Genomic DNA, 57,671 nt, shown 5'->3' on the forward strand with positions numbered 1-57,671 from the left:
GAGCGCCTGTTAATTGGATTGCTTGGTCAAGGCCACATTCTTTTAGAAGGGGTTCCTGGTTTAGCCAAGACGCTAGCTATAAATACACTAGCAAAGGCAGTGAAGGGCAGCTTTAGTAGAATTCAGTTTACACCCGATTTATTGCCAGCAGATGTTGTGGGAACCATGATTTTTAATATGAAAGAAAATGACTTTTCTATTAAAAAAGGACCCATATTCGCCAACTTCGTATTAGCCGATGAAATTAATAGAGCTCCAGCTAAAGTGCAATCTGCATTGTTAGAGGCCATGCAAGAGAAACAAGTAACTATTGGAGACGAAACCTTTATTTTAGATAAACCTTTTTTGGTAATGGCCACTCAAAACCCTGTAGAACAAGAAGGTACATACCCATTGCCAGAAGCACAGATAGATCGTTTTATGCTGAAAACGGTAATTGATTATCCTAAAATGAACGAGGAACAATTGATTATGCGCCAAAACCTTACTGGGAGCTACGATCAAGTAAGACCTGTCGTTTCTACAGCACAAATCTTGAGTGCTCAAAAAGCAGTGAGAGAAGTGTACATGGATGAAAAAATTGAAAAGTATATTCTTGACATTGTTTTTGCAACGCGTTATCCTGAAAAATATAAATTGGCAGATTTAAAACCCTTGATAAGCTTTGGAGCTTCGCCAAGAGGTAGTATTAACTTAGCAAGTGCTGCTAAATGCTATGCGTTTATCAAAAGAAGAGGCTATGTGGTTCCTGAGGATGTGCGTGCCGTTGTTCATGATGTTTTAAGACATAGAGTAGGTTTAACCTATGAGGCAGAAGCAGAAAACATAACCTCTGTTGAAATCATCAATAAAATTGTAAACGAGATTGAAGTACCCTAACCAGTTAGCAGTTACAGTTGGCAGTGCTCTTGAAACTAAGAAGCGCTTTCACTGAAAACTAATTACTGTTTACTGAAAACTGTTTACTAAGTTAAGATGGATACTAAAGAGTTACTTAAAAAAGTTCGTAAAATTGAAATAAAGACACGTCGACTGTCTGACCATATTTTTGGTGGAGAATACCACTCAACCTTTAAGGGTCGTGGTATGACCTTTAGCGAAGTCCGACAATATCAGTTTGGTGATGATGTAAGGGCTATTGACTGGAACGTTACCGCACGCTACAACGAGCCCTATATAAAAGTTTTTGAAGAAGAGCGCGAACTAACTATGATGCTTATGGTTGATGTGAGTGGCTCTGAATTTTTTGGTACTTCAAATCAATTTAAAAACGAAATTATTACGGAAATATCGGCAACCTTGGCATTTTCTGCCATGCAGAATAACGATAAAATAGGCTTAATTCTTTTTTCCGATCAAATAGAGTTATTTATTCCTCCTAAAAAAGGAAAAAGTCATGTGTTACGGATTATAAGAGAATTGATCGAGTTTAAACCGGAAAGTAAAAAAACAGATTTAGCCGTCGCCTTAAAGTATTTGACTAATGTGATAAAAAAGAGAGCTATTGTTTTTGTGCTCTCCGATTTTATTAGCGATGATTACCTACAAACCTTGAGAATTACGGGCAAAAAACACGATGTAACAGGTATTCGTGTGTATGACGAGCGTGAAGAAACCATTCCTAATCTCGGTATGGTACAAATGCAAGATGCGGAAACAGGACAAATACAATTAGTGAACACGCAATCTAAAAAGGTTCGTCTCAATTATGGTAAATTTTACCACGAAAGAGTAGCATATTTTGAAAATACCTTCTCTAAATCGGGTTGTGGAGTTTTAAGTTGTCGCGTTGATGAAAGTTATGTGAAAAAGCTATTAAGCTATTTTAAAAGGCGATAATCAGTTTCGTTATTTGGGACTGGCACAGCTTGATACTAAAAAAATTTAAATATTAAAATAGAATGCTTAGCCTTAGGTGTTAAGGAAAGAATAAAATGAAGACAAAAATTTGGAATATAGCATTTATAAGATCGTGGTTACAACGGTTTGCATTTCTATGTCTTTTTTTTATGAGTTGGCATGGTAGTTCTCAAGCCAAGCCAGTGGTTCAATCGGGGGTAGATGTTACTGAAATTAAAATCGGGGAACAGATAAAATTTACGATTAATCTTAGTGTTGAACCAACTGATCAGGTTATTTTTCCAGAAGGACAAACCTTTGCTCCTTTAGAAATGGTAGAATCTTTTGCCACTGATACCCTTCGAGAAAATTCAAGATTAATACTCTTAAAAAAATACGCGCTAACGCAATTTGATTCTGGCAGCTATACCATACCTCCACAAAAAATTTTAATAAATGAAAAAGTAGTCACTACTGATTCGTTAAAAATCTATGTGAATACGGTACCCGTCGATACCATTGCCCAACAATTATATGATATTAAAGGTCTTATAAATGTGGACAAAAGTTCGGATATTCCTTGGCTTTTAATTCTTGGGATACTTTTAGGAATTATATTCATAATAGGCCTATTATATTGGTTCGTTTGGCGTAAAAAGAAATTAACGGAAGAAGAAAAAGTAGCACTTTTAGCACCCTATGATAGAGCTATGCTAGAGCTGAAAAAATTGGAAACTTCTAAATATTTGATTCAAGATCAGTATAAAGCTTATTATTCTGAACTAACCGATATTGTGCGTTCTTATTTAGAAGAAGATGTTCATATTTCAGCACTAGAAAGTACTACCGATCAGCTCATTGAAAAGCTCGAAATGCTTAAAGATGCTGGTAACTTAAAGTTAGATGACCAAACCATAAGTCAATTTAAAAAAATATTACAAACCTCAGATTTGGTAAAGTTTGCCAAATCTAAACCAACCAGCGCAGTAGCCGAAGAGGATCGCAAAGCTATTGAACATATTGTTACCAAAACCAAGGATGCTATTCCGCCCCCTACTGAGGAAGAATTATTATTACGAGCAGAATATTTAGAGGAACTAGAACGCAAAAATCACCGTAGAAAAATTATCATTAGTGCCATAACTGCTGCTGCCGTATTTTTAATTGGTGTTGGGGTCGTGGTGAAGCACTATGGTTTTACCTATGTGAAAGATACGTTTCTAGGACACCCGACCAAAGAACTATTAGAAGAAAAAGAATGGATAACCAGTGCTTATGGGGCTCCTCCAATCAGCATTGAAACTCCTAAAGTTTTATTACGACAAGAAGTAAAATTACCTCCCGAATTACAAGAAAATATTAAGGAAGTTCAAATTTTTGGTTATCGAAGTGCCATAGGTTTATTTTCTATCGGTGTCACCTCAACAACCCTTACGCAACCAGTAGAGGTAGATCTGCAACAATCAGTAGATTTCTTTATCAAGAATTTAGAAAGCCAAGGGGCTAAAAATATTGTTACTAAAACTGATGAATTTACTACTATTGGCGGGGTAAAAGGGGTGAAAATATATGGTTCTGGAAAATTTGTAGTGCCCGAGTCTAAAGAGTTAGTCAATGGAAAGTATACTATTTTAAGCTTTGGAGGTAAAGGATTTCAACAACAGGTGATCTTAACCTGGTTAGATGAAGATGTGTATGCTGATCAAATCGTAGAACGGATTTTAAGTACCGTTGATGTAAAAACAGAATTATAAATGTTTGAAAATATAGAATTTGCTAATCCGCAGTTTTTTTGGTTGTTTTTGTTGCTTCCAATAGCCCTGCTATGGTATTTTTTAAAACGTAAAGAACAAATAGCTTCTTTAAAAATTTCAACAATTAAAGGTTTTTCAACCAGCAGTTTTTTGCCCAAATTAAAACCTTTACTTTTTATTTTAAGGATTTTAGCGCTAGCGGCGATCATTACCGCTTTGGCCAGACCGCAAACCACAGAAGTTTCTACAAAAACAAAAACCACTAAGGGAATTGATATTGTCATGGCCATTGATGTATCATCAAGTATGCTTGCGCGAGATTTAAAACCAAATAGATTATCAGCCTTAAAAAAAGTTGCAGCAGATTTTATTACCAAGAGGCCTAATGACCGCATTGGATTGGTAGTCTATGCAGGAGAAAGTTATACAAAAACACCTATTACCAGCGATAAAGGTATCATTTTAAGCTCTTTAAAAGAAGTAACTTATGGTACCTTAGAAGATGGTACCGCGATTGGTATGGGCTTAGCCACATCGGTAAACCGACTTAAAGAAAGTAAAGCCCTAAGTAAGATCATTATCCTATTAACAGATGGTGAAAACAATATGGGTTTTATTGAACCACAAACGGCTGCAGAATTAGCGGTAGAATATGGTATTAAAACCTATACAATAGGCTTGGGAACTAACGGAAACGCCTTATCCCCAATTGCGTATAATAGTGACGGTACATTTAGGTACGGGATGATGCCAGTGAAAATAGATGAAGATTTGTTAACCGCTATCGCAGAGGCCACTGGGGGTGCTTATTTTAGGGCAACAGATAATAATAGTCTAGAAGCTATTTACGATGAAATAAATAAATTAGAAAAAACAGAAATAGATGAATTTAAATATACTAACTATGAAGAAAAATATCGGCCTTGGTTACTCTTAGCGGGCATTTTACTTTTGTTTGAATGGCTATTTCGAAACACCCTTTTTAGAAGTTTTATATAAAAAATGATTCAGTTAGAAGAAAAAATATACTTTTATTTATTATTTATCCTACCAGTTTTGGTGGTGCTTTTTGTTGTTTTACAGTTTTGGAAAAAAAGAACTCAAAAGAAATTTGGAGATCTGGACCTTCTTAAAAGAGTAACTCCTGACAAATCAATCTTTAAATCGAGTTTTAAACTTTTGCTTTTCTTACTAGGCCTATCGTTATTAATTATCGGATTGGTAAATCCAAAAATTGGGACCAAACTTGAAACTGTGAAAAGAGAAGGTGTAGATATTGTGTTTGCACTAGATGTATCAAAAAGTATGCTTGCCGAAGATATTGCTCCAAACAGATTGGAAAAAGGAAAGCGTTTGGTCTCAGAAATTATCAATCAATTGGGAAGTGACCGTATTGGTATTATAGCGTATGCCGCACAAGCATATCCACAATTGCCAATTACGACCGATTATGGTGCGGCCAAAATGTTTTTACAAAGCATGAACACTGATATGCTATCTTCACAGGGCACAGCAATTAATCAAGCCATAGATTTAGCATCGACCTATTATGACGATGATCAGCAAACCAATAGGGTTTTGTTTATCATATCAGACGGTGAAGATCACGGAGAAGGTTCAACTGAAAATGAAGTAGAAAAAGCAGTCGATGAAGGTATTAAAATTTTTACTATTGGTGTCGGTAAAACGAAAGGGGCTCCCATTCCTATAAAAAGAAATGGCGTTGTAGAAAGTCTTAAAAAAGATATGAATGGTGATGTGGTCATCACAAAACTAAACGAAGAAATATTACAAGAAATTGCAGATAAAGGCAATGGAGCCTATATTAACGGAGAGAATACCACAGAAGCTGTTGAAGTGATAAAAGAAATTCTTAACCAAATGGATAAAACAGAATTTGAAGACAAGCAATTCGCAGAATATAAAGATCAATTTCAATGGTTTGTTGCCGCTGGTTTTTTATTGTTCTTTTTAGATATGTTTGTTTTAGATCGAAAAACAAAATGGTTAAGAAAATTGAATTTATTTAACGAAAATAAAAATAATTAAAAATAAAGTCACGGTAGACCTTTAAGTACGCACGGGTACTCATTGAAACCGTTTTTGAAGATAGATATAATAGCGTATTGTGCTTATTTAATTCATTAGAAAAATAGCCGCACAACGCCTAAACATAAAATTTAAAAAGATGAAACATGTAGTTTATTTGGTATTTCTTTTTGTAAGTCTTTTGAATGCTCAAGACGAGGATAAAGAGAAGCAGAAATTGAAAAACCTTCAGGCATCGAAAAATTATACTTGGGAAGCCAACAAGGCACTTGCTGAAAAAGACTTTGTGAATGCAGAAGCAGATTATAGAAAAGCCATTTCAAAAAGTTCTGAAAATGCCGCAGCCCCCTATAATTTGGGAAATGCTTATTATACCAAAGAAACGTTTGGAGAAGCTTTTTCACGATTTAAACAAGCTGGGGAATTAGCGACTAGTAAAGAAGACAAGCATAAAGCATACCACAATATGGGTAATGTGTTTATGAAAGAAAAGCAATATGAAAAAGCTGTTGAGGGCTATAAACAAGCTTTAAGAAACGATCCTACGGATGAAGAAACTCGTTATAACTTAGCCTTGGCACAAGAAATGCTAAAAAAACAACAAGAGGAGGATAAAAAAAATCAGGATCAAGACGAAGACAAGAAAGACGATAAGAAAGACCAAGACGAGGAAAAAAAAGAAGGCGATAATAAGGAAGACCAAGGAGACGATCAAAAAAAAGAGGGAGACGAAGGCGATAAGGAAGATAAAAAAGATAAGGAAGGAGAGGGCGACAAAAAAGAAGATAATAAAAAGCCTAACGAAGGCGACAAGCCACAGGATCAAAAAGAGCAACCACAGCAAAGACCCAGTCAGTTGTCACCTCAGCAAGTACAAAACCTCTTAGAAGCCATGCAAAACGAAGAGAAAAAAGTACAAGAAAAAATGGATGCCAAAAAAGTAAAAGGTGTTAAAACCAAAAATGAAAAGGATTGGTAATGCAGCAAAAGATTAAAAATACTGTGGCTTTGGTGGGCTTATTGTTTTTTGCTTTTATTTTAAAAGCACAAGATGATGACGCCGTTACTTTCGATATGACGGTGAGCAAAGAAAAGCTTGGTATAAATGAAAGATTACGCGTAGATTTTACCATGAACCAAGACGGTGATAATTTTTCACCTCCTGACTTTGAAGGCTTTAGAGTTATAATGGGGCCTGGACAATCGACCAGAAATTCTTGGATTAACGGAGTTCGAACTTTTTCAAGAACCTATTCCTATACCTTAGCGCCTACGGAGCGCGGAAAGTTTACGATTGGGCAAGCCAGTATTTCAATTGATGGAAAAATATACAAATCACTTACCAAAGTTATTGAGGTAACTGCCGCGGTCGATGATCCAAATGCCCCGCCAACCGCAGCCTCTGTTGCAGATGACAACTTGTATTTGGTAGCGGAAGTATCAAAGGCAAACCCTTACTTAAATGAAGCCGTGACTGTGATTTATAAATTGTATGTAGGCAACATCAATGTTACCAATTTTAGGCCCCTTGACAACCCAACGTATAACAATTTTTGGAGCCAAGACATGCCTGTAAAACAGTACAATGCCCAGGATGGCACGTATGACGGCAAACCATTTAGGTATGTAGTATTAAAAAGAGTAGTGCTTTATCCGCAAAAAACAGGTGAGTTAGAACTTGAACCCTTATCTCTTGATGTCTCGGTTGAAGTTCCTAGCAGTAGACGTGACTTTTTTGGTCGTCCACTGTATACCTCAACAAACAAAACAGTGTCTGCAGGTAGAAGAACCATTAATGTCAAAGAATTGCCCACTCTTGGTAAACCCGAAAATTTTAGTGGCGCTGTAGGTGAATTTGATTTTTCGGTAACGACTAGCAAAACGGCATTAAATGCTTCAGAATCTTTACAAGCCTCAGTAAAAATTAGCGGTGCTGGAAACTTAAAGCTTTTTCAACTTCCTGAACCTAATTTTCCTAGTTCACTAGAAGTTTACGAGCCTGAGTTCGATGAGCAAGTCAGAACAAACTTAAGCGGCATGGAAGGTACGGTTTCTAATAACTATACCGTTATACCCAGTTTCAAAGGAAAATATCCAATTCCAAGTATTTCTTTCAGTTATTTTAATCCAAAAACAGAGGAGTATGCCACTTTAAACTCTGATGAAATATTAATCAATGTTCTTGAAGGTCCCTCGAGTGGAAATGCGGCGTCGAGCACTCTAAATACAAATAAACAGTCTGTAGTGGCCACGGGAGACCAATTTCAATTCATTAGTTTAAATACTACTTTAATACCTTTGAACGATACTTATTTTTTTGGTTCTAGATCCTACTTTTTATGGTTACTACTGCCCCTTTTATTAATTCCTTTGACCATATTATTTGGCAAAAAAAGAGAGGCAATTGCAAGCGATATTGAAGGAAATAAAATTAAAAAAGCGAATAGGTTAGCTAAAAAATATTTGTTTGCCGCTAAAAAAACTTTAGGCCACAAAGAATCGTTTTACGTGGCATTAGAGAAGGCCTTGCATAACTATCTGAAAGCAAAATTAAAGATTGAAACTTCTGAGTTTAGTAAGGACAAAATAATAGAGCTTTTATCAAAAAAGAATGTTGACACAAATACTTCGGAAGGCTTTATAGCATTACTTAAAAACTGTGAAATGGCACGTTATAGTCCTTTTTCAGAGGTACAAATGCAAGAAGATTATACCAAAGCTAGTGAAGTTATATCGGCAATGGATAAACAATTATAGTACTTTAATACCTACGATTTAAAATTTACACAAGGTGAAAAATCTATATTATATACTTATTTTATGTGTTAGCTTTTGCGGTTTTGCACAAAACAATACGCTTTTTGAAAAGGGCAACAAAGCCTATAACGAAGGCTCGTATGAGGAGGCAGCTAGTCATTATCAAAAGATTATTGATCAGGGAGAGCATTCTGCTGAACTTTATTTTAATTTAGGTAATACCTATTATAAGTTAAACAAAATAGCACCGAGCATTTACAATTACGAAAAGGCTCTCTTATTAAAGCCCAATGATACCGAAATAAAAAATAATTTAGCCTTTGCTCAAAACATGACACTTGATGCTATTGAGGTATTACCTGAAACAGGATTGTCAAGACTGTATCGCAGCTTAACCTCAAAACTATCCTTTGACGCGTGGGCTTATTTAAGTATTGTATGTATGTTTCTTTTTGTTGTGGGGTATATTTTATATTATTTTCTAAACTACGCTACTCATAAAAGAATTTCTTTCATCAGTAGTTTTGTGTTTCTTTTTATTGGATTAAGCCTTGTTCTCATTGCTTATCTTGAATACAAAAAATTTAAAAATGACCAACCTGCTATCGTTTTTGATACTGAAGTTATTATAAAATCTGAACCGAACAATAGAAGCGAGGAAACCTTTAGATTACATGAAGGCGCTAAAGTAAATGTTGAAGAAACGCTTAATGAATGGAAAAAAATAAAGTTAACAGATGGTAAAACAGGCTGGATTCCTTCCAAAAGCATAAAAATGCTTAAAAATTTTTAATCTTTATTTAACTGAAATATAATAGCAATACTATTATATTTGTTAATCTTATGATTAACATTTATAAAGTTTATGTTTTATTATCATTTTGGCTATTCGTTTTAGCCTGCCCTACTATCATAACTATCTTAGATAATGATATAAAAATTGTTGTGACCAATTTAAATGAAGAAGAAAATCAGGAACAGCAACTGGGGGAAAAAATTAAGGAAGTAGCCAAATATATAGCCTACGACTTTTATACTTCATCCTATCTAATCGCACAAAAAAATTTAACTTACGTAGATTGTTCTCTACTGCAAAACTCGCAGTATGCAGCAAAAATCATTCTTCCTCCTCCCGAACATACTTTATAATTCTTTTAGGAAAATAGTATAAAGTATTCATCTGTCTTTGTTATTTAAGTACAAAGGCAAAAATCATTGTATTTAGTATGTTTAAAAATTTAAAAAGCGACTTGCCCGCAAGTATAGTTGTATTTTTCGTTGCGCTACCTTTATGCTTAGGTATTGCTTTAGCCAGTGGTGCTCCTCTTTTTTCTGGTTTAATCGCTGGAATTATTGGGGGAATCGTTGTTGGGGGATTAAGCGGCTCCAAAATTGGTGTCAGTGGCCCCGCCGCAGGCTTAGCAGCCATAGTATTAACTGCTATAGGTGCGCTAGGAGGTTATGAAAATTTCTTGGTGGCCGTTGTTTTAGGTGGTGTTATTCAACTTATTTTTGGGATATTAAAGGCAGGTGTTATAGGGTACTATTTCCCTTCTTCCGTAATTAAAGGTATGTTAACCGGAATTGGCCTTATTATCATTTTAAAACAAATCCCAAACTTTTTTGGTTACGACGAGGAATCTGCCTGGGATTTGGAGTTTTTTGAAATTGATGGGGGAAATACTTTTTCGGAATTATTTAGTATCTTAGGTAATATACAGCCAGGACCAGCTTTAATTGGGATTATTAGTTTATTACTCATCATCCTTTGGGATAAAGTACTGAGCAAAAAATCTAAATTATTTGAATTAATTCAAGGTCCGTTTGTTGTAGTAGTTTTGGGGATTATATTTTTTATAATAACGAAAGATCACAAGGTTCTTTCGATCAGTGCGAACCACATGGTTAGTGTTCCTATCCCTACTGATGCCACTGATTTTATAAATCAATTTAGTTTCCCAAATTTTTCTGCCATTACAAATATCGAAGTTTGGGTTACTGCCTTCACCATTGCATTAGTAGCAAGTTTGGAGACTTTATTATGCGTAGAAGCTTCTGATAAGATTGACCCTGATAAAAATGTAACACCGACCAATAGAGAATTATTAGCGCAAGGAACAGGTAATATAATTTCTGGTTTAATTGGTGGATTACCCATTACACAAGTGATTGTTAGAAGTTCTGCTAATGTACAATCGGGTGGAAAAAGTAAATTATCCACTATTTTACATGGCTTTTTACTATTAATATCGGTTATTTTAATCCCTAAATTACTGAACATGATACCCTTATCAGTTTTAGCGTCTATTCTATTAGTGGTGGGCTATAAATTAGCTAAACCAACGTTATTTAAAAAAATGTATGCGCTCGGTTGGAAACAATGGGTGCCCTTTATTGTGACAGTGGTAGGCATTGTATTTACGGATCTACTCTTTGGAATTGGATTAGGATTAGGGGTTGGTATCATAGTGATATTATTAAAAAGTTACCAAAATTCACACTTCCTACATATCCAAGATAACAGTAATGGAAAGCATAAAATAAAAATGACACTAGCAGAAGAAGTAACCTTTTTCAACAAAGGAGCCATTTTAAAAGAATTGGAAAGCTTACCTAGAGACACCTATTTAGAGATCGACTTAGTAAACACCAGATATTTAGACAATGATATTATTGAAATTCTAGAAGACTTTATATTCAAGGCAAAAGAGCGAAACATAGATTTAAAATTAGTTTCCAAACGTGGGGTTGTTGAAAACCCAACGAGTTTTATTGAATTCTTTAATGAAAAGCCAAAATCGAACTTAAGTTTAAGTTAAACATCATGAAAAATAAAAAATATAAAATACTAGTCCTTTCAGACTTAAAGGATACTACACAAAATGTATTAAAAAGCAGTATAAGTCTTGCTAAAATGGTTAATGGAGAAATTAATTTTTTCCATGTAAAAAAACCTTTAGACGTCATTAAAAGAGATAATCAGTTATCTGCCATGCGCAGTCTTAACCAAGGACATACCGCAATTGAAAAAGAAATACAATCTATGCTATGGCCTATTTCGGACGCCTATAATGTACCTATCGATTATTCTTTTTCGATTGGAAACATAAAAACTGAAATAGAAGTATACATTAATGAGTATCAACCTGATATTATTGTACTTGGAAAAAGAAATCCTAAAATGATTAAATTCATAGGAGATAGCATCACAAATTTTGTCCTAAATAAGTTTGATGGTGCTATTATGATGGTAGCCAACTCAAAAGATTTAGAACCAAACAAAAAGTTATCATTTGGTCTATTTAATAGCCAAGACCAAACATTTAATAGTGATTTTACAGAGCATTTGATAACTAATGCACAAAAACCTTTAACCTCTTTCAGCGTAATTAAAAAAGGAAGCGACACCAATAAAATTGAAAGCTCTAGCGATCAAAAAGTAATAGCTTATACTTTTGAAGATAGTGCTGACGCCATAGGAAATATTTCTAAATACCTTTCAAAAACTAAAATCGATGTTCTTTTAGTGAATAGAATGAAAAATAAAGCAAAAACACCTACAAGTTTTGTAAACACAACTATAAAAGACCTTATGGACGATTTAAATATCTCGCTGTTGATTGGTAATAAAAGTGCATCAAAAAATCTAGTTTAGTCAATTAATTAAAAATAAAAATATGAACAAGTTCTATAAGCAACTTTTAGAAAATAACAAAAAATGGGTTGAATCGAAATTAGCATTAGACGAAGAATATTTTATCAAATTATCTCAAGGGCAATCACCTCCTGTTTTATGGATAGGTTGTGCAGATAGTAGAGTACCGGCTAACGAAATTATTGGTGCAAACCCTGGAGAGGTATTTGTACATCGTAATATTGCCAATATGGTAGTTCATAGTGATATGAATATGTTAAGCGTACTTGACTATGCCGTAAATGCTTTAAAAGTTCAGCACATTATTGTATGCGGACACTACGGTTGTGGTGGAGTAAAAGCAGCCATGGGAAATGATTCTATTGGATTGATCGACAATTGGGTAAGGCATATAAAAGATGTATATCGCTTTCATAAAGATGACCTTGACGCCATTAAAGATGAAAAAGAACGCTTTGACAAATTTGTTGAGTTTAATGTAATTGAGCAAGTTTTCGATTTAGCCAAAACCTCGATTGTACAATCAGCTTGGAGAAAAAACCAACAGTTAAATGTACATGGTTGGGTATATGAGTTAAGTAAAGGTATTGTAAAAGATTTAAATGTTAATTTTGGAAATAATTCTGAACTTGATAGTGTTTACCAACTTAATATCTAATTCAAAAATAGCAGGATAAATAATTGTCTTTTAGACTGCAGTCATTTTTAAAATAGTAATTCTATCTAGAAAAACCTATATTACAAAGAAGAACTAAAATGGACTTAAAAAAAGTATTCGAAAACAATAAAACTTGGATTTCAGACAAACTTGCAACAAACCCAAAGTATTTTGAAGAAATGGGAAAAGGGCAAAGTCCTGAATTGCTCTATATTGGTTGTTCAGATAGTCGTGTTACTGCCGAAGATTTAATGGGATTAGGTCCTGGAGATGTTTTTGTACATAGAAATATTGCTAACATGGTGATCAGTATCGATCTCAACGTAATGTCAGTAGTCAATTATGCGGTAGATCATCTTAAGGTGAACCACGTGGTCGTTTGTGGTCACTACGGATGCGGAGGTGTAAAAGCCGCTATGCAATCTGCTGATTTAGGTATTCTTAACCCTTGGCTAAGAAATATTCGAGATGTTTATCGCATTCATAAAGATGAATTGAGCGCGATTAAGGACGAAGATAAAAGATATGACCGCTTGGTAGAATTAAATGTAAAAGAGCAGTGTGTAAACCTGATCAAAACTGCGGCAGTTCAAAAAGCCAACAGAGATCGAAATTTAAAAGTCCACGGCTGGGTTTTCGACATTCACACAGGAAAATTAATTGATTTGAATTTAGATTTTGATGGTTATTTAAAAAACATCATGGAAATATATCATTTAGATTAAAAAGCGCTTAAAAAAGCAAGATATGAAAAATCTTTTTTCAAATTTTAAAGGGGATATGTTCGGCGGTATTACTGCTGGTATTGTTGCGCTTCCATTGGCTTTAGCTTTTGGTGTTAGTTCCGGTCTGGGTCCAAGCGCCGGATTATATGGCGCTATATTCATAAGTTTTTTCGCTGCCCTGTTTGGCGGTACCAATACTCAAATATCCGGACCAACAGCTCCCATGACGGCAGTAAGCATGGTCGTTATTGCGAGTATTATCGCTGTTTATGAAGGAAGCGTAGAGAAAGCATTGCCAGCCATCCTAAGCGTTTTTTTGTTAGCAGGAATTATGCAAATTGGTTTAGGTTTATTAGGTCTCGGAAAATACATACGCTACATACCTTACCCTGTAGTTTCTGGTTTTATGACCGCAATTGGGGTTATCATAATTATCACACAAGTGTTACCTGCATTAGGGTATTATCCAAAAGAAGATGTTGATTTTGTAAATCAATTTAAACCTCAAGCTGAAGAATTAATCTTAGAGAACATCCTAAAAGAAGAAGCCGGTGAGGGTATTTTGGTTTTAGAAGATTTTGAACAAACCATAAAACGCTCTGGTGAGATCACCAACGAGGCTATAATGGACGAATCTAGGACCTTAGCTGCATCAGAAGCTTCAGGGGTGATTGGTGCTTTAAAAGCAATTCCGAAGGCAATCAAAAACATTAATTGGTTAGAACTAGCACTCGCCTTATGTACCATTTTAATCATTTATGGTTTTAAAAAAATAACTACGGCCTTGCCTAGTACTTTAGTAGCGCTACTTGTAGTTTCTGGTATTGCTTACGGTTTTGGACTTAATTACCGACCTATTGAAACCATTCCTGGAGGCTTTCCAATGCCAAATTTAAAAATTTTTACAGAATTTAAGATAGGTGCTCTTACGCCCTATATTTTTACGGCTTTAACGCTGGCACTTTTGGGCGCCATAGACTCACTCTTAACATCAGTTGTAGCAGACAACATGACCAAAACAAAGCATAAGCCTAATCAAGAACTTGTAGGCCAAGGAATAGGGAACAGTATTGGTGCCATTTTTGGTGGTATACCTGGAGCTGGTGCTACTATTAGAACCGTGGTGAATATAAATTCTGGAGGTAAAACCAAACTTTCAGGAATGATCGCCGGTATCTTGCTTTTGTTTATTTTACTTGCTCTAGGACCAATTGCTTCTCAAATTCCAGCTGCGGTTTTAGCAGGAATTTTAATTACAGTAGGCATCAGTGTCATGGATTATAAAGGTTTAAAAGCAATTCCGAGTTTACCAAAAGACATTAGTTTTGGCCCTATTAAATTGAGTTCAGAAGTTGTTATTATGATTGTTGTCATGATACTGTCAACGTTTTGGAATTTAGTTTATGCTGTTGGTATTGGTTTAGTAATCGCCTCTTTAATGTTTATGAAAAAAATGGGAGACTTAACCGCTGAACGTTCTAATGTAAAATCCTTAGAAGAAGAAACTGAATGGGACGATGAAAAGAACTTTCCTAAACACTTAAAAGAAGAAGTTTTTGTAAAACATCTAAAGGGACCCTTGTTTTTTGGCTCTACCAGTGAATTTCAAGCACTTGCAAATCAAATACCGCAAACTGCCTCGACCGTAATTATTAGGATGGATCGAATGCAATATATGGATCAATCTGGATTATATACGCTTGAAGATATTTTAATCGATTTAAAAAAATCAAACAAAAATGTGCTATTTGTAGATCTTTTGAAGCAACCTAGATATATGTTAGAACGGGTTGATGTGATACCAGATTTAATTCCAGAAGAACATATTTTTAAGAACTTTGATGAAGCCACACAGTGGATTAAACAAAATGTAAAAGACACCATTACGGTGGCCGAAGTAGTTTCATGACACAAAAACCAAAACAGCTTATAATTTTTAGTAGTATTTAATGGCGTAGCATGGCTAGAAAGTTTTAAATTTGTGCGCTATAGTTTACGATGATTATGATTGATAAAATAAAAGAACATATTGCTGAAATAGAACAATTCTCAGCTGATTCAAAAGAAGCACTGGAAGATTTCAGAATAAAATATCTGGGTAAAAAAGGACTTTTGAACGATTTTTTTGCTGAATTTAAAAATGTTCCTAATGATCAAAAAAAGGAATTTGGTCAGACCATCAATCAATTAAAGACTGTTGCTGCCGATAAAATCAACAGTTTAAAAGAAGCCTTAGAAAGTAACATAGAAGAAAAAGGAGTTTATGGAGATTTAACCCGCCCTGCAGAACCCGTTGAGCTAGGTGCGCGTCATCCCATATCTATTGTAACCAATCAAATTATCGATATATTTTCTCGAATCGGGTTTAATGTATCTGAAGGTCCTGAAATTGAAGATGATTGGCATAATTTTACCGCCTTAAATTTACCAGAATACCATCCCGCAAGAGATATGCAGGACACGTTTTTTATTCAAACCAATCCTGATATTCTTTTACGTACGCATACCTCATCCGTACAAGTGCGGTATATGGAAAACAATAAACCCCCTATAAGAACCATTTCTCCAGGAAGGGTTTATAGAAACGAAGCTATTTCATCACGATCGCATTGTTTTTTTCATCAGATTGAAGGTTTGTATATTGATAAGAATGTATCTTTTGCAGACTTGAAACAAACTCTGCAGTTCTTTACTACAGAACTTTTTGGAAAATCTAAGATTCGATTGCGGCCGTCCTATTTTCCATTTACAGAACCAAGTGCAGAAGTAGATGTATACTGGGGCTTGGAAACCGAAGCTGATTATAGGATTACCAAAGGCACAGGCTGGCTAGAAATTGGTGGCTGTGGCATGGTGGATCCCAATGTACTTACAAATTGTAATATAGACCCGGAAGAGTATTCAGGCTTTGCTTTTGGTGTTGGTATCGACCGTATTGCCATGTTATTACACCAAATAACAGATATTCGTTTGCTCAGTGAAAATGATGTTCGCTTTTTAGAACAATTTAAGTCGGCACTTTAAAAAAATTCTAACGAGACATCCGCTATTATTTTGAATCGGTTTTAGCTAGGGATAAAGTATGAAGAAAGATATTGAAATACCCATTGCTCAAGACGTCATCGTTGCCGCAGTTCAAGAATGGAACGACGACAAGCTAACTAAATCTTGGAATGCTTATTTTATCAACGATCAAAATTCAGCTATTGATATGCTTATGGTTGTTTCTAAAGGCTATGATGCTGACCGAAAAACAGCTGTGATGCGCCATAATTTAGGGCAATTAGCAGAAAAATCTTTTCGGAAAATCGAGATGCTTCATGAAACACTTTTTTCATTAAACAATGAATTCTACATTAGTTTTTTTGCGGACAACAAGTTGTATGAAAAGAAGTTTATCTTTAAAAAAGACAGCATCACAGAACAAAACTTAAAACCAATTCCCTTGATGGAAAATGAAGGCGTTTTGGCGGAATAATTTATAAAATTTAGGTCTACCAAGTGTTAAATGGTCTTTTACTCAATTGCGAATTGTAATATTTGGTGATCCCAGAAACTTCTTCACCCAACCAACTCGGTTTTTCAAAAAATTCATTTTCAGCAACTAATTCTATTTCAGCAACCACTAGACCTTTATTATCTCCAGAAAACTCATCGACCTCAACAGTGTGTTTGCCTACCTGTACCTCATACCTAATTTTATCAATTCTCCCTGGTTCTGCTAGTTGCAAAAGGGCTTCGGCTTCTTGAACAGCAATTTCTTTTTCCCATTCAAACCTAGTAAGTCCTGTTTCATTGCCTTTGCCTTTTACCGTTAAAAAAGCTTTATCCGCCATAATACGAATGCGAACGGTACGTTCTGGATCAGTATTTAAAAAGCCTTGAACAATTCTTTTTTTGGCTTTTGCTTGGGTTTTATACGTATCGGAAGTGACTAAAAATTTACGTTCTATTTCTATCATTTTTAAGTACCGATTTTTTTTATTTGGTCAGATTCAATTCTAATCATTTCACAGTCGTTATTTGCCAACCAAATCATTGCCTCTGCTATGGTCTGGGGTTCAATGCTCTTATACTTCGCTAAAGTACCAATCAGGATAAAATTAAAAACCTTCATCACTTGCTTAAACAGCCATTCTCCTACTCTTTTTTCAGAACGATGGCCTCCAATTAATGATGGTTGTAAAATAGTAGTATTTTTTACATTCTCAGCGAGAACGGCATGTTCCATCTCGCCTTTTATCTTGTTATAAAATACAGAGCTTTTGGCATCAGCACCAAGGGCAGAAATAATGATTAATGTGCTGATCTTATTTTGTTTGGCTAATTTCGCAGCAGCAACAGGAATACCAAAATCTATTTTTTTATAGGTGTCTTTATCAGGTGTCTTGCTTTTGGTAGTCCCTATGCAGCAAAAAATATCATCTCCCGTAAATAAAGCGCTATGCGTTTCTAATGCTAAAAGGTCTATTAAATGTTCTTCTATTTTTTCGTGTGTAAACCCAATAGATGATCTTGAGAAAAGTTTAATTTTCGCATACGTATCATTTTTCAACAAAAGGTCTAAAAAAATACCTCCAGTTAAACCTGTCGCCCCTAATAGTATGGCTGTTTTTCTTGACTCTTTCATGGTAATTTTATCTAACTTTAAAGATACAGCATTTCTTAAATTTAAAACTTCTAAAATTAATTTAACATGGATACTAGATTGCTAAAACTCTGAATTTATCTCATAGAAACCTTAAATTTGCCTATGCTTCACGAGTTGCCTTTACGAAAAATTATTCATGTGGATATGGATGCTTTTTATGCCTCTGTAGAGGAGCTAGACAATCCAAATTTAAGAGGTAAAGCAATTGCAGTGGGAGGCAGCGAACTGCGTGGAGTTGTAGCCGCCGCAAATTACGAAGCTCGTAAATTTGGTGTTCGCAGTGCCATGAGTAGTGTTATTGCAAAACGTAATTGTCCACATATCATCTTTGTAAAACCAAGATTTGAACGCTACAAAGAGATCTCTCAAAAAATTCGAAAAATTTTTTATGACTATACAGATCTTGTAGAGCCCTTATCTTTAGATGAAGCCTATTTAGATGTTACGGTGAACAAAAAAGGGAACCCTTCTGCTACCCTTATCGCAAAAGAAATACGGCAACGGATTTTTGATGAAGTGGGTCTTGCGGCTTCCGCTGGCATTTCTATCAATAAATTTATTGCAAAAGTCGCTAGCGATATCAACAAACCTAACGGACAAAAAACGGTTAATCCTGAAGAGGTTATCGGGTTTTTAGAGCAACTCGATATTCGAAAATTTTATGGTGTTGGTAAAGTTACGGCTGAAAAAATGTACACACTTGGTATTTTTACAGGTTTAGATTTAAAGCAAAAATCTGAGGCCTTTTTAAGTGCAAATTTTGGCAAAAGTGGCACGTATTACTACCACGTGGTGCGTGGTGTTCACACCAGTCCTGTAAAGCCGCACAGGACCCCAAAATCTGTCGGTGCAGAACGCACTTTTAATGAAAACTTGAGCAGTGAAATTTTTATGTTAGAACGCTTAGCACATATTGCCAAAGAATTAGAAAGCAGATTACTGAAAAACAAAATTTCTGGTAAAACCATTACCCTAAAGATAAAGTATAGCGATTTTACCCTGAACACCAGAAGCAAAACCTTAGCCTACTATATTTCCGATCAGCATCTAATTTTAGAGGCTGCAAAAGAATTACTTTATCAAGAAAAGATGGAAAATTCTGTGCGTTTATTAGGCATATCTCTTGCTAATTTAAATACCGCTAAAAAATCCAAAAAAGAAGGTTCAAAAGAGGATGAAAAAATAGTTTCTGTACAATTGAAGTTTGAGTTTTAAGATTTCGTTGTTGAAGATTAATGATCAGCAATGAGCTTCAAAATTCGCTGGTCGTATACCTAATAACAAAAACAACAGAATATGATCATTTCTTTCATTGTCTCTAGGTATTGGTATCAAAAAAATCCCCGATACTATTTAAGTATCGAGGATGTCCCTTTAGAAATATTTGATTTTGAATGTTATTTTAAATGCTGACTTTCTATCTCAGAAACTCTCAAGGTATTCACCATACCTTTATCTTTAATTGGCATAGCAGCTAAACTTACAAGCATATCACCAACTTCTAAAAAGCCTTTTGCCACAGCTATTCTATTTAAATCTTCGATGGTTTCGTCCGTAGACACAAACTTATCATAATAGAATGCTTTTACACCCCATAAAAGGTTTAACTGCGTTAATATCCTTCGGTTAGAGGTAAAAACTAAAATATGTGCACTGGGCCTCCAGGCTGAAATTTGAAAAGCGGTATACCCACTATTCGTCAATGTAGAAATAGCTTTAGCCTTAATATCGTTAGCCATAAGGGCTGCATGATAACAAATAGATTTTGTGATAAAACGATTTGTTCGAACATGAGGTGCTTCATGCGGTACTTTAATTAAATTTGAATTTTCTACCGTTGTCAGGATACTAGCCATTCTTTCAATGACCTGAACTGGATAATTACCTACAGATGTTTCTCCGGATAGCATTACTGCATCAGCACCATCCATAACAGAGTTGGCCACATCGTTTACTTCGGCTCTAGTCGGCGTAAGACTTGTAATCATTGTTTCCATCATTTGAGTTGCAATGATTACAGGAATTCTAGCCTTTTTTGCCCTTAAAACTAATTGCTTTTGAATTAAAGGTACTTCTTGGGCAGGAACTTCTACTCCTAAATCTCCACGAGCAACCATTAAACCATCGCAATACGCCACGATTTTGTCGATATTCTCGACTGCTTCTGGCTTTTCTATTTTTGCAATGATCGGAATTTTTACATCGGAATGCTCTTTAATCAAGTTTTGAAGATCAATTAAATCTTGACTAAAACGAACAAAAGATAAGGCCATCCAATCTACTTTTAGGGAGATTGCGAATATGGCATCCTTAATATCCTTTTCGGTCAATGCAGGTAAAGAAATATTTGTGTTTGGAAGGTTTACCCCTTTTTTTGATTTTAAAGGCCCACCTTGAATTACTTTAGCTTCAACTTCATTTTCTCTATTGGTAGAAAGTACTTCAAACATCAATTTTCCATCATCCAAAAGGATGCGCTCCCCTGGGTTTACATCTTTTGGAAACGTGGCATAATTCATATAAACACGCTCTGCAGTTCCTTCAAATGGTTTTCCGGTTACAAAGGTTATTATATCACCTGGAGCTACAACAACTTCTCCTGCCATTACACCAACTCTAAGTTTAGGGCCTTGTAAATCCCCTAAAATAGAAACATTGGTATCCATTTCTTCATTTAACTCCCGAATCATTTTAACACGCTCGGCGACATCTTCGTAATCTGCATGAGAAAAATTAATTCTAAAGACATCTACACCAGCTTCGATCATCTCTCTAAGCACTTCTTTTTTACTTGTAGCTGGTCCTAAGGTTGCTACAATTTTTGTCTTTTTTTTACTTGGCATTATTTAAAAAATTAAATTATTTTTATATTTTAAGGTATTCGTTTTAATGGTGTAAGCGGTTACAATTTTTGGAATGGCTAAAAGCGATTTTAGAATCATTGGTTCTGACTCAAGATCTTCTTGTTCCAATTTTAAAAAATAATCCACATTTTTGTATTCTGGTAGTAAATACGTTGTAGTCAAAGAAGGAGTATCCTTAAAAAAACCAACATTATTACTGCGCTCTTCCAGCTGAATATGATTTTGAATCATAGTCCAATACCGATCATTCACGGTATCTTTCCATTCAAAAACTGGAAGCGATATGGTTTCTGAAAAAATTAAATTTTGCTTTCGTCTTTTAAAGCTACATTTAAGGTGGCTATTTATAAGATAAGCTAATGAATGATCTTCTAAACTGCAATGCAAAGCAATTAAAACGAACGAATCTTCGTAAAAATCCAGTGACATTTTATGCAGTGCTACCATAGGCATCCAAAAAAAACTAAGATGTAAATATATGATTTCTACGACTCTAATACTAGTAGATGTCTGTTTTTTAAGCTATGGAACAAGCGAAAACGTTGTAGATTTGAAAAATTTTCGTTAGTCCTTGTCTATTTTGTTCTGTAACGCGTAATAGGCCCTTTTTGATGCCATCTCTTCGGCCTTTTTTTTAGAAGTAGCTCGTGCCTTTGCTACAATTTTGTCATTTATATGCAATTTCACAGCAAAATGTTTTAGAATTTCATTGCCAGAGTCTTCATAAATATCGAACTTAAATGATTTTTTTTGCTTTTGACACCATTCAATCACCAAGCTTTTATAACTAATTACCTTACCTTCTAGTTGTTCAATATCAACATAGGGCGCTACGACCCTATTGGCTATAAATTTTTCACAATACTTGTAGCCTCTATCTAAATATATAGCGCCTACAAGTGCTTCAAAAACATTCCCATGAATATTTTCACCGAAATGCGATTTAGGAATTCTACTTTCTACATACCTTATCAGGTTTAGATCTTTCCCCAATTCGTTCAGATGCTCTCTACTGACAATTTTTGAACGCATTTTAGTTAAATACCCTTCGTCGCCAGTAGGGACTTCAACGTATAAATATTTTGAGATAATAGTTCCCAACATAGAATCGCCTAAAAATTCTAAACGTTCATAATTCATTGGTTCTCCTTTGCTATTCTTTACATTGGCAGATCTATGTAAAAAAGCTTTTTTATAAATTTCGAGTTTCTTTGGTTTAAAACCCAATATTTTGCTAATCCCTAAAAAAAAATCCCCATCCTCTTTAGAATGGGAATTAAAAATATTTGAGGGAAAATTCATAACTTGAATTAACTTAATTTTTTAAAAATAACACAAGCATTGTGACCTCCAAAGCCGAAAGTATTACTTAAAGCAACTTTTACATCTCTTTTTTGAGCTTTGTTTAGGGTCAAGTTTAATCTTGGATCAATATTTTCGTCTACCGTAGTATGGTTAATTGTCGGTGGTACGATGCCATGAACCATCGAGAGTATAGCAGCAATAGCTTCAATAGCGCCTGCAGCTCCTAATAAATGCCCTGTCATAGACTTGGTAGAGTTAATATTGATATTTGGTGCATGATCGCCAAATACTTTAGTAATCGCTTTTAACTCTGCAACGTCTCCAAGTGGCGTAGATGTACCGTGTGTGTTTATGGCATCAACATCTTCAGGTTTTAAACCTGCATCTTTTAAGCAATTTTCCATGACACGTACTACCCCAATACCTTCGGGATGCGGCGCTGTCATATGATAGGCATCACTCGATAACCCACCCCCTGCAACTTCAGCATATATTTTTGCTCCACGTGCAATAGCATGTTCGTACTCCTCTAAAATTAGTGCCCCAGCTCCTTCGCCCAAAACAAAACCGTCTCGTGTGGCATCAAATGGTCTGGAGGCTGTTTCCATTTCATCATTCCTTGTCGATAGCGCATGCATGGCGCCAAAACCACCCATGCCAGCAATAGTTACAGCTGCCTCACTTCCACCAGTTACAATAACGTCACAATGTCCTAAGCGAATCGTATTTAAGGCATCAATAATGGCATTTGCAGAAGAGGCACAAGCAGAAACAGTGGTATAATTTGGCCCCATAAAGCCATGCTTTATAGAGATATTACCCGGTGCAATATCTGCAATCATTTTTGGGATAAAGAATGGATTAAATCTCGGTGTGCCATCTCCGGCAGCAAAATTTAATACTTCGTTTTGAAAAGTTTCTAAACCGCCGATACCTGCTCCCCAAATAACACCAACTCTAAATTTATCGACAGTATCAAAATCAATACCGCAATCTTTTATGGCTTCATCAGATGATACTAAGGCATACTGCGCAAAGCGGTCTAATTTTCTTGCTTCTTTACGATCAAAATAATCTTCAGCATTGAAGTTTTTAAGTTCGCACGCAAATTTTGTTTTAAATTTTTCGCTATCGTAATAGGTTATCGGGGCTGAACCGCTTCTTCCGTTTACTAATCCGTCCCAATATTCCTCAATAGTATTACCGATTGGGGTCAATGCTCCAATTCCTGTAACAACAACTCGCTTTAACTGCATTGAATATAATTTAATTAGCTATTTATACCCATTAAATTTAAAATGCGTCTGATGATTTGTTTCTATCCTGCCCTTATTTTAATAAGAAAATAAAACCCTAGCTATGCCATGATTTGATTTTCTATTTTATCTGAACACAATAGTTTTTCAATTCTTTAGACCCATTCAAACTCATCAAGGGTATTTTTCTTTCTTAACTAGGGTGTAAATTAAAAAAAAATATCCATGCAGAATAATTACCGCATGGATATTTTATAATCTTAAGCTAAGATATCATAAAATTACTTAGCTGCTTCTATATAACTGATCGCTTGACCAACAGTAGCAATGTTCTCTGCTTGATCATCTGGAATTTGGATATCGAATTCTTTTTCGAATTCCATAATTAATTCTACAGTATCTAATGAATCTGCTCCTAGGTCGTTCGTAAAGCTTGCTTCTGTAACAACTTCGTTTTCATCTACACCTAATTTATCAACGATGATAGCTTTTACTCTTGATGCAATATCTGACATAATAATTATTGTTTTAAAAATTTAACTGATGGCAAAAATAAAAAACTTTAGATTAATAACACCATTTGTCGTTAAAATGTATGGTAATTTACGAAAATTAAATACAAGAGTGTTATTTTCGCTCAAAATAATTCTGCTTTAATAACCTTAAAACACTGCATGAAACGTATTGTTCTATTTGCTTCAGGTTCCGGATCTAATGTTGAAAATATTTCACAATATTTTGCAAATAATGCCAAGGTTACTATAGCCGCTGTTTTAACCAATAAAAGCGATGCTAAAGTTTTAGATAGATGCAATAGATTAAATATCAGTGCATTATATTTCAACAGGACTGCCTTTTATGAAACTGATTGTGTTTTAGATGTCTTAAAAGCGAGTCGTCCTGATTTAATAATTCTCGCAGGTTTTCTTTGGAAAATTCCTGAAAAGCTAACCAAAAGCTTCCCGAATAAAATTGTAAATATACATCCTGCGCTATTGCCAAAATATGGCGGAAAAGGAATGTATGGAATGCACGTTCATAACGCTGTAAAAGCAAATAATGAGCACGAAACAGGCATAACTATCCATTTTGTGAACGAAAATTATGATGAAGGAGCGATAATTAAGCAGGTAAAAGTCAAAATTTCACCTGAAGATAGCGCTACAACTATTGCTAAAAAAGTTCATGAATTAGAATATGAACATTTTCCTAAAGTAATTGATGAATTATTACATGGATAAAGCTCAAGTACATATTTATACCGATGGCGCTGCTAGAGGAAACCCTGGGCCGGGTGGTTACGGAATAGTTATGGAATGGGTAGGTAAACCCTACAAAAAAGAATTTTCAGAAGGTTTTGTGCACACGACCAACAACCGAATGGAATTACTCGCTGTTATTGAAGCTTTAAAAAAACTCAAAAAAGAAGGTCTTTACATTACCGTTTTTACCGATTCTAAATATGTGGTGGATACCGTTGAGAAGAAATGGTACGTAAAATGGGAAAAAACAAATTTTAAAGACAAAAAAAATCCAGACTTGTGGAAACTGTTTTTAAAAGAATATAGAAAACATCACGTAAGCTTTACATGGATTAAAGGTCATAACAACCACCCTCAAAACGAACGCTGTGATGCCTTAGCGGTAGCCGCCTCGAAAGAAAAAAAATTAAAAATAGATGAAGGGTTTGTCAGTAATTAGACACAGTGCAAAGCCAAAAAGTAATTTTGAACTTCTAGGGCCTTGCCCATCCTAGTCTTTACCTAAATTACGATTATTGCAATATTGCTTTGTTGTTGTTTCTTTTAAACACACTTAATACTTCGCGCTTTTACCATTCGCCTGTGTTCTTTTTATAAAAGAACGAAGATCATCATTTGATTTTTTTAAATCTTCATAGCGCAAATACATCATATGTCCGCTGCGGTATCCCTTAAACTCGAACCTATCTTTCATTTGTCCACTTGGATCTACTTGCCACATGGTATATTTGGCATTAAAATAAGTGGTCGCACCATCATAGTAGCCGCTTTGTATCAACACATTCAAATAAGGGTTTTGTGCCATAGCCTGTCTTAAATCATCACGTGTAGTATCCTCACTATTATCCCAAGGCTGCACTGGACCGAACATGTTGTATTTAACATCGGTCTTAAAATTTAATTCTTCTTGTAGATAATAATTAATAGCGGGAGTAAAACTATGCAACCAAGAGGTTAATTCCGCGCTGTAATCAGGTTGCATTCCTTCCGACTGTCGATCAATACCAAGGTATCTACTATCTAATCTCCCCAGGGTAAAGCCACTTTTATCTTTTAATAAATGTTTCCAGAAATAACTATTGGGTACAACTAAATTTTGACCTAAAATATCATTTTTAGCTAAACCTGAATAGTAGGCCATTTTTTCTGCTACTTCATCTTTTTCTGCAGCATTAATAAAACCCCCTTTAGAAAGTGCGGGAATTAAAGAATTTAGCGTGTAGGCTTCTGCTTCAGGTAATATTTCTTCCAAATCTTTATTTTGCAATGCTGGTGCTAGCGCTTTGTGATGCCAAGCAGCGGCAGTATAATACGGTAGATTTAAAGCATCGGAAACCGGACCCCCTTCACGTAACACTTTATAATCTGCCGGAGAAACCATAATCACCCCATTTAAATACATCCATTGCTGGTTTTGTAAGGCGAGTGATAATCCCATCACTCTAGTACCTCCATAACTTTCCCCAATAATGTATTTAGGGGATAACCAACGATTGTTTCTGGTAACAAAAGTATTAAGCCATTCCGCTAAATACTTGATGTCCGCATTAATTCCAAAAAACTTTTTACGATTCACTTCTTCACCTGTCTCTGGAATAGTTCTACTGTAGCCTGTATTTACAGGATTTACATAAACGATGTCAGTTTCGTCTAAGACAGAAAACGGATTTTCTTTTACGCCGTATGGTTGAACAGGGTAACCCTCAGCATCTATTTTTAAAACTCTTGGTCCAGTATAGGCCAAATGCATCCAAACCGATGCTGAACCTGGACCCCCATTATAAGAAATCAATAAAGGTCTTGAAGCCCTGTCTTTGATATTATCACGAGTGTAATAAGTATAATATAAACTTGCCATTGGCTTGCCGTTCTCGTCCCAAACAGGTTGCATCCCAGTTTGTGCGGTATAGGGAATGACCACGCCATTAATAGTTACTTTATGCTGTGTCGTAATAACAGTGTCTACCGCTATTTTTCGGTGTTGACCAAAATTACTCTGCACCATAAACACAAGACCAATACTTAGTAAAAAAACTTTCATATAAAAACCATTAAATGAACTATTAAGAGTTTAAAAATAATACTAAAAATTTAAAGTTACTAGTATTTAGAACTTTTGAAATTTTCACAATAACCATCTTATAAACCAATTATTTTAAAATAACGAAATGGTGCAGCTCAATCCTAACATCAGTTACTACTGAAAATTACACCTCAGAAAATTATGGGTGTATACTTTATTCAAGCCAAAATCAAAAAGTAGCGCTTCAGCTTCTTTTTTTAAGGCAAACTAGAAAAGGAAAAGGTGTTTTTTATTGTAGTAATTTTAAATGGTAAATAGTATTACCCTTATATTTGCACAAAATTAAATACCATAATGGGTAAATTATTAATTGTAGGTACCGTTGCTTTCGATGCTATTGAAACTCCTTTTGGAAAAACAGATAAAATTTTAGGTGGAGCTGCAACCTATATAGGCTTAGCTGCTTCCAATTTTAACGTTTCATCTGCTATTGTATCTGTTGTTGGTGATGATATGCCAGCAAACTATTTAAATTTATTGTCTGCCAAAAACATTGACATTTCTGGTCTCGAAATTGTTAAAGGCGGTAAAACTTTTTATTGGAAAGGCAAGTATCATAATGACCTGAATGTAAGGGATACACTCGCTACAGAATTAAACGTATTAGCCGACTTTAACCCTAAAGTTCCTGAATCTTTTAAAGACGCTGATGTTGTTATGCTTGGAAATTTACATCCAAATATTCAATTAAGTGTAATTAATCAAATGACAGAACGACCAAAACTCATAGTTTTAGATACTATGAATTTTTGGATGGATCATAGCCTGCCTGAATTATTGAACGTCATACAACACATTGATGTGCTTACGATTAATGATGAAGAAGCTCGACAATTAACTGGGGAATATTCCTTAGTAAAAGCCGCTACTAAGATTGAAGCTATGGGGCCTAAATATGTAGTGATTAAAAAAGGAGAACATGGCGCTTTGTTATTTCATAAAAACAAAGTGTTTTTTGCACCTGCATTACCTTTAGAAGAAGTTTTTGACCCAACAGGAGCCGGAGATACTTTTGCTGGAGGATTCTCGGGATATTTAGCATCTACAAGAAACATCTCATTTGAGAACATGAAAAACGCAGTGATTCAAGGGTCTAATTTGGCATCCTTCTGTGTTGAAAAATTTGGTACCGAGCGCATGGTTACTTTAAATAAAGAAGAAGTAAATAAAAGACTGCTACAATTCAAAGAATTAAGTCAGTTTGATATAGAATTAGAATAAAGTTTGCCCTGAATTTCCAGGGCATTTTTAATACAACGCTACAAGAAAATGAGTGATGCAATTAAACATGAATGTGGAATATCTTTAATTCGCTTATTAAAGCCATTGTCCTATTATCAGGAAAAATATGGAACTGCATTTTATGGTGTAAATAAAATGTATTTGATGATGGAAAAGCAGCATAATCGTGGACAGGACGGTGCTGGTTTTGCAAGTATTAAGTTAGATATGAAAGCTGGCGAGCGCTATATGAGTAGAGTACGCTCTATTGCACAGCAACCCATACAAGACATTTTTGCTCAAATTAACGAGCGCATTAATACCAGCTTTAAAGAACATCCAGAATATGAACAGGATGTGGAGCTGCAAAAAAAACATATTCCTTATATCGGAGAGCTTTTACTGGGTCATGTACGGTATGGTACTTTTGGCAAAAATAGTATTGAAAATGTACACCCATTTATCCGTCAAAACAATTGGATGCACCGTAACCTAATCGTTGCAGGGAACTTTAACATGACAAATGTTGATGTACTGTTCGATAACTTGGTTCAAATTGGGCAACATCCTAAAGAAATGGCCGATACGGTCACGGTTATGGAAAAAATTGGGCATTTCTTAGATGATGCCGTAGCCAAACTTTATAAAGAAATTAAAAAAGAAGGGTATAATAAGCAAGAGGCATCACCACTTATTGCAGAGCGCTTGAATGTGGCTAAAATATTAAGAAGAGCGGCGAAAAACTGGGATGGTGGGTACGCCATGGCAGGTTTGTTAGGGCACGGAGATGCTTTTGTTCTGCGTGATCCCGCTGGTATTAGACCAGCTTATTACTACCAAGATGATGAAGTAGTCGCCATTGCCTCTGAAAGACCTGCCATACAAACCGTTTTTAATGTTCAATTTGAAAACGTAAAAGAATTAGATCCAGGTCATGCCATTTTGATTGGAAAAAATGGCCAAGTAAAAATCAAAAAAATTCTTGAACCTACGGAACGTAAGGCTTGTTCGTTTGAACGTATTTATTTCTCTAGAGGTAGTGACAAAGAAATTTATCAAGAACGCAAAGAACTAGGCCGCCTTATTTTTCCAAAGATTCTAAAAGCTATCGATTCAGATATAAAAAATACTGTTTTTTCGTATATCCCCAATACTGCTGAAACTTCATTTTTTGGCATGGTGAAAGAAGCTCAAACTTATATGAATAAAAAGAAAGAAGAACAGATTCTTTCTTTAGGATACAAAATAACAAAGGAACAATTGCATGAAATTCTTGATGTACGACCTAGAATCGAAAAGGTCGCCATTAAAGATGCCAAACTGAGAACATTTATTACACAAGACAGTGGTAGAGATGACTTGGTAGCCCATGTTTATGATATTTCTTATGGCTCTGTTAAACCAGGTGATAACCTAGTGATTATTGATGATAGTATTGTTAGAGGAACAACCCTTAAAAAAAGTATTCTTAAAATACTAGATAGGTTACATCCAAAAAAAATAATAGTAGTTTCATCGGCCCCGCAAATTCGATATCCAGATTGTTATGGCATTGATATGGCAAAATTAGAAGACTTTATTGCTTTTAGAGCGGCGCTTGAATTACATAAAGATCGAGGAACTACTCCAGTAATAGACGCTATTTATCAAAAATGTCTTTTACAAGTGAGCTCTAAAGATAAGGATGTTATTAACTACGTTAAGGAATTTTATGCGCCTTTTACTCCTGAGGAAATATCTGAGAAAATAGGAACATTGTTAAGTTCACCTGAAATTAATGCAGAGGTTCAAATTATCTATCAAACGATTAAAAATCTTCATCAAGCCTGCCCTAAAAATCTTGGGGATTGGTATTTTACGGGAGATTACCCAACACCGGGAGGAAATAGAGTGGTAAATAGAGCATTTATAAATTTCTATGAGGGTAAAAACGAAAGAGCCTACTAAAGCTATCATCGATGAAAAGCACCTTTAAGTGCATTTTATCGACAATACTTGCAGTTTATCGTAATTATCGTCGTTTCAACGACTATGAGAGTAATTTTAACACTTGCCATAGCATAAGTAGGTTAAGTTCATGGTAAGATTTGGGGAAAAAGGCGAAGTTTATCTTCGCCTTTTTTATTTTTAAAATCTGATTTTCTCTCATACCTAAGCTCAATGCAGTAATGCACATGCAACTAAGCCCCCTTTTTCAGCGGGTTGTGTTAGATCTACACATTCAAAGTCTTATAAGGAATTACATCCAAAGTTAACAACGAACTTTCCTAACTACATGATTTATTTCCCTTCATCCTTTCTCTTTTTAATCTTTATTGAAGACCAAACACCCTAATATGTACCGGTTAACTTTAAATAGTGCGTATTCATCTAAAACATACTGCCTGTTTTACAACAATGAATATCTTTGATGCACCATAGCATAAGTAGGTTAAGTTCATGGTAAGATTTGGGGAAAAAGGTAGAGCTATGCTCTACCTTTTGTTTTTTAAACATGAACCAAAGCCAACAGAGAACCATTTCGTAATCAAGTTTATTTCCTAAAAATAGCATTTCAACTTATAATCAAGACGTTCATCTAAAAAATTGCTTAAAAGGCCCTAGTTGGTTTAATTTCGTAGAACCATAGCATAAGTAGGTTAAGTTCATGGTAAGATTTGGGGGAAAAAGGTAGAGCTATGCTCTACCTTTTTCATTTCTGATAATCAGCACTTTACCAAATAATAAAGTCCTACTCCTCCTAAAACCATCAAATTAATCGTAAATAAACACATAAATTATAGGAGAATCTTTTGATATTTCTCTAAATACCAGTATTTTAGCATCGCCATAGCATAAGTAGGTTAAGTTTATGGTAAGATTTGGGATGAAAAGGGTAGAGGAAACTCTACCCTTTTCTATTTGGTATTACAACACAAAAGTCCGTTTGGAATTAACCAAACGGACTTTTGTGTTGTAGCTCTATTTTATTGCGATACGTAGCTTATTTATTCGCCGCGTATAAGGCTGATACCTTTTTCCAGTTAATCACATTAAAAAATGCAGTGATATAATCTGGTCTTCTATTTTGGTAATTTAAATAATAAGCGTGCTCCCAAATATCTAATCCTAAAATAGGAAAACCTGTGCAGCCTACTTCTGGCATTAAAGGATTGTCTTGGTTAGGTGTAGAACAAACTTCGACCTTACCGCCTTTATGCACACAAAGCCATGCCCAACCAGATCCAAATCTTGTCCCTGCCGCCTTAGAAAATGCTTCTTTAAACGCGTCAAAAGAACCAAATGCTGCATCAATGGCAGTCGCTAAGTCTCCTGAAGGTTTTCCTCCGCCGTCGGGCGACATCACTTCCCAAAATAAAGAATGATTATAGAAACCTCCACCATTATTACGAACAGCAGCATTACTCATGTCTAAGTTTTTCAAAATAGCTTCGATCGATTTTTTCTCTAAATCTGTGCCTGCAATTGCGTTATTCAGGTTCGTTGTGTACCCGTTATGATGTTTTGTATGGTGTATTTCCATAGTGCGAGCATCAATATTTGGTTCAAGTTCATCATATGCGTATGGTAATTTTGGTAATTCAAAGGCCATAATTATAGTTTTTAATTAATAAATCGTTGTCTTACAAAGTTAAGACTTTCAAAAAACTAATTGCATTAATTATTTGTTAAGAACTTTAGAATCCTGATTTTAGCGTGAAATTGAACTAAGATTCCGTACTTTGTAATAAAAATAGCTTGCAAAATTCTTCTTATCATATTTATAGTGCCTCTGCTGGGTCTGGTAAAACCTACACCTTAACAAAAGCGTATTTAAAAATAATTCTTGCGGATGCCTCTTCTGCAAATTATAGAGAAATTTTAGCCATAACGTTTACCAATAAGGCGGTCAACGAAATGAAAGAGCGGATATTAGGTAGTTTATTTGAATTCGGAAAAGTTCCTTTACTTGATGCTGCCAAACCCATGTTCAATGCCATTGCAGAAGAGCTTGAAATTAGCCCAGAAATACTACAAAAAAGAGCTAAAAAATCACTTAAAGAAATTCTCCATAACTATGCTTTTTTCGATGTTTCAACGATTGATAAATTTACGTATCGGTTAATACGAACCTTTGCAAAAGACCTACAACTACCACAAAACTTTGAGGTTATTTTAGACACATCTCTTTTGTTGAATGAAGCTGTGGCAAGATTAGTAAATAAAGCAGGTACTAACGAAGAACTTACGAAGGTATTGATACATTTCGCTTTAGAAAAAGCGGATGATGATAAAAGTTGGGATGTTTCTCTAGATATTTTTGATATGGGCAAGGAGCTTATATTTCAAGAAAAACACGAAAAGCATTTAGTACATTTTTTAGATAAAAATATTGCTGATTTTGAAATTTTAAAAAAAACCTTAAGAAAAAAAATAAGGGAATTTGAACATACTATAACCGAAGCAGCCAAAAGTGCTTTACAGCTAATTTCAGAAAACGGACTAGAATTTACCGATTTTAAAGCTTCTTATTTTCCAAAATTTATGGTAGATGTGAGCACTTTAAAGGCTGGTGTTAACTTTGATGCTGCTTGGAAACAGGATTTCGAAAACACCACCTTATACAACAAAACATTGGCGGCAGATAAAAAGGCGACAATTGATAGCTTACACGCTAGGTTTAACGAACAATTTAGCACTATTAAAGATCATTTTTATGCCATCGCATTCTTACGAAACGGCTATAAAAACATTGTACCATTAACGGTTTTAAATGCCTTACAAAAAGAGGTTAAAGCCTTAGAATTAGAACGTGATGAAATTCCTTTATCCACATTTAATGCCATTATATCAAAAGAAATTAAAGATCAACCTGTTCCTTTTATTTATGAACGATTGGGCGAAAAATATAAGCACTATTTTATAGACGAATTTCAAGATACTTCAGAACTGCAATGGACAAATTTAATTCCCTTAATTGGCAATGCCTTAGAAAGCACTGATGATAAAGGTAATTTAGGTTCTTTATTAGTCGTGGGCGATGCCAAGCAAGCCATTTATAGGTGGCGAGGGGGAAAAGCAGAACAATTTTTAGACCTCGTTACTAAAACCGTAAATCCGTTTGTTGTAGCACCAAAAATAGAAAATTTACCTGCTAATTATAGAAGTTATGAGGAAATTATAAAATTTAATAATGACTTTTTCACGAGCAGCAGCAGCAACCTCAATAAGCCTGCATATAGCACTTTATTTCAAGAAGGAAATCAACAGGAAATTAATCATAAAAAAGGAGGCTTAGTACAATTAAACTTTATCGAAGAAGCTAGTGAAAAGCAGCCTAACGAACTTTACTGTGAAGAGGTTTTAAAAACGATTCATTCCCTCTTGGAAAAAAATTATGCCTTACGTGATATTTGTATTCTTGTTCGGGATAAAAAAAACGGAATTTTATTAGCAAATTATCTAAGTGAACAAGGAATTCCTATTATATCCTCGGAAACTTTACTTTTAAAGAATTCGGATAAGGTAAGTTTCTTAATTCATCTTTTAAATTTTAGTCTCAATCCCGAAGATTTTGAAGCGGCTTTTGCTATACTTTACTTTTTAAAAGGAGAGTCAGACGATTTACATTCCTATTTAGCTTCAAATTTAAAGCAACTTGAAAAGCATTTAGACCTAGCCTTTGGCTTTAGTCTTACCAAATTTAGAACCTTATCGGTTTTCGATGGGTTTCAACAAGCCATAAAAGCCTTTGCTTTAGCAGAAGATGAGCCTGCTTATATTACCTATTTATTAGATGAAATATTAGATGTGGAATACAAGAAAGGAAGTAGCGCCGCATTGTTTTTAGACTATTGGGAAAAGAAAAAGGAGACCTTAAGCATTAGTGCTCCACAAGGTATGGAAGCCGTTCAGATTATGACCATCCATAAATCAAAAGGACTCGAGTTTCCTGTTGTTATAGTTCCGTTTGCCAATGCACATATATATAAGGATATAAAACCAAAAATGTGGCTACCGGTGCCCGAAGAAGATTTTAATGGTTTTAAAGAACTTTTAATAAACAAGAACAAAGAGGTTGTTCAGTATGGCGCGTACGCTAATAATCTCTACGAAATAGAGCAACAACACCTAGAACTCGATGCCTTTAATGTTCTTTACGTGGCATTAACGAGGGCTGTAAAAAGCTTGTACGTCATCACTGAAAAAAAATTAGATAGTAAAAGTAAAAAACCAAACCTTGATTATTATTCAGGGCTCTTTATGCAATATTTAATGGATAAAGGTCTTTGGAAAGAAGACCAATTAGTTTATGATTTTGGCAGATTACCAGCCGCCAATATGGTTTCAGCTAAAAACAATAAACAACAAAGTATTCCATTTCCATATTCCTATAAAGAACGAGCGAGCTTTAAAATATTGGCGAAATCAGGAATGCTATGGGACACGACTATGGAAGCTGCCTTATTGAAGGGAAATACGGTTCATACCATTTTGAGTTTAATACATACCCATGCTGATATCACCCCTTGTTTTGATAATTTAGTGAGCTCAGGAGAATTGAACCAAGAAGATGTAAGCGCTTTAAAACAAAAAATATTAATGATCATTCAACACCCTAAATTAGTTGAATTTTATAGTGCCGATAAAATTATCAAAAATGAAAAAGACATAATCGATAAAAATGGTATAATTTTGCGTCCTGACAGACTCGTTTTTGAGGGAGATGAAGTGACCATTATCGATTATAAAACAGGAAGACGAAATATTTCCTATAAAGATCAGATTGATTCGTATGCTTTAGCCCTTGAAGCAATGAATTATAAAATAAATAATAAAATCATTGTATATATTAACAATGAAATAACTCCAGAATTTATATAAATATGTACGGTAAAATCAAAGAGTATTTAGCAGAAGAACTTGAAAACATTAAAGAATCGGGCTTATTTAAAAAAGAACGTATTATTACAAGCGCCCAAGACGCTGTGATTAAAATTAGTACGGGAGAAGAAGTACTGAATTTTTGTAGCAATAACTATTTAGGACTTTCAGCACATCCAGATGTTGTTAAAGCAGCTAAGGACACTTTAGATAGTCATGGTTTTGGAATGTCCTCTGTTCGGTTTATTTGTGGTACTCAAGACATCCATAAAACACTTGAAAAAACAATTGCAGATTTTTATGGCACTGAAGACACCATACTCTATGCCGCTGCCTTTGATGCCAACGGAGGGGTTTTTGAACCTTTGTTAGGGGCAGAAGACGCTATTATTTCAGACGCCTTAAATCACGCTTCTATCATTGACGGTGTTCGTTTATGTAAGGCGATGCGCTACAGGTATGCTAATAATGATATGGCTGACTTAGAAAAGCAACTACAACAAGCTACTAAAGATGGCGCACGATTTAAGATTATTGTTACCGATGGTGTATTTTCTATGGATGGCGTTTTAGCCCCATTAGACAAAATATGCGATTTAGCGGATACCTACGATGCCTTGGTGATGATAGACGAATGCCACGCAACTGGCTTTATAGGGGAAACAGGACGCGGAACTCTTGAAGAAAAAGGGGTGATGGGTAGAATAGATATTATCACCGGTACATTAGGAAAAGCGCTAGGCGGCGCTATGGGTGGCTATACCACAGGAAAAAAGGAAATTATTGAAATGTTACGACAACGCTCAAGACCTTATTTATTTTCTAATTCACTAGCACCTGCTATCGTTGGTGCCTCAATCAAGGTGTTTGAGATGTTAAAAAACGATACTTCCCTACGCGATCAACTCGAAAAAAACACAAAATACTTCAAAAAGGAGATGAAAAATGCTGGTTTTGATATTGTTGAGGGAGATTCTGCTATTGTTCCTGTCATGTTGTATGACGCAAAATTATCACAACAAATGGCTGAACTTTTATTAGAAAAAGGAATTTATGTCATTGGCTTCTTTTTTCCAGTTGTGCCCAAAAATAAGGCGCGAATAAGGGTTCAGATATCTGCAGCGCATAAAAAAGAACACTTAGACAAAGCAGTTTCAGCCTTTATTGAAGTGGGGAAAAAGCTTGAAATTATTTAAACGCAGTACTTTTCTTATGAAATGTGTTAAAAAAAACAGGAAATTGATTTTGTTAATAATAGTTAACAACTTACATTTGCAGTTAATAAACCCTTAAACTTAAATATTATAAAATGAAACATCTTAGCAAATTATTAGTTGTTGCCCTACTTTTTGTAGGATTTAACAGCATTCAAGCGCAAGACGAGAATAATCCGTGGCAAATAGGTTTTGGTCTTAACGCCATTGATGTTTATCCAGCTGCTGGTACCAATGCACGTCTTGGTGACATTCCAAGTTCTTTCGGTAACGAATTTTTTAATGCAACTGATCACTGGAACATTCTTCCTTCTATTTCTTATGTATCTGTATCTAAATATGTAGGTAGTGGATTTTCTGTAGGCGCTAGAGGTTCTTTAAACAGAATTAGTAAATTAGGTGACGTAGAAGTTGATGATTTATCTCACTATGCAATTGACGGTACTATAAAATATTCATTCCTTAAAAATACAGTAATCGATCCTTTCGCTGAGATTGGTGGTGGTTATACTTGGGTTGAAGAAGTTGGTTCTGGTACAGTAAATGGTGGTGTTGGTGTAAACTTATGGTTTACGGAAAACATTGGACTTACTTTTCAAACTGTATACAAGCACGCTTTTGAAGATTACGGAGTTACACATTTCCAACATTTAGCTGGTGTCAACATTAAGTTCGGTGGTACTGATACTGATGGTGATGGTATTTATGACAAAGATGACGCTTGTCCAGAAGTTGCTGGTTTAGCTGCTTTCAACGGTTGTCCAGATGCTGATGGTGATGGTATTGAAGATAGCAAAGATGCTTGTCCTAATGTTGCAGGTTCAAAAGAAATGAACGGTTGTCCTGATACAGACGGTGATGGTGTTGCTGATAAAGATGATGCTTGTCCTAATGTTGCTGGCTTAAAAGCCTTAAATGGTTGTCCAGATGCTGATGGCGATGGTATTGCTGATAAAGATGACGCATGTCCTTCTGAAGCTGGTCCTGCTGCTAACAAAGGTTGTCCTTACCAAGATGCTGACGGTGATGGCGTTTTAGACAAAGACGATATGTGTCCAGATGTTGCTGGAACTGTAGCTAATAAAGGTTGTCCTGAAGTAACTGAAGAAGTTCAGAAAAAATTGAATGATTATGCTAGAACTATCTTATTTGATACTGGTAAATCTTCTATTAAAGCTGAATCTACTTCTGTAATGGTTGATATCATTACGATCTTAAAGGAATATCCTAATTCTAAATTTACTGTAGAAGGTCATACGGATAGTGTTGGTTCAAACAAATTAAACCAAAGCTTATCTGAATCTCGTGCACTTTCTGTAAAAGAATTTTTAGTAGAAAAAGGTATCGAAGAATTTAGATTATCTGCTGTAGGTTACGGTGAAGAGAAGCCAATCGCTTCTAACGCTACAAGATCAGGTAGAGAGCAAAACAGAAGAGTTGAAATTAATTTAGTAAAGTAATTTAATTACTGAGAATTAATTTTCAAATATTACATAGTAAAAAGCTCCGCAATCGCGGAGCTTTTTTTATTTTTACTTCATGCAAAGTTTTATTGAAGAAGTTGTAGAGACCCTTGTCAAATCTGAAAATGATATTTCTAAGCTACTCTTTGTTCTACCCAGTAAAAGAGCAGGTACGTTTCTAAAAAATAGTATTTCCAAATCAGCTCATAAAACCATTTTTGCTCCAGAAATTTATAGCATAGAAACCTTTGTAGAAAAAATATCTGGTTTTAGCTACGCAACAAATACTGACCAACTCTTTACCCTATATCAATCGTATCTAGCCACTACGAAGGAAGCGCAAAAAGATTCGTTTTTAAGCTTCTCCAAATGGGGACAAACAATTTTACAAGATTTCAATGAAATAGATAGATACCTTGTAGATACCAATAAAATTTTTTCGCATATGTCGGCGATTCAAGAAATGAATACCTACATGCAGGGCGAAAAAACACCAATGATTCAAGATTATGTAAAATTCTGGAACTCATTAGATGCGTTATACCATCATTTCAACACCAGTTTAGCGAAGAAAAACATAGCCTCTCAAGGATTTGCCTACCGAAAAGCTTACGAGAATATTCAAAATTTTATTTCGTCTTTAAAAGAGCAAAAAATAATATTTATTGGATTTAATGCCCTTAACAAAGCCGAAGAATTCATTATCCAAGAAGTTCTTAAGACTACCAATTCTGATATTTATTGGGACCTAGATTCATATTTTTTAGAAGATACCATCCACGATGCTAGTTATTTTATTCGTCAACACAAAAAAAATTGGTCTTATTTCAATGATCACCCTTTAAAAGGGATCAGTAATCATTACCTCAGCCCAAAGAATATCCAAATTATAGGCGTACCAAAAAACATATCACAAGCTAATTATGTAGGGGATTTATTAAAGAAAATACATGTAGAAAATGCTACTTTATTAAAAAATACGGCCATAGTCTTGGGAGATGAACATCTATTAAACCCAGTTATGAATGCAATTCCTATAGAAATTGACCGTGTCAACATTACTATGGGCTACCCTATTTCTAAAACGCCTTTAGCCGGACTCTTTTCCTTGTATTTTGATTTATGGCTAGGAAAAACTAAAAACGGATGGTTTTACGAGTATGTACTCAACATACTGTCAAACCCCTACATACAGTATTTCTTAGAAGAAAATTCGAGCAGCCAAGCTATGCTCATAGCCAACGCTATAAAAACTAAAAACTGGAGCTATATAAAAAGCCAACAGCTCTATAATTTAGTAGAAGATCCAAAATTATTAAGCATTTTATTTTCTGAAAAAGACTTTTCTGTGGATGTCTTTTTAAGTCACTGCATAAAAATAATCACAGTGCTAAAAGAAAAATTTCAGACTTTAAATCAGCACTTAGAATTAGAATACTTATATCGCTTTAACGCGCTATTTCATCAAATTTTACAGCTTGTACAGGAACATACATTCATAGCAGATATAAAGTCATTGCAAAGTTTATACAAAGAACTTATAGCTACTGAAACTTTAGATTTTCAAGGCGAACCACTGCAAGGCACTCAAATTATGGGAATGCTTGAGAGTAGAAATCTTGATTTTGAAACCGTTATTATTACCTCAGTCAATGAAGGCATATTACCTTCTGGAAAGTCAAATAATTCGTTTATTCCTTTTGATATTAAAATTAATTACGGCTTGCCTACCTACAAAGAAAAGGATGCCGTTTACACCTATCACTTTTATAGGTTGTTACAGAGAGCGAAAAATGTTTACCTCATATACAACACAGAACCTAATGTTTTGGAGGGTAATGAAAAAAGTCGCTTACTAACTCAATTATTGACCGATGAAAACAAAAATGCAGCTATTACTGAAATTACAGCTTCAAGCCTTGTAAAAACCTCTCCGATAAAAAAGCAAAGTATTTTTAAAAATGATGCGTTGATGGCCGAAATTAAAGCCTTAGGAACAAGGGGGTTTTCACCTAGTTCATTGAGCAATTATATAAGAAACCCAATAGATTTTTACAAAAAAAGTATCTTAAAAATATACGAAACTAATGAGGTTGAAGAAAGCGTTGCCGCCAATACCTTTGGAACTATTGTACACGATAGCTTAGAAGATTTATACCAAAGCTTTGTTGGAAAATTTTTAGAAAAAGAAAGCTTAACAAAGCTATTAACTGAGGTGGAGAAAACCGTACAACTCAATTTCAAAAAAACCTATGTAGAAGGAGAAATATCGACAGGTAAAAACCTTATTGCTTACCACGTAATTTTGCGGTATATTCAAAATTTCATTCAATTAGAAATAAAAGAAGTAGCAAAGCACAAGATTAAAGTGGTGGCTCTGGAGCAAAATTTAGAACTTGTTTTTTCTGTACCCAACATTGAAGTTCCAATTAAAATTAAGGGAAAGCTCGACCGTATTGATGAGGTGGATGGCGTACTAAGAATTATCGATTACAAAACAGGAAAGGTAGAGCCTAAAAACGTAAAAATAAAAGACTGGGAAGACATCATTCTAAACTATGACATGAGTAAGGCCTTTCAACTTATGTGCTATGCCCTTCTCTATGATCAGAAAACGCCAATAACGCGTATTGAAGCAGGAATACTATCTTTCAAAAACTTAAATAAAGGTGTCTTGTTATTCAACCAAAATACTACTACTGTCATAACCCAAGACACCCTTACTGATTTTAAAAATGTTCTCTTTGAACTAATTCAAGAAATTTTTGATCCTAACATTCCGTTCACCGAAAAAGAACTATAATTATTTTAAATCTGGTCGTGTAGGCCTAACTTCAATTTTACTAGGCAAAGTTCTTGGATTCATTTTTAATAAATCATAGACCAGTTCTCCAATATCCTCAGGTTGAATTTTCCAAGCATCTTTTTCAGAAGGCGTATGATCATTAAAATGCGTAGCTACTGAACCTGGCATAATGGTAGAAACTTTAATTCCGTATTGTCGTAAATCAAGCATTACCGCTTGTGTAAACCCAACAACACCAAATTTGGTAGCGTTATAACCCGCTCCCTTTTCAAAAAAATTTGTACCTGCTAAGCTTGCTAAAGTGATATAATAACCTTTAGATTGTTTGAGTGCTTTGACAGAGGCCTTTAGCGTGTGAAAAACTCCGTTTAGGTTAGTGTTGATCATTTGATGCCATTGGTGCTCTGACATTTGATCTATAGGCGCGAAATTACCTACTCCTGCATTAGCCAGCACCACATCTAGCTGACCCCATTTTTTTAGTATAGCTTCAACAGCTTTTTGTTCGTCAACTAACTTTGTAACATCTGATGCAATAGCTAAAACTTGATCTTTATTTCCTAGGGCAGTAGCAGCTTCTTGAACCGTTTTTAAGGTTCTACCGCTAATAGCGACTTTCATACCTTCAGCTAGTAATTTTTTTGCAGTACCGTATCCTATTCCTTTAGAACCGCCAGTGATATAGACGACTTTATTTTTTAAATCCATAATAACATTTATTTTAAGTGAAGTTAAAAATTGATTTACAGGAAATAAAAAATAGGGCGTTATAGTTTTCTTAAAACAAATTAAGGCTAAAAGTAAACGTGGTGGAACTTTTCAAGGAACCCTATGGTTTAATCCTTACTTGTACAAAAACAGGAAAGTGATCTGAAGGAAATTTAAAATCGATAGCGCTTGAAAAAGTAGCATATTTTTCAACTACAACAGCATCAGAAACCATAATATAATCTATTCTACGCGTCACAGGTTCGTTATATTTAAAACCATTAAATGTACCTTCAGGACCAAAAACTACTGTCGCTTTTTCTTTAGCATCTGATAAAACAGTCTTTGCTTCTGTTATCACTTCTGAATTTGGCTCCACATTAAAATCGCCCATGATGATTACCGGAAGGTTTTTAATGTTGACAGTTTTTATTTTTTCTAAGATAAGTTTCATGCCTTTTTGTTGCGCTACAGCTCCCACATGGTCAAAATGTGTATTAAAAACCCATACTTTTTGTTGGCTTTCTTTTAAAGCAAACAACCCATAAGTACAAACTCTTGGATAGGCTGCATCCCATCCCTTAGAAACCTTTTCAGGAGTTTCAGAAAGCCAAAAGGTATGTTCTTCTATCAACTCAAGCCTGTTCGAATTATAAAAGATTCCTGAGTGCTCACCTTCTTGTTCGCCATCACGTCCTTTCCCTATAAATTTATAGGCTGTTAATGTGTTTTTTAAATCATTTACTTGATTAGGTCTAGCCTCTTGAACCCCTAAAACATCAGGAGCCAGAAATAAAATTTGAGAACCTAAAAATTCTTTTCGGTTGGGCCAAGCATTTTCTCCGTCAGATGCAATATCTAAACGTACATTATACGTCATGACGCTCATTTGTTGACTTTGACAACTAGGTATGCACATGAACAAGACTATAAGTGAAAGTATAGGTGTTTTCATAGGTTTATAATTGATTAAAACGATATTTAAAATTAAGTACCAACAAGTGCCAATAGAAATTCAAATTTTTTATTTTGCCTGTTGATACACTCGAATATAATCAATAATCATTTGTTGTGGAAATATGGTATCGTCAATACCTTTTTGACCTCCCCACATACCACCAACCGCTACATTTAAAATAAGGTAGAATTTTTTGTCAAAAGGCCACTCAGCGCTTGTTTTACCTTCATTTTTGACTTGATTATAAACCACATCATCTACCATAAAATCTATTTTTTGAGGCGTCCATTCAATAGCAAAAACATGAAATTCATCATTTGGATTTTCAATAAAGGTCGATTTTCCTTTTTGTGTGCCCAGCATGTGGTTGTATGCTTTAGTGTGTATGGTACCGTGTATGGTATCATTATCATAACCAACATGTTCCATAATATCTATTTCACCACTTTCTGGCCATCCAATTTCTTTTCTATCCTCACTTAACATCCATATTGCAGGCCACATACCACGACCTTCAGGTAGTTTTGCACTCACTTCAATGCGCCCATATTGCCATGCCGCAAGGCCTTCGGTCTTTATTCTAGCAGAGGTATATTGTGCAGTATCAATTTCAGTTTTGTATTTAGCCCAACCACTAATTTCTGTATTTTTAAAATCTTTATTGGCTATTTTTTCTTTATGTGCTTCAAGAATCAAATGCCCTTTTTCAACACGCGCATTTTTTAAACTATCCGTATAGTACTGTTTTTCTTGATTGGCAATAAACCGGTAATCATAGCCCCACTTCGTCGTATCTGGCTTTCCGGTATAATTAAATTCGTCACTCCAAACCAAATGCCAGCCATTTTTTGACGGACTAGTTTTTAACCTTTCAAAAAGTAATTCAGGTTCGTTGGTGGTGATGTAATCAAAGTTATTTGCAATTAGCCAATCCAAATCTTCTTGAGAATTCGCTGTCCAAGCATTTAATTTTAGATTTTTATCTTTTGCTTCTTGTATCCATTCTGGTTTTCTTTTTAAAATATGAACGGCATAATCTAAGCCTGAAATACTATCATTGTGCAAAACCTCTGGCGATTTTGAACCATCTAAATACTGCGTTTTTGCCGTTGGGTTTAGTGCTATAATTTTTTGTAATATTTCGTAACTAAAACTGATGTAGTACGATATATAGGGCTCTGCATTAAGCTCAGCCACTAAGGCCACAGCTTTTTCTGCCATTAATACATTACGCCCTTCAATTTTTGAAGGTTTTAATTCGCAGACCAAACCCGTGCCAGGATTATTGTCCATTCCTGCGAGTATATAGTCCTTTAGGGTCGGTAAGGTTTCACCATTTGTTAATGTTTGCTCGGCTAAGGTGGCATAGGTGTTTTCTTCGATAATTAAGCCTTGATAATCAGGATCATGAGTGACGATTAAAATACTGTCTAAAGTCATTCTCACATCAAATTCTGAACCAGTACAACCTAATTCTATGGCTTGTTTTAAAGCAGCAATAGAATTTTCTGGAAGGTTTTTTGCCTTCCAAGCGCCTCTGTGAGCAATGACAGGATTATTTGCAAAAGTGACCTGCTTAGTTGCTATTGAACTACATGCACTGCAACCAAGGATAAGAACTATTAAAAAAAAATAACGCATATTTCTATAGATAAAAGAGTTCCTCATAAAAATCTAAGGGCAATAAATTGCCCTTAGAAATTAAATAAAAAAACTCAACTCAACTTTAACCTAATTTTTAAAACTATTAATTGTAACCTGTATTTTGAGGATAGCTAGGTCCGAACAAATCTAAATCTTCTTGAAAAATTGGCCAGTTAATAAAATAGTCTTGCCAATTTACTCTCGGGTCTCTACTACCTCCAAAATTATTTGGAAAGAATGCTCCATCACCAGCGTAATTTCTCATTTGAAAATTTAATGTTTCAGCACCAAATCTTTTTAAAGTAAACCAACGCTCTCCTTCAAAGGCTAATTCACGTGCGTTTTCATCTAAAATATCTTGCAAGGTTACGCTTGTTAAAGGGGCCGCGTTTGCTCTTGTCCGCACTGCATTGATATAAGGTAAGGGATCTCCACTACCAGATCTTAAAATAGCCTCAGCAGCTAATAAATAAGTTTCTGCTAAACGATACACCATGATGTTACTTCTTTGTAAATAAGAATTCGGATCATCATCATCTTGGGTATACTTTAATGTTGATGGGTGAAGTCTTTGATAAAAAGTGGTATACGTTCTACTAGGATTGTTTAAATCAGTAATCGGCTGATAAATAGTTATCTCTTGCCCTGAGTTTGGACCATCATTATAAAAATATTTTAACCTAAAATAGGTGTCATTATCTCTCGTATCATTTGGATCAGCTGCGAGTAATCCTTGTAAGTATAGGTTAGGTAAAACTCTTGAAAATCCTCTACCCCCCTGAGCTGTTTCAGCATTAATACCTGGAATTTGAAAATATTGAGTTACAAAATTAGCATTTATCATTGTGGTACCGCCACCACCTAATATATTGTCTTGCGATTGTATGACAAATAATTGTTCTGAATGATTTCTATCGCCTTTAAAGACATCAGCTGTGCTTGACACTAAACTATGTGGACTATCTGGATCTTCAATGACCGAAACCGCTTGGTTGCGAGCTTCAGTCCAATTTCCTTCCCATAAAGCTACTTTCGCTTTAATATGTTTGGCAGTACCTTTTGATACACGACCAAAAGTTACGTTCCAATCTAAATGTTCAACTGCAAAAGCTAGATCGCTATTCAATAAGGCAAATATTTCTTCTTCTGAAGATTTATTCTGAATAACCTCAAATGCTGTTTCGACGGTTACTGTTTCCGTAGAAACATAAATATTATTATACATTCTATATAAAAAGAAATAGGAAAGTGCTCTAAAGAACTTCGCTTCTGCTATGATTTTATCTCTACTTTCTTCGTCTAAACTATCTAAATCCTCTGCCGCGTTTATAATATCGGTTGCTTTATTTGCAATCGTATAAAAACGTTTCCAAAATAAAGAGGATACAAATTGGGAACCTAAATCAACTGGAGAAACTCCCCTCTCATATCTACCCATAAGTCCTGTATATCCAGATCTAGAAAATGCTAAATCACTTCTTGAAGGTAATACCACCCCTCCCATATAGTCTTCTGTACCTTGATCATAGCGATCTCTATAGAATTTATACAAACTGACTACTCCTGATTTTAAACCTTCTTCTGTAGTATACACATAATCAGCATCGATTAATGTTGTTGGCTGTTCTTCTAGAAAGTCTTCACACGAAATTGTAAAGAAAATAGCCATTAGCAAAAACAGGCTATATTTTACTTTTTGATAAAAATATGTTGTTTTCATTTGTTTATTTTTTTAATTATTTTAATTATAGACCAACTTTTACTCCAAAAGTTAAGGCTCTCGCATCAGGATATCCCGTATCGGCAGTTGAAAAAGTATTTCTTATGTTTACCTCTGGGCTATAGCCAATATAATCTGTCTTAGTAAACACGTTTGTTGCCGTTACATAAAACTGAATAGAATCTATATTTAATTTCGGAAGCGATGATGATGGTAATGTATAGCCTAAGCTCAATGTTCTTAACCTAACATAGGAAGCATCTTTAATGGCTAAAGAATTCAAATATTGCGGAGCAGTATCAAAACTTGGTCTTGGAAAGGTTGTTGATGGATTTTCTGGTGTATAATAGGGAACCTTAACTCCGTTTAATTTACCTGATAAAGTACCCCCATTGTTAAAGTCTGATAAAAAAGGATTTACTCTAGTGGCTCCTTCTACCGCATAAAAATCAACAAATAAATCAAAACCTTTGTAATTTAAAGTTGAAGACAATGACCCAAACCAATCTGGATTAGGATCTGTATAAACACGATCTTCTGGTGTAATTCTACCATCAGGAACTCCCGTGATATTGCCATCTATATCAACACCATTTGTATCTTTAATTCTGATATCACCTGGTCTTAAATCTGTCTGTACAATAGTTGACTCTGGATTTGCTTGAGGCGCATTTGCAAAATCATCTCCAACTTGCCAAATTCCGTCAAATGCGTACTGGCGTATAACTCCAACAGGTTGACCAACAAAATAATCAAAAGCATCATCTTCCAAAATGGCGTCTCCATTACCATCATTATATAAATCTACTAAATTATTTTTATTGTTAGACCAATTGGTAGATACCGACCATCTAAAATCTTGAGTATTTATTAAGTTAGCAGTTAAGCTTAATTCAACCCCGGTATTCTGTAATTCTCCAGCATTGAAATAGGTGCGATTATACCCAGTGATTGAAGGCACACCTCGTTGTAATAATAAATCGGTTGTTCTAGCGTCATAATATTCAAAGGCTCCTGTTAAGAATCTATCGAATAGCGAAAAATCTAAACCAAGGTTTAAGGTCGTGACTCTTTCGTATTTTAAATCTCTATTGGGCAATACTCCTGTTGGAGAAAAACCTGAAGCCGTTTGTCCATTGAAGATATAAGGCTGATCCTCTGCTGTAAATAATGATCTAAACGGACTAGATGGAAAGTTCACAAGCGTACCATAACTGGCTCTAAATTTTAATTCCTGAATGGCATCTATTTCTCTAAAGAAACTTTCATTATGCATTTTCCAAGCAAAAGAAGCTGCTGTGCTTTGTGCCCATTTATTGTTCTCTGCGTTTGTCGATGCTGCATCCGCTCTAAATGTCCCTGAAAACAAGTATCTATCTAAAAGATTATACCGTAAACGCGCCATGTAAGACGTTAAATTAAGTGGGTTTTCAGCACGTACTACTGTTACGTTACCTATTGCATTGCCAATCCCATTGTAGCCTAGATCTTCGTTAGGAAAACCTTGTCCTTCGGTTAAAGTTCCATTAAACCTATCTTCTTGTGACGATTGTACTAGGGTTAAATTAAATTTATGATCTTTTGTAAACTCTTTGTCATAGTTCAGGATGTTTTCAATTAAATATGATTTTCTTGTTTGATTTTCTATTCTTGCCACACCTCTTTCAGTCGCCCCTGGTGAACTCAAAGATGATTGGTATTGTCCACGTTCAGAATTTTTACGCGTGAGGTTTGCTTTTAATTGGTAGGATAAATTATCAGTGATTTTATACATAGGTGATATGTTAATCACAAAATCATTACCTAATTCATCATTAGTTTGTTCTCTTAAATTCCACAATGGATTCGTAGCTGTTAATTCCTCGCCACTAGGAAATTGCGTGATATTACCATCTGCATCAAAAGCACTTCCTAAAGGAGAGGTGGTAATGACATTTACATTAGCTGATCTAGCGATATCATCTGTTAAGAGATTCAAATCAAAGGCAACAGAAAATTTATCATTGATTTTTTGATCTACGTTTAAACGCAAATTCGTTCTGCTGTAACTAGATGTTGGAATAATACCATTTTCTTTAAAATAGTTTATACTCGAATAAACCTTTGTCATTTCTGTACCTCCAGAAATACTAATTGTTTGGCTATTAATCAAACCTGATCGTAATAACTCTTCCTCCCAATCCACAAATCGATTGTTAGCGATATTGTCAATTTCAACCAATGAAAATGCATCTATTTCATTTGGGTATTCATCCGTTGCATTGTTAGCACGGATAGCTTCTCTACGTAATTGTGCAAATTCTTGCCCGCTATACACATCAAAATTACGTTCTACAGTTTTTGAGGTCACAAAACCGTGATAATTTACTTGTATTTGACCACTTGTTCCTCGTTTCGTAGTAATTAAAATTACTCCATTCGCCCCCCTTGAGCCATAAATAGCCTGAGCCGAAGCATCCTTTAGTACTTCAATAGAGGTAATGTCATCGGCATTTATGTCTTCAATGCCACCATCTCTAATAATTCCGTCAACCACATAAATTGCACTTGTATTTCCTTCAATAGAACCACGTCCTCTAAAGATGATTTCAGAGTTTCCACCTGGTCTCAAAGTACCACCACCCACTTGAACTTGTAGGCCTGCAATTCTTCCTCTTAGCATTTCTGTTACATCTGATGTGGGCGTTAAAACAGCTTTTTCTAAATCCGTTGTCGCTACTGCATTTTGGATATCACTTTTCCTTTGTGTACCATACCCAACCACAACAATTTCATCTAAAGCACTGGCATCTTCTTGAAGTGTAATAGTCATTTCACTGCTCAAAGCATTAACTTCTTGAGGTGTGTAACCAATATACGATACCACTAAAACAGCATCCAAATTGGCAACAGTGATGGTAAACCTACCATCAAAATCTGTAGAAGTACCATTCGTTGTCCCTTTTACTATAACTGATGCTCCCGGTAGTGGCATATTATCGCCAGCTGAAGTTACAGTTCCAGAAATCTGCATTGTTTGAGCGCTGACTAAACCCAAACTAGAGAAGAGAAAACAGGCAAACAACAATTTAAATTTTTGATTAAATAATTTTAATTTCATGAAAGTTAGTTTTTGTTAAAATTATGATTGACTACAATAGTAGGAATAGTGATTCTGTAAACAACCACGTCTAATATTATGTTTTTGTAAATTTAAGTTCAAAAAAATACTATTTTGGTAATTCACACCTCGACAAAAAACGAACATGATAAAAGGTTTAAGAGAAAATTAACAAAAAAATCGCTGATAGTGCGTGTTTACTACAAAAAACCTAAGTTATTCAAATATGTTAAAATTATTAAGAATATTGAAAAATAAGGTCTTGTAGTGGTTTTGTAGTGGTCAATAAACACCTTGTAGTGGTTTTAAAATTTTAAGATGTATTCTACTAAACCATCGTCATGCTCTAAATTTAAACGTTTTCTTAAACGATAACGTTTAGTTTCAACGCTCTTTGTAGATATATTAAGTAGAGGTGCTATTTCTTTGGACGATAAGTTTAATCGCAAGTAAGCACAAAAACGCAAATCGTTAGGTGTAAGCTCAGGATGTGCTATTTTTATTTTTTCTAAAAAATCCTTATCGGCATTATTAAATGCCTTTTCAAAAAACTGCCAATCTTTAGAATTGTTTAAATTTCTATCGATTAGCACTATGGCCGATTCAACTTCCATGGACTTAGAATTCTTTTTTAATTCTTTTTTAATACTGTTAAGTACTTCATTCTTTTTTATGATACTCATCGTAGAAATTGCCAATTCACGATTTTTACTTTCTATAGCCTGATTTAACTTTTCATTTTTAATTTGCATGATGGTTTGTTCATTTTCTAACTGCTCATGCTTTAATTGTTTACGATAATATCTTTTATACGCTTTGTGGGTCATAAAGCCTATAAAAGTTAGAACAACGAAATAAAAAGTTAAGACGAGGTTACTAAAATACCATGGCCTGCTAATCATGAAATTATAATTTAAAGTGTTTTTTGATATTTGATTGCCTATTTTAGCTCTCACTTCAAAATTATAATCTCCAAAAGATAGATTTTCAAATCTTGTACGGGATTCGTTAGACCATTTACTCCATTTATCGGATAAGCCTTTAAGTCTATATTGGTATTTGACATCTAAAAATTTTTCATATTCAGGAACAGAATAGTTAAAACTAATAATGCCTTTGTCATAGTCAAATTCACCAGTATTTTTAGTATCAATAACCTGTGTTTGATCATTGAGGCCTTCTAAGGTAATGGCATTTAAATATATAAAATGTTCATTCCTGTGGTTGATTTTTGAAAGATCTATGGTGATATATCCATTAGCTGTACCTAAAAGATATTTATCCGTATTGAGTAAACTTATATTCTCATATCCTAGGGGTCCTTTTCTCAAGTATGAAGAAATTGAAATTGTATTTATTTTGGGGTTATTTGTTACAACGTCATTGGTAATGTACACTAAATTATCTTTCGTAAAAGCCCATAACTTATTTTTTTTATCTACGATTAATTTCCCAGATATATAATTGTCTTTTGAAAAAATAGCACTTAAAATACTATCTTTTATAAATTTATTTTTCACTGAATTATACCTAAAAGCTCCATTTTCTGAAGCGTAGATGATATCATCTCCATACATCGTTAAACCCGAATTTTTTCCGATAGCTAAATTTTCCTCCATACTAAAGTCTATGACTTTGGTAAATTGATGATCTAGTTTCAATTTAAAAACTCCCTTATATTCATGATTCACCCAAACCTCTTGATTCTCATTCAAGACAAAGTATCGAGAAGAATTTTTAAAACCATCAATTTTATTTCGAACATTCCAGGTTCCATTAATTTCTTGTAAAATGTTTAATCCGTTATAATTACCTTGAAGTAATATGTTCTCTCGATGTGGAATTTCTTTGATGTCCCAGGTGCCAAGAATGCTGCTAACCTGTTCTGCTTTGTCTTGATCAATAATAAAAGTTCCTAAATGATGACCACAAAATAAGGTGTTATCATTATGATTATAGAGGCTCCAAACCTGACCTTCGGTACCCTTAATAAACCTAAAACTTTCATTGTGGTGCTCCAGATTTCTGTAAAATAGGCCCTGATTAGTGCCAATATACAAATAGCCTTTAAATACTTGAGAAGTATAAACAGTACCTATAATACCCTCATAATCGAATAAGGTTTTAATGGCAGATTGAACATTAACGCAATCAATGCCATTATCTAAACCGGTCCAAACATTTTGAGCCTTATCTTCAAAAAGGGATAGCACGGTATTATTACTTAGTCCTCTTTTTTGAGTCACTTGATAATCTATGCGCCCCTCTTTTGTGATATGAATTAATCCGTTAGAAATGGTGCCTAACATAAAAGAACCGTCTTTGAGTTGTATGCCCGTAAAAACACTGGTAGTTTTCAATAGGTCATCGGCTTCAATAGACCATTTTTTTAATTCCCCGTCTTGATAGTTATAAAATCCCAAATTTCTAGTGATAATAACTAATGCATTGTCTACTTCAAAAACGTTTATAATTCTTTCTTTTTCGGCAATATCGCCCTTGATAATTAAATTTGGTATGCCACCGTCTATACGATATAGCCCTTCATTGGCCACGTGAAAATAAATCTGATCATTTACTTTAAACAACTTATATATAAGATTGTTGACTTTAATGGTTTTAAACTTTTGGGTTGCTGTATTGTAAAAATAAATATGATCGTTTGTTTGAAACAATACCCATTCATCATAACCAATAATATTCCAAACTTGTTCATCTTCTGCCATTGGCATTTCTAAATTTTGCACAAGAGAAGTATAAAAAAGTACTCCAGATTCATTTGGTTTCCAATACCCAAATTCAGAATAACAACCCGTATAGATCATATCATCAATGACACTTACAGCTCTCATAATGGTATTATTAGGAGAATTGAAAAGGCGCCAATCTGATCCATTAAACTCTAAAAGTCCTCGATTATTTGCAACGTAAATAAAGTTATTAGACGCTTGGGAAACCATCCAGTTTTGATTATCTCCACCATAATCCTCTGCCGTATATTTTTGAATAGGGGGTATCTCCTGGCAGAAACACGCCAAGTTGAAAAAAACTAATAAAAAAAATTGAAGAATTTTCATTATGTGCTCAGGTTTCTGCAATGATAACAAACCCAAAACCTGTTATAAATATAGTTTTTGAAAGTGGTTATACAAAATAGTAGGTCATTTAAAATGGAATTTTTAAGCTCTAATTAGCTCCGATTTACAACACTTTTAGGATAAAATCAACATCAATACAGCAGCCAAACAGGCGCCGACAATAGGGCCCAAAACAGGAATTAAGGCGTAGCTCCAATCACTTGCCGCTTTATTTTTTATAGGCAATATGGCATGCATAATTCTTGGTCCTAAGTCACGCGCAGGATTAATGGCATACCCAGTTGTACCGCCTAAAGACAAACCAATAGACCAAACTACAAAAGCTACAGGCAAAGCGCCTAAAGAGCCTAAACCAATAACTGTTCCCGGTTCTGTAAGTGTTGCGTCTGTAAAATAAAGTACAGCGAAAACCAATACAAAGGTTCCTACTGTTTCACTTATAAAGTTCGAAAAAATATTGCGAATGGCTGGAGCAGTGCAAAAAACAGCTTTTTTTGCTCCTGCATCTTCTGTTGCCGCAAAATGATCTCTATAAATTAGCCATACCGTTCCAGAACCCAACATGGCACCTAGCATTTGAGCTAAAACATAGCTTGGAACATCTTGCCAAGGAAATTTTTCTGCTACAGCTAAACCAATACTTACGGCAGGGTTTAAATGGGCGCCACTGTAAGGACCGCTAATAACAACCGCTACATAAACAGCTAAAGCCCAACCCGTGGTGATCACCATCCAACCACTATTATTCCCTATGGTTTTATTCAAAACAACATTGGCAACAACACCCCCACCCAATAAAATAAGGATTGCTGTTCCAATAATTTCTGAAATAAATGGCGTCATAATCTTGTGGCTTTGGTTCGTATTTTATGAAGTATTCTGTTTTTTATGTACATTATAAATAGTCTTTTACTTCTACTCAAGTAAAAGAGTTACAAATTAAAACAAATTGGACTATATTCTTTGTAAAAGAAAAAATTCAAAATAATTTTGGGCTGATCGAATCTAAAAACTCCCTTAAGGCAGTTCAACGCTATTTTAAACGCCATACATTGACTCTCTAATCTTCTTCAGTCCAGTATTCCAATGCCCTAATCGCCTTATACCACCCTTTAATCTCTTGATCTATAACTGCTCTTTCTTTGGTAGGTTTAAAACGTTTATCCGTTTGCCAAATCTGCTCAATTTCTTCAGGACTTTCCCAGTAACCAACTGCTAAACCCGCTAAAAAAGCGGCTCCCATGGCTGTAGTTTCTACAATTTTAGGTCGCACCGTTTCCGTGTTTAAAACATCAGCTTGAAACTGCATGAGCATATTATTAATCGTTGCTCCCCCATCAACACGCAATTCTTTAATTGATATTTCAGCATCTGCTTCCATGGCTTTTAAAATATCCATTGTTTGGTAGGCAATAGCTTCTAAAGCGGCTCGAGCTATATGTGCATCTGTACTTCCTCTGGTTAAACCAAAAATGGTGCCCTGTGCTTTTTGATTCCAGTGGGGTGCGCCAAGACCCGCAAATGCTGGAACAAAATACACTCCTTCGGTACTTTCGACAGAACTTGCTAACTTTTCTACATCTGCAGAGTTTCTTATAATTTTTAGACTATCACGTAACCACTGTACCACAGCACCAGCAATAAAAATACTTCCTTCAAAAGCATAGGTAGTTTTACCGTTTATTTTCCAAGCGACCGTGGTGAGTAAATTATTTTTTGATACGACAGGTTTATCGCCAATATTCATCAACATAAAACAACCCGTACCATAGGTGTTTTTGACCATTCCAGGTTTTGTGCACATTTGGCCAAATAAAGCTGCTTGCTGATCTCCTGCAATCCCCGCAATAGGAATTTTGGTATCGTAAAAAGTAGAACTTGTATGCCCATAAACCTCACTAGAGGCCTTAACTTTTGGCAACATACTTTTTGGAATGGTCAATAACTTTAATAGTTCATCATCCCAATCCATCGTGTTAATATTGAACATCATGGTTCTTGATGCATTGGTTACATCCGTTATATGCTGCTCGCCTTTTGTAAAATTCCAAACTAACCAAGTATCAATAGTACCTAAGATAAGATCCCCTGCTTCAGCTTTTTCTCTTGCACCTTCTACATTATCTAAAATCCATTTTACTTTTGTTCCGGAAAAATAAGCATCAATCACCAATCCTGTTTTTTCTCTTATGAGATCATTTTTGCCTTGTTTTTTGAGTTCATCGCAATAATTTGCTGTTCTTTTGTCTTGCCATACAATGGCATTATAAACTGGTTTTCCTGTATTTTTATCCCAAACAAGAACAGTTTCTCGTTGATTTGTAATCCCGATGGCAGCAATATTTTCTGCATTCAACCCTTTTTTGGCAATTACCTCAGCAGCAACACCTGTTTGCGTAGACCAAATTTCTGTTGGGTCATGTTCAACCCAGCCCGGTTTTGGAAAATATTGAGTAAACTCTTTTTGAGCTATCGAAATAATATTTCCTTGTTTATCAAAAACAATAGCTCGTGAACTTGTTGTACCTTGATCTAAAGCAAGAATGTATTTTTCCATGGTATTTGTTTTAGGTTTAAAAATAGAATAAAAAAAAACGAATTAGAACGAAGTATTCCACATTTAGACTATATATTGATCTGATAAAATTATAAATTCCTCAATTTGACTTTGTTTCCAAGCTTCATTTTTATTTAAATACTTCCCTAAGATTTCGGCTACTTGAGGTGCTATTTCTTGAGCTGCTTTGGCATCTAAAAACAAAATTCTTACGCGCCTGGCCAGAACATCCTCTATAGTACGCGCCATTTCATGAGTAACCGCCCATACTACTTCTGCTTTTAAAAACTCTAATCTAGGGTGTAGTTTATTGCCCAGCTCTGGATCAGTTTCAATGAGCGCCTCTATCGCTTTTTGGTCTGTTCCATAAATATAAAGATGATCTGCATCATCTGCTGAACCGTCTGCGCCATGTATCGGGAGATGCTTTGTTTTACACGCTTTTTGTGGTAGTTTACCTAAGGCAATGACTTTGTTTATAGTGTCTTGGGCCATTCTGCGGTAGGTCGTCCATTTTCCACCGGTAATGGTCACTAAATCAGATTCAGAAACAATAATTTTATGACTTCTAGAAATCTCTTTTGTTTTTTCTGAATTATCTTTAGGTGCTGCCAAAGGCCTTAAGCCGGCAAAGATACTCAGAACGTCTGCCCGGCTTACAGGCTTATTAAGATACTCATTTGCCGTTTCAAGTATAAAATCTATTTCTTTCTCTAGAGGTTTTGGTTCTAAACTATGACTGTCTAGCAAGGTATCTGTTGTGCCGACTACAATTCTGTTGTGCCATGGCACTAAAAATAGCACTCGACCATCTGTAGTTTTCGGAATCATGATAGCATCATTACCAGGCAAAAAAGAACGATCTAACACTAAGTGTATTCCTTGACTTGGCCTTATGGTATTTTTAGCCCCTAACTTATCCATTTGTAATACCTCATCTGTAAAGACTCCAGTAGCATTAATCACCACCTTTGCATTTAAGGTATATTCCTTTTCGGTTTCTACGTCTATCGCAATGACTCCACAGACTTTAGCTTTATCATTTTTCTTTAACTGTTTTACTTTAAAATGATTTAAAACGGTAGCACCCTGTTCAATACAAGTTTGCGCAATATTAACAGCTAACCGAGCATCATCAAACTGACCATCGTGATAAACAACACCTCCTTTTAATTTTTTTGTTTTAATCGTAGCTAATCGTGAAGATGTATCTTTTTTAGATATTCGCTTAGAACTTCCAAAGCTTAATTTACCCGATAAAAAATCATATATTTTTAAACCAATGGTATATTGTAGCGTATCCCACCAAGAATAATTGGGAATAATAAAGGATTGATTTCGTACCAAATGGGATGCATTTTTAAGCAGTAAACCTCTTTCGTATAAGGCTTCTCGCACCAAATCGATATTACCCTGTGCTAAATAACGCACCCCGCCATGTACCAGTTTTGTGCTTCTACTGGAGGTACCTTTGGCAAAATCAGACTGCTCCAAAAGCAAGGTGCTATACCCTCTTGTTACACTATCTAAAGCAACGCCTAAACCTGTTGCACCACCACCTATGACAATTACATCCCAATCTAATTCGGATGCTACTTTTGCTACTAAAGACGCTCTATCGAACAAATCAACTTAATTTTAATTAGCTTTATTTTCTTTCAAATATAAAAAAATTATAATCAAAACGAAATAAAATGAAACTTTATTGATAAAAAATATAGGATTTAATAGGTAAATAACTTCAATTTCTTTCGTACGTTTCATTTATTTATCTTTGTAGATGAATTCTACTATTATCCTAAAAAATGAAACGACATCAAATTATATTAGAAAAATTAGCAAAGAAAAAACATCTTGAAGTATCAGAATTAGGCGATTTGCTGAATGTTTCTACAGTCACAATTCGAAAAGATTTGCGATTATTAGAAGAAAAAGGTCTTTTGTTCAGGACTCATGGTGGCGCATCTTTAGACAACCCTTATATCAATGAAAAGGCAATTGGTGAAAAAGAAAAAATATCGGTCGAAGAAAAAAACGGTATAGCCCAACGTGCTGCGCAAATGATTGATGAGAACGACTCTATAATGATTGCTTCAGGGACTACGGTGCAAGCCTTTTCTAAGTTTATAAAACCAAAAAATAAACTTACGGTCATTACCTCTTCGCTTTACGTGGTACTGCATTTAATACAGAATAAGAACATAGAAATTTTACAGCTTGGTGGTTATATACGCCATTCTTCTGGTTCTGTAATTGGGTCCTATGCAGAACACATTTTAGGTAATATATCTTGTAGTAAGCTTTTTTTAGGGGTCGATGGTTTCGATTTAGACTATGGTTTATCTACCACTAATTTAGAAGAAGCTCAGCTTAATAAAAAAATGCTCCATGCTGTTCAAAAAATTATAGTGCTAGCGGATTCTTCAAAATTTGGAAAAAAAAGCTTTGCTAAAATTTGTGATATGGACCAAGTTCATGAACTCATCACCGATAAAGGGATATCACCAGAAATTAAGAGGAAAATTGAAGAAAAAGGAGTGAAGGTTACAATGGTTTAAATGAATTAAACCTGTACCCTAGATTTAATTCTACATGTGGACAAAAGCTTAAACCATCCATAAAAAGTATGCCGTCTTGCTTCTTTTATTTATTGCTGAATATTCGCATCACACCAATTCTTATAAGCCAATTCTAAGGCCTTAACCTGTTCAGGATACTTTGATGCTACATCTTTACGTTCTCCTGGGTCTTGAGTAACATTAAAAAGCTTTAATTCACTATTGTCTACTATTGGCGAAATATACTGTACAGAAGGTTCGCTTTTCCAATGGTTTTCATGTGAATTGGTCAATTTCCAATCCCCTTGCCTAACTGCCCATGTTTTCTGCCATTTCCAAACTAAAAGTCTATTTTTATCAGGCTTTAAAAGGCTTATCCCATCAAGGGCTGGATCCTGAACTTCTACACCTGCTGCATCTAAAAGAGTGGGTAGGATATCGGTGGCAGACACATAGTCGGTCACTATATTATTAGTTTCAATTTTACCTGGCCAGCTTATCGCCATAGGCACTCTGATACCACCTTCCCAAAGCGAATATTTACCTCCTGTTAAGGGTGCATTATTAGCGCCAGTTAACGGAGATCCCCCATTGTCGGATATAAAAACAATAAGCGTATTTTTAGCTAAGTTTTGTTCTTTTAAGGCGTCTAAAACACGACCAATATTATCATCTAGATTATTTAAATTAGCCAAGTAGTAATTTCGTAATTCATCCGCTTTAATAGCACCAACCCTTGAATATTTATCGTAGTACGCTGCATATGAACCTGGCTCATGGTTTCCAAAAGCTTCCATAGTACTTGGGTCGTAATTAGGAATTTCTTTAGCTCCAAATTTGTCTAAATACTTTTTAGGAACTTCATGAATTAAATGGTGTACTGCACTATACGATAAGGTAAG

45 protein-coding genes (2 of these 45 running past the window's edge) are annotated in these 57,671 nt (G+C 34.9%); 26 read left to right on the forward strand and 19 right to left on the reverse strand.

Annotated features, from left to right (window positions below; all coding sequences use genetic code 11):
- The 16 genes from GQ45_RS09655 to GQ45_RS09730 all read left to right on the forward strand — a co-directional run.
- A protein-coding gene (locus GQ45_RS09655; RefSeq protein WP_047417270.1) for a MoxR family ATPase crosses the window boundary here: on the forward strand, positions 1-879 show its 3' portion. 123 nt of this gene lie to the left of the window's left edge; 879 of the gene's 1,002 nt are visible here — the last part of the coding sequence; the start codon falls outside the window, past its left edge; it ends in the stop codon at positions 877-879.
- 96 nt (positions 880-975) lie between these two features.
- Positions 976-1,839: a DUF58 domain-containing protein gene (locus GQ45_RS09660; RefSeq protein ID WP_047417278.1), complete on the forward strand. Its 864-nt coding sequence runs from the start codon at positions 976-978 to the stop codon at positions 1,837-1,839.
- A gap of 95 nt (positions 1,840-1,934) precedes the next feature.
- Entirely contained in the window at positions 1,935-3,593 is a 1,659-nt protein-coding gene (locus tag GQ45_RS09665) for a hypothetical protein (RefSeq protein WP_052188178.1), read from the forward strand.
- Positions 3,594-4,592 (forward strand): VWA domain-containing protein, encoded by a 999-nt coding sequence (locus GQ45_RS09670; RefSeq protein ID WP_047417282.1) that lies wholly within the window; start codon positions 3,594-3,596, stop codon positions 4,590-4,592.
- A gap of 3 nt (positions 4,593-4,595) precedes the next feature.
- A complete protein-coding gene (locus GQ45_RS09675; protein WP_047417284.1) occupies positions 4,596-5,642 on the forward strand; it encodes a VWA domain-containing protein in 1,047 nt (348 codons plus the stop codon).
- A 139-nt stretch (positions 5,643-5,781) separates the two neighbouring features.
- Positions 5,782-6,621, forward strand: a complete 840-nt coding sequence (locus GQ45_RS09680) for a tetratricopeptide repeat protein (RefSeq protein WP_047417287.1) — start codon at positions 5,782-5,784, stop codon at positions 6,619-6,621.
- Positions 6,621-8,399, forward strand: coding sequence for a BatD family protein (locus GQ45_RS09685; protein ID WP_047417290.1), 1,779 nt, complete (start codon positions 6,621-6,623; stop codon positions 8,397-8,399). Before GQ45_RS09680 ends, GQ45_RS09685 begins: the two co-directional genes overlap by 1 nt.
- 34 nt (positions 8,400-8,433) lie before the next feature.
- Positions 8,434-9,192, forward strand: a complete 759-nt coding sequence (locus GQ45_RS09690) for an SH3 domain-containing protein (protein WP_047417293.1) — start codon at positions 8,434-8,436, stop codon at positions 9,190-9,192.
- Positions 9,193-9,242: 50 nt separating this feature from the next.
- Complete coding sequence (locus tag GQ45_RS09695) at positions 9,243-9,548, forward strand: hypothetical protein (RefSeq protein ID WP_047417296.1); 306 nt, start codon at positions 9,243-9,245, stop codon at positions 9,546-9,548.
- Positions 9,549-9,625: 77 nt separating this feature from the next.
- Entirely contained in the window at positions 9,626-11,218 is a 1,593-nt protein-coding gene (locus GQ45_RS09700) for a SulP family inorganic anion transporter (RefSeq protein WP_047417298.1), read from the forward strand.
- 5 nt (positions 11,219-11,223) lie between these two features.
- Positions 11,224-12,054 (forward strand): universal stress protein, encoded by an 831-nt coding sequence (locus GQ45_RS09705; RefSeq protein WP_047417300.1) that lies wholly within the window; start codon positions 11,224-11,226, stop codon positions 12,052-12,054.
- A gap of 22 nt (positions 12,055-12,076) precedes the next feature.
- Positions 12,077-12,712 (forward strand): carbonate dehydratase, encoded by a 636-nt coding sequence (gene can / locus GQ45_RS09710; protein WP_047417304.1) that lies wholly within the window; start codon positions 12,077-12,079, stop codon positions 12,710-12,712.
- A 98-nt stretch (positions 12,713-12,810) separates the two neighbouring features.
- Entirely contained in the window at positions 12,811-13,437 is a 627-nt protein-coding gene (locus GQ45_RS09715) for a carbonic anhydrase (protein ID WP_047417307.1), read from the forward strand.
- A gap of 22 nt (positions 13,438-13,459) precedes the next feature.
- Positions 13,460-15,346 carry a SulP family inorganic anion transporter gene (locus GQ45_RS09720; RefSeq protein ID WP_047417310.1) on the forward strand — a complete coding sequence of 629 codons (1,887 nt, stop codon included), beginning with the start codon at positions 13,460-13,462 and terminating at the stop codon, positions 15,344-15,346.
- A gap of 95 nt (positions 15,347-15,441) precedes the next feature.
- Positions 15,442-16,461 (forward strand): phenylalanine--tRNA ligase subunit alpha, encoded by a 1,020-nt coding sequence (gene pheS / locus GQ45_RS09725; protein WP_047417312.1) that lies wholly within the window; start codon positions 15,442-15,444, stop codon positions 16,459-16,461.
- Positions 16,462-16,519: 58 nt separating this feature from the next.
- Entirely contained in the window at positions 16,520-16,915 is a 396-nt protein-coding gene (locus tag GQ45_RS09730; RefSeq protein ID WP_047417314.1) for a hypothetical protein, read from the forward strand.
- A 16-nt stretch (positions 16,916-16,931) separates the two neighbouring features.
- On the opposite strand, the gene GQ45_RS09735 is transcribed toward GQ45_RS09730, so the two are convergent.
- Together GQ45_RS09735 and GQ45_RS09740 are read right to left on the reverse strand one after the other, a co-directional pair.
- Positions 16,932-17,399, reverse strand: a complete 468-nt coding sequence (locus GQ45_RS09735; protein WP_047417317.1) for a CYTH domain-containing protein — start codon at positions 17,397-17,399, stop codon at positions 16,932-16,934.
- Between the two features lie 2 nt (positions 17,400-17,401).
- Positions 17,402-18,067: an NAD(P)H-binding protein gene (locus GQ45_RS09740; RefSeq protein ID WP_047417319.1), complete on the reverse strand. Its 666-nt coding sequence runs from the start codon at positions 18,065-18,067 to the stop codon at positions 17,402-17,404.
- Positions 18,068-18,190: 123 nt separating this feature from the next.
- Between GQ45_RS09740 and dinB the strand changes: the two genes are divergently transcribed.
- Positions 18,191-19,303 (forward strand): DNA polymerase IV, encoded by a 1,113-nt coding sequence (dinB, locus tag GQ45_RS09745; RefSeq protein WP_047417322.1) that lies wholly within the window; start codon positions 18,191-18,193, stop codon positions 19,301-19,303.
- A gap of 182 nt (positions 19,304-19,485) precedes the next feature.
- Here dinB and pyk read toward each other — a convergent pair whose 3' ends face one another.
- The 5 genes from pyk to GQ45_RS09770 all read right to left on the reverse strand — a co-directional run bounded on the left by pyk (position 19,486) and on the right by GQ45_RS09770 (position 24,028).
- Positions 19,486-20,931 carry a pyruvate kinase gene (gene pyk, locus GQ45_RS09750; RefSeq protein WP_047417325.1) on the reverse strand — a complete coding sequence of 482 codons (1,446 nt, stop codon included), beginning with the start codon at positions 20,929-20,931 and terminating at the stop codon, positions 19,486-19,488.
- Between the two features lie 3 nt (positions 20,932-20,934).
- A complete protein-coding gene (locus GQ45_RS09755) occupies positions 20,935-21,381 on the reverse strand; it encodes an IPExxxVDY family protein (protein ID WP_231555179.1) in 447 nt (148 codons plus the stop codon).
- Positions 21,382-21,516: 135 nt separating this feature from the next.
- On the reverse strand, positions 21,517-22,254 hold the full coding sequence (rnc, locus tag GQ45_RS09760) for a ribonuclease III (RefSeq protein ID WP_047417327.1): 738 nt from the start codon (positions 22,252-22,254) through the stop codon (positions 21,517-21,519).
- 8 nt (positions 22,255-22,262) lie between these two features.
- On the reverse strand, positions 22,263-23,513 hold the full coding sequence (gene fabF / locus GQ45_RS09765) for a beta-ketoacyl-ACP synthase II (RefSeq protein ID WP_047417330.1): 1,251 nt from the start codon (positions 23,511-23,513) through the stop codon (positions 22,263-22,265).
- A gap of 281 nt (positions 23,514-23,794) precedes the next feature.
- Positions 23,795-24,028: an acyl carrier protein gene (locus tag GQ45_RS09770; RefSeq protein ID WP_007647141.1), complete on the reverse strand. Its 234-nt coding sequence runs from the start codon at positions 24,026-24,028 to the stop codon at positions 23,795-23,797.
- 159 nt (positions 24,029-24,187) lie between these two features.
- On the opposite strand from GQ45_RS09770, the gene GQ45_RS09775 reads away from it, so the two are divergent.
- Both GQ45_RS09775 and rnhA read left to right on the forward strand, forming a co-directional pair.
- On the forward strand, positions 24,188-24,754 hold the full coding sequence (locus tag GQ45_RS09775) for a phosphoribosylglycinamide formyltransferase (RefSeq protein WP_047417338.1): 567 nt from the start codon (positions 24,188-24,190) through the stop codon (positions 24,752-24,754).
- Positions 24,747-25,214 carry a ribonuclease HI gene (rnhA, locus tag GQ45_RS09780; RefSeq protein ID WP_047417341.1) on the forward strand — a complete coding sequence of 156 codons (468 nt, stop codon included), beginning with the start codon at positions 24,747-24,749 and terminating at the stop codon, positions 25,212-25,214. Before GQ45_RS09775 ends, rnhA begins: the two co-directional genes overlap by 8 nt.
- A gap of 114 nt (positions 25,215-25,328) precedes the next feature.
- Here rnhA and GQ45_RS09785 read toward each other — a convergent pair whose 3' ends face one another.
- Positions 25,329-26,816 (reverse strand): S10 family peptidase, encoded by a 1,488-nt coding sequence (locus GQ45_RS09785; protein ID WP_047417345.1) that lies wholly within the window; start codon positions 26,814-26,816, stop codon positions 25,329-25,331.
- Positions 26,817-27,152: 336 nt separating this feature from the next.
- Here GQ45_RS09785 and GQ45_RS09790 point away from each other — a divergent pair, with 336 nt between their 5' ends.
- The gene (locus GQ45_RS09790; RefSeq protein ID WP_047417348.1) at positions 27,153-28,079 is read left to right on the forward strand and encodes a PfkB family carbohydrate kinase; all 927 of its coding nucleotides are present in this window, start codon (positions 27,153-27,155) and stop codon (positions 28,077-28,079) included.
- A gap of 48 nt (positions 28,080-28,127) precedes the next feature.
- Positions 28,128-30,026 (forward strand): amidophosphoribosyltransferase, encoded by a 1,899-nt coding sequence (locus GQ45_RS09795; protein WP_047417351.1) that lies wholly within the window; start codon positions 28,128-28,130, stop codon positions 30,024-30,026.
- A gap of 1,036 nt (positions 30,027-31,062) precedes the next feature.
- Here GQ45_RS09795 and GQ45_RS09800 read toward each other — a convergent pair.
- On the reverse strand, positions 31,063-31,671 hold the full coding sequence (locus GQ45_RS09800; RefSeq protein WP_047417353.1) for a superoxide dismutase: 609 nt from the start codon (positions 31,669-31,671) through the stop codon (positions 31,063-31,065).
- A 146-nt stretch (positions 31,672-31,817) separates the two neighbouring features.
- Here GQ45_RS09800 and GQ45_RS09805 point away from each other — a divergent pair, with 146 nt between their 5' ends.
- The 4 genes from GQ45_RS09805 (at position 31,818) to GQ45_RS09820 (ending at position 40,423) form a co-directional block, all read left to right on the forward strand.
- The gene (locus tag GQ45_RS09805; protein ID WP_047417356.1) at positions 31,818-34,943 is read left to right on the forward strand and encodes an exodeoxyribonuclease V subunit beta; all 3,126 of its coding nucleotides are present in this window, start codon (positions 31,818-31,820) and stop codon (positions 34,941-34,943) included.
- Positions 34,944-34,945: 2 nt separating this feature from the next.
- Positions 34,946-36,139, forward strand: coding sequence for a glycine C-acetyltransferase (gene kbl, locus GQ45_RS09810; RefSeq protein ID WP_047417360.1), 1,194 nt, complete (start codon positions 34,946-34,948; stop codon positions 36,137-36,139).
- Positions 36,140-36,252: 113 nt separating this feature from the next.
- The gene (locus tag GQ45_RS09815; RefSeq protein ID WP_047417363.1) at positions 36,253-37,617 is read left to right on the forward strand and encodes an OmpA family protein; all 1,365 of its coding nucleotides are present in this window, start codon (positions 36,253-36,255) and stop codon (positions 37,615-37,617) included.
- Positions 37,618-37,696: 79 nt separating this feature from the next.
- On the forward strand, positions 37,697-40,423 hold the full coding sequence (locus GQ45_RS09820) for a PD-(D/E)XK nuclease family protein (protein ID WP_047417364.1): 2,727 nt from the start codon (positions 37,697-37,699) through the stop codon (positions 40,421-40,423).
- On the opposite strand, the gene GQ45_RS09825 is transcribed toward GQ45_RS09820, so the two are convergent.
- The 9 genes from GQ45_RS09825 to GQ45_RS09865 all read right to left on the reverse strand — a co-directional run bounded on the left by GQ45_RS09825 (position 40,424) and on the right by GQ45_RS09865 (position 55,837).
- Positions 40,424-41,134 carry an SDR family oxidoreductase gene (locus GQ45_RS09825; RefSeq protein WP_047417367.1) on the reverse strand — a complete coding sequence of 237 codons (711 nt, stop codon included), beginning with the start codon at positions 41,132-41,134 and terminating at the stop codon, positions 40,424-40,426.
- Between the two features lie 121 nt (positions 41,135-41,255).
- Positions 41,256-42,014 carry an endonuclease/exonuclease/phosphatase family protein gene (locus GQ45_RS09830; protein WP_231555180.1) on the reverse strand — a complete coding sequence of 253 codons (759 nt, stop codon included), beginning with the start codon at positions 42,012-42,014 and terminating at the stop codon, positions 41,256-41,258.
- A gap of 144 nt (positions 42,015-42,158) precedes the next feature.
- Positions 42,159-43,733 carry a family 16 glycosylhydrolase gene (locus GQ45_RS09835; RefSeq protein ID WP_047417371.1) on the reverse strand — a complete coding sequence of 525 codons (1,575 nt, stop codon included), beginning with the start codon at positions 43,731-43,733 and terminating at the stop codon, positions 42,159-42,161.
- 106 nt (positions 43,734-43,839) lie between these two features.
- Positions 43,840-45,456, reverse strand: coding sequence for a RagB/SusD family nutrient uptake outer membrane protein (locus GQ45_RS09840; protein ID WP_081980910.1), 1,617 nt, complete (start codon positions 45,454-45,456; stop codon positions 43,840-43,842).
- 25 nt (positions 45,457-45,481) lie between these two features.
- Positions 45,482-48,556 (reverse strand): TonB-dependent receptor, encoded by a 3,075-nt coding sequence (locus GQ45_RS09845; RefSeq protein ID WP_047417377.1) that lies wholly within the window; start codon positions 48,554-48,556, stop codon positions 45,482-45,484.
- A gap of 305 nt (positions 48,557-48,861) precedes the next feature.
- Positions 48,862-51,633 carry a triple tyrosine motif-containing protein gene (locus GQ45_RS09850; RefSeq protein WP_047417380.1) on the reverse strand — a complete coding sequence of 924 codons (2,772 nt, stop codon included), beginning with the start codon at positions 51,631-51,633 and terminating at the stop codon, positions 48,862-48,864.
- A gap of 135 nt (positions 51,634-51,768) precedes the next feature.
- Positions 51,769-52,497, reverse strand: a complete 729-nt coding sequence (locus GQ45_RS09855; RefSeq protein ID WP_047417383.1) for an MIP/aquaporin family protein — start codon at positions 52,495-52,497, stop codon at positions 51,769-51,771.
- Positions 52,498-52,714: 217 nt separating this feature from the next.
- On the reverse strand, positions 52,715-54,211 hold the full coding sequence (gene glpK, locus GQ45_RS09860; protein ID WP_047417385.1) for a glycerol kinase GlpK: 1,497 nt from the start codon (positions 54,209-54,211) through the stop codon (positions 52,715-52,717).
- Positions 54,212-54,274: 63 nt separating this feature from the next.
- The gene (locus GQ45_RS09865) at positions 54,275-55,837 is read right to left on the reverse strand and encodes a glycerol-3-phosphate dehydrogenase/oxidase (protein WP_047417387.1); all 1,563 of its coding nucleotides are present in this window, start codon (positions 55,835-55,837) and stop codon (positions 54,275-54,277) included.
- Positions 55,838-56,016: 179 nt separating this feature from the next.
- Here GQ45_RS09865 and GQ45_RS09870 point away from each other — a divergent pair, with 179 nt between their 5' ends.
- Positions 56,017-56,769, forward strand: a complete 753-nt coding sequence (locus tag GQ45_RS09870) for a DeoR/GlpR family DNA-binding transcription regulator (RefSeq protein WP_047417390.1) — start codon at positions 56,017-56,019, stop codon at positions 56,767-56,769.
- An 89-nt stretch (positions 56,770-56,858) separates the two neighbouring features.
- Here the strand turns inward: GQ45_RS09870 and GQ45_RS09875 are convergent, their stop codons facing one another.
- Positions 56,859-57,671, reverse strand: partial view of a sulfatase gene (locus GQ45_RS09875; RefSeq protein ID WP_197056936.1) — the 3' portion only. Its footprint extends 606 nt past the window's final position; the window shows 813 of its 1,419 coding nt (coding positions 607-1,419); the start codon falls outside the window, past its right edge; the stop codon is at positions 56,859-56,861.

The sequence above is a fragment of the Cellulophaga sp. Hel_I_12 genome (assembly GCF_000799565.1).
In the GTDB taxonomy this organism is placed as follows: domain Bacteria; phylum Bacteroidota; class Bacteroidia; order Flavobacteriales; family Flavobacteriaceae; genus Cellulophaga.

Excerpts from the sequence above, each read along its gene's own strand:
- GQ45_RS09660 (WP_047417278.1), top strand. The coding sequence starts at position 976 with ATGGATACTAAAGAGTTACTTAAAAAAGTTCGTAAAATTGAAATAAAG.
- GQ45_RS09665 (WP_052188178.1), top strand. The coding sequence starts at position 1,935 with ATGAAGACAAAAATTTGGAATATAGCATTTATAAGATCGTGGTTACAA.
- GQ45_RS09670 (WP_047417282.1), top strand. The coding sequence starts at position 3,594 with ATGTTTGAAAATATAGAATTTGCTAATCCGCAGTTTTTTTGGTTGTTT.
- GQ45_RS09675 (WP_047417284.1), top strand. The coding sequence starts at position 4,596 with ATGATTCAGTTAGAAGAAAAAATATACTTTTATTTATTATTTATCCTA.
- GQ45_RS09680 (WP_047417287.1), top strand. The coding sequence starts at position 5,782 with ATGAAACATGTAGTTTATTTGGTATTTCTTTTTGTAAGTCTTTTGAAT.
- GQ45_RS09685 (WP_047417290.1), top strand. The coding sequence starts at position 6,621 with ATGCAGCAAAAGATTAAAAATACTGTGGCTTTGGTGGGCTTATTGTTT.
- GQ45_RS09695 (WP_047417296.1), top strand. The coding sequence starts at position 9,243 with ATGATTAACATTTATAAAGTTTATGTTTTATTATCATTTTGGCTATTC.
- GQ45_RS09700 (WP_047417298.1), top strand. The coding sequence starts at position 9,626 with ATGTTTAAAAATTTAAAAAGCGACTTGCCCGCAAGTATAGTTGTATTT.
- GQ45_RS09705 (WP_047417300.1), top strand. The coding sequence starts at position 11,224 with ATGAAAAATAAAAAATATAAAATACTAGTCCTTTCAGACTTAAAGGAT.
- can (WP_047417304.1), top strand. The coding sequence starts at position 12,077 with ATGAACAAGTTCTATAAGCAACTTTTAGAAAATAACAAAAAATGGGTT.
- GQ45_RS09715 (WP_047417307.1), top strand. The coding sequence starts at position 12,811 with ATGGACTTAAAAAAAGTATTCGAAAACAATAAAACTTGGATTTCAGAC.
- GQ45_RS09720 (WP_047417310.1), top strand. The coding sequence starts at position 13,460 with ATGAAAAATCTTTTTTCAAATTTTAAAGGGGATATGTTCGGCGGTATT.
- pheS (WP_047417312.1), top strand. The coding sequence starts at position 15,442 with ATGATTGATAAAATAAAAGAACATATTGCTGAAATAGAACAATTCTCA.
- GQ45_RS09730 (WP_047417314.1), top strand. The coding sequence starts at position 16,520 with ATGAAGAAAGATATTGAAATACCCATTGCTCAAGACGTCATCGTTGCC.
- GQ45_RS09735 (WP_047417317.1), bottom strand. The coding sequence starts at position 17,399 with ATGATAGAAATAGAACGTAAATTTTTAGTCACTTCCGATACGTATAAA.
- GQ45_RS09740 (WP_047417319.1), bottom strand. The coding sequence starts at position 18,067 with ATGAAAGAGTCAAGAAAAACAGCCATACTATTAGGGGCGACAGGTTTA.
- dinB (WP_047417322.1), top strand. The coding sequence starts at position 18,191 with ATGCTTCACGAGTTGCCTTTACGAAAAATTATTCATGTGGATATGGAT.
- pyk (WP_047417325.1), bottom strand. The coding sequence starts at position 20,931 with ATGCCAAGTAAAAAAAAGACAAAAATTGTAGCAACCTTAGGACCAGCT.
- GQ45_RS09755 (WP_231555179.1), bottom strand. The coding sequence starts at position 21,381 with ATGTCACTGGATTTTTACGAAGATTCGTTCGTTTTAATTGCTTTGCAT.
- rnc (WP_047417327.1), bottom strand. The coding sequence starts at position 22,254 with ATGAATTTTCCCTCAAATATTTTTAATTCCCATTCTAAAGAGGATGGG.
- fabF (WP_047417330.1), bottom strand. The coding sequence starts at position 23,513 with ATGCAGTTAAAGCGAGTTGTTGTTACAGGAATTGGAGCATTGACCCCA.
- GQ45_RS09770 (WP_007647141.1), bottom strand. The coding sequence starts at position 24,028 with ATGTCAGATATTGCATCAAGAGTAAAAGCTATCATCGTTGATAAATTA.
- GQ45_RS09775 (WP_047417338.1), top strand. The coding sequence starts at position 24,188 with ATGAAACGTATTGTTCTATTTGCTTCAGGTTCCGGATCTAATGTTGAA.
- rnhA (WP_047417341.1), top strand. The coding sequence starts at position 24,747 with ATGGATAAAGCTCAAGTACATATTTATACCGATGGCGCTGCTAGAGGA.
- GQ45_RS09785 (WP_047417345.1), bottom strand. The coding sequence starts at position 26,816 with ATGAAAGTTTTTTTACTAAGTATTGGTCTTGTGTTTATGGTGCAGAGT.
- GQ45_RS09790 (WP_047417348.1), top strand. The coding sequence starts at position 27,153 with ATGGGTAAATTATTAATTGTAGGTACCGTTGCTTTCGATGCTATTGAA.
- GQ45_RS09795 (WP_047417351.1), top strand. The coding sequence starts at position 28,128 with ATGAGTGATGCAATTAAACATGAATGTGGAATATCTTTAATTCGCTTA.
- GQ45_RS09800 (WP_047417353.1), bottom strand. The coding sequence starts at position 31,671 with ATGGCCTTTGAATTACCAAAATTACCATACGCATATGATGAACTTGAA.
- kbl (WP_047417360.1), top strand. The coding sequence starts at position 34,946 with ATGTACGGTAAAATCAAAGAGTATTTAGCAGAAGAACTTGAAAACATT.
- GQ45_RS09815 (WP_047417363.1), top strand. The coding sequence starts at position 36,253 with ATGAAACATCTTAGCAAATTATTAGTTGTTGCCCTACTTTTTGTAGGA.
- GQ45_RS09820 (WP_047417364.1), top strand. The coding sequence starts at position 37,697 with ATGCAAAGTTTTATTGAAGAAGTTGTAGAGACCCTTGTCAAATCTGAA.
- GQ45_RS09825 (WP_047417367.1), bottom strand. The coding sequence starts at position 41,134 with ATGGATTTAAAAAATAAAGTCGTCTATATCACTGGCGGTTCTAAAGGA.
- GQ45_RS09830 (WP_231555180.1), bottom strand. The coding sequence starts at position 42,014 with ATGACGTATAATGTACGTTTAGATATTGCATCTGACGGAGAAAATGCT.
- GQ45_RS09835 (WP_047417371.1), bottom strand. The coding sequence starts at position 43,733 with ATGCGTTATTTTTTTTTAATAGTTCTTATCCTTGGTTGCAGTGCATGT.
- GQ45_RS09840 (WP_081980910.1), bottom strand. The coding sequence starts at position 45,456 with ATGAAAACAACATATTTTTATCAAAAAGTAAAATATAGCCTGTTTTTG.
- GQ45_RS09845 (WP_047417377.1), bottom strand. The coding sequence starts at position 48,556 with ATGAAATTAAAATTATTTAATCAAAAATTTAAATTGTTGTTTGCCTGT.
- GQ45_RS09850 (WP_047417380.1), bottom strand. The coding sequence starts at position 51,633 with ATGAAAATTCTTCAATTTTTTTTATTAGTTTTTTTCAACTTGGCGTGT.
- GQ45_RS09855 (WP_047417383.1), bottom strand. The coding sequence starts at position 52,497 with ATGACGCCATTTATTTCAGAAATTATTGGAACAGCAATCCTTATTTTA.
- glpK (WP_047417385.1), bottom strand. The coding sequence starts at position 54,211 with ATGGAAAAATACATTCTTGCTTTAGATCAAGGTACAACAAGTTCACGA.
- GQ45_RS09870 (WP_047417390.1), top strand. The coding sequence starts at position 56,017 with ATGAAACGACATCAAATTATATTAGAAAAATTAGCAAAGAAAAAACAT.